General features: G+C 69.2%; 45 protein-coding genes and 3 pseudogenes (1 of these 48 cut by a window edge). 31 read left to right on the forward strand and 17 right to left on the reverse strand.

Annotation, left to right across the window (positions count from 1 at the left end; genetic code table 11):
* Positions 1-246: 246 nt before the first annotated feature.
* Positions 247-1,080: an SDR family oxidoreductase gene (locus tag POF73_RS28440; RefSeq protein ID WP_272121097.1), complete on the reverse strand. Its 834-nt coding sequence runs from the start codon at positions 1,078-1,080 to the stop codon at positions 247-249.
* 36 nt (positions 1,081-1,116) lie between these two features.
* Between POF73_RS28440 and POF73_RS46320 the strand changes: the two are divergent.
* Together POF73_RS46320 and POF73_RS46325 are read left to right on the forward strand one after the other, a co-directional pair.
* Positions 1,117-1,251 (forward strand): annotated as a pseudogene (locus POF73_RS46320) (dienelactone hydrolase family protein); the annotation flags it as partial.
* Between the two features lie 70 nt (positions 1,252-1,321).
* Complete coding sequence (locus POF73_RS46325; RefSeq protein ID WP_272121100.1) at positions 1,322-1,918, forward strand: dienelactone hydrolase family protein; 597 nt, start codon at positions 1,322-1,324, stop codon at positions 1,916-1,918.
* Positions 1,919-1,923: 5 nt separating this feature from the next.
* Here the strand turns inward: POF73_RS46325 and POF73_RS46330 are convergent.
* The 8 genes and pseudogenes from POF73_RS46330 to POF73_RS28485 all read right to left on the reverse strand — a co-directional run.
* A pseudogene (locus POF73_RS46330) lies at positions 1,924-2,727 on the reverse strand (cytochrome P450); the annotation flags it as partial.
* A 573-nt stretch (positions 2,728-3,300) separates the two neighbouring features.
* Positions 3,301-4,761 carry a CoA transferase gene (locus tag POF73_RS28455; RefSeq protein ID WP_272121102.1) on the reverse strand — a complete coding sequence of 487 codons (1,461 nt, stop codon included), beginning with the start codon at positions 4,759-4,761 and terminating at the stop codon, positions 3,301-3,303.
* Between the two features lie 4 nt (positions 4,762-4,765).
* Positions 4,766-5,671: an alpha/beta fold hydrolase gene (locus tag POF73_RS28460; protein WP_272121103.1), complete on the reverse strand. Its 906-nt coding sequence runs from the start codon at positions 5,669-5,671 to the stop codon at positions 4,766-4,768.
* A gap of 7 nt (positions 5,672-5,678) precedes the next feature.
* A complete protein-coding gene (locus tag POF73_RS28465) occupies positions 5,679-6,083 on the reverse strand; it encodes a Zn-ribbon domain-containing OB-fold protein (RefSeq protein ID WP_272121104.1) in 405 nt (134 codons plus the stop codon).
* On the reverse strand, positions 6,080-7,210 hold the full coding sequence (locus POF73_RS28470; protein WP_272121108.1) for a thiolase family protein: 1,131 nt from the start codon (positions 7,208-7,210) through the stop codon (positions 6,080-6,082). The genes POF73_RS28465 and POF73_RS28470 overlap by 4 nt, the downstream gene beginning before the upstream one ends.
* 47 nt (positions 7,211-7,257) lie before the next feature.
* Positions 7,258-8,469, reverse strand: a complete 1,212-nt coding sequence (locus POF73_RS28475; protein ID WP_272121110.1) for a CaiB/BaiF CoA transferase family protein — start codon at positions 8,467-8,469, stop codon at positions 7,258-7,260.
* On the reverse strand, positions 8,466-9,584 hold the full coding sequence (locus POF73_RS28480) for a CoA transferase (protein ID WP_272121113.1): 1,119 nt from the start codon (positions 9,582-9,584) through the stop codon (positions 8,466-8,468). Before POF73_RS28480 ends, POF73_RS28475 begins: the two co-directional genes overlap by 4 nt.
* A 16-nt stretch (positions 9,585-9,600) precedes the next feature.
* Complete coding sequence (locus POF73_RS28485; protein WP_272121115.1) at positions 9,601-10,371, reverse strand: enoyl-CoA hydratase/isomerase family protein; 771 nt, start codon at positions 10,369-10,371, stop codon at positions 9,601-9,603.
* A 227-nt stretch (positions 10,372-10,598) separates the two neighbouring features.
* On the opposite strand from POF73_RS28485, the gene POF73_RS28490 reads away from it, so the two are divergent.
* The 3 genes from POF73_RS28490 to POF73_RS28500 all read left to right on the forward strand — a co-directional run bounded on the left by POF73_RS28490 (position 10,599) and on the right by POF73_RS28500 (position 13,582).
* A complete protein-coding gene (locus tag POF73_RS28490) occupies positions 10,599-11,228 on the forward strand; it encodes a TetR/AcrR family transcriptional regulator (protein WP_272121117.1) in 630 nt (209 codons plus the stop codon).
* A gap of 89 nt (positions 11,229-11,317) precedes the next feature.
* Positions 11,318-12,820, forward strand: coding sequence for an aldehyde dehydrogenase family protein (locus tag POF73_RS28495; protein ID WP_272121119.1), 1,503 nt, complete (start codon positions 11,318-11,320; stop codon positions 12,818-12,820).
* A 597-nt stretch (positions 12,821-13,417) separates the two neighbouring features.
* Positions 13,418-13,582, forward strand: coding sequence for a hypothetical protein (locus POF73_RS28500; protein WP_272121121.1), 165 nt, complete (start codon positions 13,418-13,420; stop codon positions 13,580-13,582).
* A gap of 78 nt (positions 13,583-13,660) precedes the next feature.
* Here the strand turns inward: POF73_RS28500 and POF73_RS28505 are convergent, their stop codons facing one another.
* The 5 genes from POF73_RS28505 to POF73_RS28530 form a co-directional block, all read right to left on the reverse strand.
* On the reverse strand, positions 13,661-14,296 hold the full coding sequence (locus tag POF73_RS28505) for a TetR/AcrR family transcriptional regulator (RefSeq protein WP_272121123.1): 636 nt from the start codon (positions 14,294-14,296) through the stop codon (positions 13,661-13,663).
* 188 nt (positions 14,297-14,484) lie between these two features.
* Positions 14,485-16,044, reverse strand: a complete 1,560-nt coding sequence (locus POF73_RS28510; protein WP_272121197.1) for an MFS transporter — start codon at positions 16,042-16,044, stop codon at positions 14,485-14,487.
* 748 nt (positions 16,045-16,792) lie between these two features.
* Positions 16,793-19,159 carry a SpoIIE family protein phosphatase gene (locus POF73_RS28520; protein ID WP_272121125.1) on the reverse strand — a complete coding sequence of 789 codons (2,367 nt, stop codon included), beginning with the start codon at positions 19,157-19,159 and terminating at the stop codon, positions 16,793-16,795.
* Between the two features lie 395 nt (positions 19,160-19,554).
* The gene (locus POF73_RS28525) at positions 19,555-20,607 is read right to left on the reverse strand and encodes an alpha/beta hydrolase (protein WP_272121127.1); all 1,053 of its coding nucleotides are present in this window, start codon (positions 20,605-20,607) and stop codon (positions 19,555-19,557) included.
* A gap of 47 nt (positions 20,608-20,654) precedes the next feature.
* Complete coding sequence (locus POF73_RS28530) at positions 20,655-23,504, reverse strand: alpha-L-rhamnosidase (RefSeq protein WP_272121129.1); 2,850 nt, start codon at positions 23,502-23,504, stop codon at positions 20,655-20,657.
* Positions 23,505-24,023: 519 nt separating this feature from the next.
* Between POF73_RS28530 and POF73_RS28535 the strand changes: the two genes are divergently transcribed.
* From POF73_RS28535 to POF73_RS28570, 8 genes are all read left to right on the forward strand, one after another.
* Positions 24,024-25,517 (forward strand): MFS transporter, encoded by a 1,494-nt coding sequence (locus POF73_RS28535; protein WP_272121131.1) that lies wholly within the window; start codon positions 24,024-24,026, stop codon positions 25,515-25,517.
* A gap of 63 nt (positions 25,518-25,580) precedes the next feature.
* Positions 25,581-28,019 carry a glycoside hydrolase family 3 protein gene (locus POF73_RS28540; protein WP_272121133.1) on the forward strand — a complete coding sequence of 813 codons (2,439 nt, stop codon included), beginning with the start codon at positions 25,581-25,583 and terminating at the stop codon, positions 28,017-28,019.
* Between the two features lie 55 nt (positions 28,020-28,074).
* Positions 28,075-28,710, forward strand: coding sequence for a TetR/AcrR family transcriptional regulator (locus POF73_RS28545; protein WP_180291993.1), 636 nt, complete (start codon positions 28,075-28,077; stop codon positions 28,708-28,710).
* A 333-nt stretch (positions 28,711-29,043) separates the two neighbouring features.
* Positions 29,044-29,814, forward strand: a complete 771-nt coding sequence (locus POF73_RS28550) for an SDR family NAD(P)-dependent oxidoreductase (protein WP_272121137.1) — start codon at positions 29,044-29,046, stop codon at positions 29,812-29,814.
* Between the two features lie 55 nt (positions 29,815-29,869).
* The gene (locus tag POF73_RS28555; RefSeq protein WP_272121139.1) at positions 29,870-31,186 is read left to right on the forward strand and encodes an MFS transporter; all 1,317 of its coding nucleotides are present in this window, start codon (positions 29,870-29,872) and stop codon (positions 31,184-31,186) included.
* A gap of 189 nt (positions 31,187-31,375) precedes the next feature.
* On the forward strand, positions 31,376-33,622 hold the full coding sequence (locus tag POF73_RS28560; RefSeq protein ID WP_272121141.1) for a glycoside hydrolase family 3 C-terminal domain-containing protein: 2,247 nt from the start codon (positions 31,376-31,378) through the stop codon (positions 33,620-33,622).
* A 412-nt stretch (positions 33,623-34,034) separates the two neighbouring features.
* Entirely contained in the window at positions 34,035-34,343 is a 309-nt protein-coding gene (locus POF73_RS28565) for an alpha-L-rhamnosidase C-terminal domain-containing protein (RefSeq protein ID WP_272121143.1), read from the forward strand.
* Between the two features lie 26 nt (positions 34,344-34,369).
* Positions 34,370-35,317, forward strand: a complete 948-nt coding sequence (locus POF73_RS28570; RefSeq protein WP_272121145.1) for an alpha/beta hydrolase fold domain-containing protein — start codon at positions 34,370-34,372, stop codon at positions 35,315-35,317.
* Positions 35,318-35,668: 351 nt separating this feature from the next.
* Here the strand turns inward: POF73_RS28570 and POF73_RS28575 are convergent, their stop codons facing one another.
* Complete coding sequence (locus POF73_RS28575; RefSeq protein ID WP_272121147.1) at positions 35,669-37,924, reverse strand: MMPL family transporter; 2,256 nt, start codon at positions 37,922-37,924, stop codon at positions 35,669-35,671.
* 193 nt (positions 37,925-38,117) lie between these two features.
* On the opposite strand from POF73_RS28575, the gene POF73_RS28580 reads away from it, so the two are divergent.
* The 9 genes and pseudogenes from POF73_RS28580 to POF73_RS28620 all read left to right on the forward strand — a co-directional run bounded on the left by POF73_RS28580 (position 38,118) and on the right by POF73_RS28620 (position 46,945).
* A complete protein-coding gene (locus POF73_RS28580) occupies positions 38,118-38,846 on the forward strand; it encodes a response regulator transcription factor (protein ID WP_272121149.1) in 729 nt (242 codons plus the stop codon).
* Positions 38,840-39,883: a sensor histidine kinase gene (locus tag POF73_RS28585; protein ID WP_272121151.1), complete on the forward strand. Its 1,044-nt coding sequence runs from the start codon at positions 38,840-38,842 to the stop codon at positions 39,881-39,883. Before POF73_RS28580 ends, POF73_RS28585 begins: the two co-directional genes overlap by 7 nt.
* Positions 39,884-40,391: 508 nt before the next feature.
* A pseudogene (locus tag POF73_RS28590) lies at positions 40,392-40,913 on the forward strand (IS110 family transposase); the annotation flags it as partial.
* A 502-nt stretch (positions 40,914-41,415) separates the two neighbouring features.
* A complete protein-coding gene (locus POF73_RS28595; RefSeq protein ID WP_272121154.1) occupies positions 41,416-41,808 on the forward strand; it encodes a VOC family protein in 393 nt (130 codons plus the stop codon).
* A gap of 90 nt (positions 41,809-41,898) precedes the next feature.
* A complete protein-coding gene (locus tag POF73_RS28600; RefSeq protein WP_272121156.1) occupies positions 41,899-42,645 on the forward strand; it encodes an SDR family NAD(P)-dependent oxidoreductase in 747 nt (248 codons plus the stop codon).
* A 131-nt stretch (positions 42,646-42,776) separates the two neighbouring features.
* Positions 42,777-43,424, forward strand: a complete 648-nt coding sequence (locus tag POF73_RS28605; RefSeq protein ID WP_272121157.1) for a GntR family transcriptional regulator — start codon at positions 42,777-42,779, stop codon at positions 43,422-43,424.
* Positions 43,425-43,518: 94 nt separating this feature from the next.
* The gene (locus tag POF73_RS28610) at positions 43,519-44,673 is read left to right on the forward strand and encodes an acyl-CoA dehydrogenase family protein (RefSeq protein ID WP_272121159.1); all 1,155 of its coding nucleotides are present in this window, start codon (positions 43,519-43,521) and stop codon (positions 44,671-44,673) included.
* Positions 44,670-45,734 (forward strand): acyl-CoA dehydrogenase family protein, encoded by a 1,065-nt coding sequence (locus tag POF73_RS28615; protein ID WP_272121161.1) that lies wholly within the window; start codon positions 44,670-44,672, stop codon positions 45,732-45,734. Before POF73_RS28610 ends, POF73_RS28615 begins: the two co-directional genes overlap by 4 nt.
* Positions 45,731-46,945 carry a CaiB/BaiF CoA transferase family protein gene (locus tag POF73_RS28620; RefSeq protein ID WP_272121163.1) on the forward strand — a complete coding sequence of 405 codons (1,215 nt, stop codon included), beginning with the start codon at positions 45,731-45,733 and terminating at the stop codon, positions 46,943-46,945. The genes POF73_RS28615 and POF73_RS28620 overlap by 4 nt, the downstream gene beginning before the upstream one ends.
* A gap of 43 nt (positions 46,946-46,988) precedes the next feature.
* Here POF73_RS28620 and POF73_RS28625 read toward each other — a convergent pair whose 3' ends face one another.
* The gene (locus POF73_RS28625; RefSeq protein WP_272121165.1) at positions 46,989-47,654 is read right to left on the reverse strand and encodes a TetR/AcrR family transcriptional regulator; all 666 of its coding nucleotides are present in this window, start codon (positions 47,652-47,654) and stop codon (positions 46,989-46,991) included.
* Positions 47,655-47,845: 191 nt separating this feature from the next.
* On the opposite strand from POF73_RS28625, the gene POF73_RS28630 reads away from it, so the two are divergent.
* A complete protein-coding gene (locus POF73_RS28630; RefSeq protein WP_272121167.1) occupies positions 47,846-48,631 on the forward strand; it encodes an IclR family transcriptional regulator in 786 nt (261 codons plus the stop codon).
* A gap of 88 nt (positions 48,632-48,719) precedes the next feature.
* The gene (locus tag POF73_RS28635; protein ID WP_272121169.1) at positions 48,720-50,690 is read left to right on the forward strand and encodes a flavin-containing monooxygenase; all 1,971 of its coding nucleotides are present in this window, start codon (positions 48,720-48,722) and stop codon (positions 50,688-50,690) included.
* 44 nt (positions 50,691-50,734) lie between these two features.
* Here POF73_RS28635 and POF73_RS28640 read toward each other — a convergent pair whose 3' ends face one another.
* On the reverse strand, positions 50,735-51,541 hold the full coding sequence (locus POF73_RS28640) for an enoyl-CoA hydratase/isomerase family protein (protein ID WP_272121171.1): 807 nt from the start codon (positions 51,539-51,541) through the stop codon (positions 50,735-50,737).
* A gap of 202 nt (positions 51,542-51,743) precedes the next feature.
* Here POF73_RS28640 and POF73_RS28645 point away from each other — a divergent pair, with 202 nt between their 5' ends.
* From POF73_RS28645 to POF73_RS28675, 7 genes are all read left to right on the forward strand, one after another.
* The gene (locus POF73_RS28645) at positions 51,744-52,148 is read left to right on the forward strand and encodes a nuclear transport factor 2 family protein (protein ID WP_272121173.1); all 405 of its coding nucleotides are present in this window, start codon (positions 51,744-51,746) and stop codon (positions 52,146-52,148) included.
* A 163-nt stretch (positions 52,149-52,311) separates the two neighbouring features.
* Complete coding sequence (locus POF73_RS28650; RefSeq protein ID WP_272121175.1) at positions 52,312-53,469, forward strand: serine hydrolase domain-containing protein; 1,158 nt, start codon at positions 52,312-52,314, stop codon at positions 53,467-53,469.
* Complete coding sequence (locus POF73_RS28655) at positions 53,466-54,329, forward strand: SDR family NAD(P)-dependent oxidoreductase (protein ID WP_272121177.1); 864 nt, start codon at positions 53,466-53,468, stop codon at positions 54,327-54,329. Before POF73_RS28650 ends, POF73_RS28655 begins: the two co-directional genes overlap by 4 nt.
* A gap of 25 nt (positions 54,330-54,354) precedes the next feature.
* Positions 54,355-55,305, forward strand: coding sequence for an alpha/beta hydrolase (locus tag POF73_RS28660; RefSeq protein WP_272121179.1), 951 nt, complete (start codon positions 54,355-54,357; stop codon positions 55,303-55,305).
* A gap of 66 nt (positions 55,306-55,371) precedes the next feature.
* Positions 55,372-56,298 (forward strand): SMP-30/gluconolactonase/LRE family protein, encoded by a 927-nt coding sequence (locus POF73_RS28665; protein WP_272121181.1) that lies wholly within the window; start codon positions 55,372-55,374, stop codon positions 56,296-56,298.
* Positions 56,299-56,362: 64 nt separating this feature from the next.
* The gene (locus tag POF73_RS28670) at positions 56,363-57,268 is read left to right on the forward strand and encodes an SDR family NAD(P)-dependent oxidoreductase (protein WP_272121183.1); all 906 of its coding nucleotides are present in this window, start codon (positions 56,363-56,365) and stop codon (positions 57,266-57,268) included.
* Positions 57,269-57,299: 31 nt separating this feature from the next.
* Positions 57,300-57,671 carry the 5' portion of a cytochrome P450 gene (locus POF73_RS28675; protein WP_272121185.1) on the forward strand. It continues 855 nt past the right edge of the window, so the window shows 372 of its 1,227 coding nt (coding positions 1-372); it begins with the start codon at positions 57,300-57,302; the stop codon falls past the right edge of the window.

The raw sequence follows: 57,671 nt of genomic DNA on the forward strand, positions 1-57,671 counted from the left end.
TGCCAGTTCAGCTGTTGCTCGCGAGCACGTCGATGCGGCTCGGTGTGCTTTCCGCAGCTCGTCGGCGAGCTCGTGCACCTCGCCTCGGCGCTGGCTTCGTGTACCTCGACGAGGCGCACGGGCTCGCCGACGATTGGGCCTGCCACGGCCGCCGTCTACTCCGGCGAGTAGCCGACGACGATGACGGTGTTGCCGCCCCCGACGACGAGCTCAGCCACTGCCGCGCCGGTGGCGACGACCGTGTGATTACTCGCGGTGTCCTTGCGCCTCAGCGGACACCGGCTCCCACTCGTTCCAGGTCTCGAGCCGCTGCTGGTACAGGCCGCTGACCAGTGGCAGTGGGGCGGTACCGAAGAAGATGCGCAGCGGTGGCTGCTCGGCGTCGACGACCTTCAGGAGCGCGGGGCCGACGGCGACCGGGTCGCCGATGTACGACGCCGGGGTGTGCTTTTGCTGCTCGGCGAAGGCCTGGCGGAGTCCGTCATACTGCGGCTGAGGTGTGGTGTGGACGGCGCTGCTGCCGCTCCAGTCGGTGGCGTAGCCGCCGGGCTCGACGAGGGTGACCTTGATGCCGAAGGGGGCGACCTCCTGGGCGAGCGATTCCGTGAGGCCTTCGAGGGCCCACTTCGATGCGTGGTAGCCGCCGAGGTACGGGAAGGCGGCGATGCCGCCGATCGTGGAGATCTGGACGATGTGACCCGAGCCCTGCTCGCGCAGGATCGGCAGGACCGCTTGGGTGACATGCAGCACGCCGAAAAGGTTGACCTCGAACTGGTCGCGCAGCTGCTCGACGGTGATCTCCTCGACGGGGCCGAAGAGGCCGTAACCAGCGTTGTTCACCACGACGTCGAGTGTGCCGAATTTGGCCTTGGCGTCGGCCACCGCCTGGAAGACGCTGTCACGGTCGGTCACGTCGAGCTGCAGCGGCAGCAGCGCGTCGCCGTACTGCGTGAGGAGGTCGTCGAGGGCGTCGGTGTTCCGGACGGTCGCCGCGACGCGGTCGCCGCGATCCAGCGCTGCCTTCGTGAACTCCCGGCCGAATCCTCGGCCCGCTCCCGTGATGAACCATGCCTTTGACATAACGATTTCCTTTTCGACTACGGACAGCAGGTGTGCGTGTTCGCGCCCGACGACGCGACGCACCCCGGTGCGCTCATGTACGCGGATGCCTTCGGCATCCGACCGCCAGCGTTGGGCATGGGCTGGCGCCTTGCTGAATACGGCTACGTCGTCCTCGTCCCCGACGTCTTCTGTCGAGCCGGGGCCTACGGGCCGCTGAAACTGAAGGAGGTGTTCGGGAGCTCAAACAGGTCGGAAGTGCTTGGGCCCGATTACCTCCTCGACCGACGCTCGCCGCGCTGCCGAGGAGAGCAAGGCGTTCCTCGACTACCTTGCCTCGCGCGACGATGTTGCCAGTACGGGAGTCGGCGTGACCGGTTACTGCATGGGCGGGGCGCTCGCATTCACCGCCGTCGGCACCTGTCCCGACCGGATCGTCGCGCTCGCGACGTTCCACACTGGGTGCCTCATCACCGACGACGAGCTGAGCCCGAGCCGCGTTGTGCCGCACCTCAAGGCCCGGGTGCTCGTCGCCGGCGCGGACCATGACGCGGGCTACTCACCGGAGATGGTCGAGGAGCTCGACCGGCAGCTGACCGAGGCCGCCGCAGAGCGCCACAGGACCGAGCTGATCGCCCTGTTCGACGAGACCCTGACGCCGACGGACGCAATGATGGCCCTTCTATGCGGAGCCCCGGATCATGCCCGCGCGACCGGCAGCTCGGTGATCTGGTTGATGAAGTTCGACCATCCACGCTTCGGCGTACCGTTCAAGCGGAGGCGGACGCCGGCGGCGCGTAGTTCCTCGAAGAGGATCTGGACCTCGAGCTTCGCGAGATATGAGCCGATGCAACGATGAACCCCACTGCCGAAGGCGAGGGTTGCCGTCTCCGTCCGCCACGGATTGAATGTGTCAGGCTCGGCGAAGACGGACCCGTCCCGGTTGGCCGAGACGAAGTAGAGAACGACCGCGTCACCCTGGAGCACCTGCGTGCCCGCTACTTCCACGTCGCGAGTGGCCAGGCGAGCCATCTGCATTGCAGGGCTGATGAGGCGGATGAATTCGTTCGCCAGCTTGCCGCTGATCCCTTCGTCAACGGCTCGTTCGGTAGCAGCCCAGATATCCTCGTTCTCGAGAATCATCCGCATCGACTGACCGATCGCCGTGTGCGTCGTCTCGAAACCCGCAGTCAGGATCAAGAGCGTCCACTGAAGGAACTCCGGCTGAGTGATGTCGCCGGCATCCGCGATTTTGGCGAGCGCGGTGAACATGTCATCAGCGGGTTCCTTTCGCTTGCGCTCTTGCATGTCGGCGCAGTACGCCTGGATCTCTTCCTGTATGCGCTGCACCGCCTCGATCTGGGCGGCCATGCCGTCCTCGGTCTGCATGCCGGCCGCGAACAGCCTGTTCGTCCAGTCGACAATGCGCTGGCGATCCTCGCGGGGGCAGCCGAGCACTTTGCCGATCACATAGGCCGGAATGGTCCGAGCGAACTTCTCGACGTAGTCGAATTCCGTCACCGACTCGACGTCGGCGATGACTTCGCGGACAATCTCCCGGATCCAGGGTTCAAAGTTCGCGACGACCCGCGGCCCGAATCCCGCCGCGGCCGCCCGGCGAAGGCCTGCGTGACGCGGGGGGTCGGTGAACATGAGGTTGTCGCACATCGGCGCCGGGGCCGGGAACGGGTAAATCAGCGGGTAGGAAACGCCGTGCGTTGACGTGAAAGCGCTGGGGTCCTGTTCGATGGCGACGATGTCCTCGAAGCGCGTCACGGCCCAATATCCGCCGCGGGCCGGCGAGGGCTTGGCCGGCTGCCAGTACAGCCCTTCGCGCTCCCGAAGGAGGCGGAACCCGTCATGGGGGACGGCGTCCACGAACGTCCGCGGATCGCTTAGGTCAGGAATGACGTCTTCTACGGCTATCGATCCGGTCACTTCTTCCTCCTTGAATGAGTGACTCGAAAGAAGCAGAGCGTCCTCAGTCGGAATCCCACTCTGCTTCGCTGCAGACGAAGGTGCGCCCCAGAAACGAGTTGCAGCTTCACGCTACAAAAGCTCCGGGTCAGGGTCAACCGTTTGGTTGACCCGTTCGGAAATAGTCAGGAAGCTCATGTCGCGGCCGATGAGCCAGGGCGTTCCGCCGACGCGAGCACGACCCGTTGTTGTGCGGCGCCAGCCCATTGGTGCCGACGAGGTGATCAACCTTGTGCGTCGCGCTGAAAGGCGCCTCGCGAGCGATTAGCTGTTCCAGACGGGGGCTGCGGCCCCAGGTCGGTCGGGGGTCTTGTCCCAGAACAGAGGAGTGCGCTCTATCCCGATCGGGAACACCATCCGCTTCACGGGGCCGAGCGGGCTGCCATAGATGCGGTCTTCCCAAGGCCCGTCGAGCGGGAGCCGGATGTCGGGTCCGCCCTCGGGGTTCGGCCCGGCCTTGATGAGCAGGGATGCGGTGCGCGCGAGCGAATACTTGGTCGTCGACCCCGAGCCGGTCTGCAAACGCTTGGTGAGGCCGCGGATCGCGGCCGCCGCGATCTGATAGCCGGTGGCGAGATCCAAGCCCTCAACGGGGGTGTGGCGTGGCCGCGATGCGTCGACGTCGTACCCGTTGATCTGGAGCGGCACACGGCGCGACGGGTCGGCGAGCGCCCATTCCTGCGTCGCGTTGGCCAAGCCGACACTGAACTGCACCACGGTGTCGAAGCCGCGGCGCATGCTCCAGGGCCCCTCCCATCCGTATGCACGGAGGGCGACCTCGACGAGATCCGGGTTGAGTCGGCGGCGCTCCTCCTCTGGAACGAAGCCGTCGATCGCGCCGGGACGGTAGCCGTGCACCAGCACGTCCGCTTCGGCGAGAAGGCGCTTGAACTGCTCGATACCCTCCGGCGTTTTCAGGTCGAGGAAGGCCCACCGCTTGCCCAGCAGCAAGTCGTAGCCGAGCGGGATGTGGCGCGACTCCTCGGAGCCGGGTGCGTCGATTCGCAGTACCTCGGCGCCGAGGGCGGCGAGGAAGCGGGTGCCGGTCGGACCGGCGACGACACGCGTCAGATCGAGCACCTTGATGCCCGAGAGCGGGCGGCCCGGCGTGGGCCGCCACCCACTGCCCTCCGCGGCGAACTCGGTCACCGCCGCCAGGGGCTCGACGTCCACCGCGGCCCCGGCCGGATGCGCGAACCACTCTTCGGGGGTGCGGCTGGCCGCGACGACGCACCCGACGTCCACGAGTTCCTGCTCGATTTCGTCGGCGGCGCGCTCGCGAACGACGGCTGCGACGGCTTCGATGTCGTCCTCCACGCCGAGTGCCTTGACGACGCGCTCGCGGTTGGCCGGGAAGCCATGCAGCCGCAGCCAGCGCCCATCCGTGGTCGCGATCTCCGTGTGGAACGGAGGGAAGTGAACCGGACGCGGCGGCGGCGGGTTCAGCAGGCGCGATGGTCCTGGCGGCAGCAGGAACCATCCGCTGCTGAGTACGCGGTCGACCTCTACCGCGGATGCGGGGGCTCCGCCGGCCTCGAGCAGCTCGCTCACGGCGACGCCGGCAACGCCGAACGCGGCGGCGGCGAGATCGGTCTGCGCGAAGGCGCCGGGCAACGAGCCCTCACCGGTGAACGTGACGCGCTCGGCGACGGACGCGTCACCTCCGAGCGCCGCCCACATCTCGGACAGGAAGGCGCGGGCGAGGGGCTGAGTCGTCTCTGACATGGCGTTACCTCTTCATCTCGGTGTTCGGACGGCCGGGATCGCGCGACCGGTCGCTGGTGCCGCCCGGCATCGACCACCAGCCGTCAAGAAGCGCGCGGAGCACCCCGACGAAGGCGAGCGGCTGCTCGAGCATGGGGTTGTGGCCCGCCTCCGGCACGGTGGTCACCACGGCGCGGGCCGGGGTGAGTTGCCGCATCTCCGCCGCCGCCTCGGGCGTGAGCAGCCCGTGGTCGGTGCGCACGATCGCGAGCGGCACGCGCAGGTCCGGCAGGAGCCGGCGCAGCGGGATGCGACGGATGCCGTAGCTGTCCGCGCGCTTCCAGCGCCAGGCGTCGCCGTCCCACCCGAGCGAGGTCTCGGCGACATGCCGCTCGAGAGCCGGCTCCACCTCGATCCCCGCCCGGGAGGCCACGGGGGCGAACTGTGCGATCCCGTCCTCGAGGGACGCGAACCGCTCACTGGGCTTTTCCCGTCCCGGCCACTCCCCGTCGTGGAACCGGACGTCGACGGTCGCGACGCCCGCGAGGGCGTCACCGAGCTCGACGGCGGCGGTCACCGCGGGAAGGCCGCCCATGCTGTGGCCGACGACGATCGGACGCTCAAGTCCGTCGTCACGGATCACCGCCGTGAGTTCCCTCGCCCATTGCTCGGTGTCGTACTCGGAGCGCCAGGCGCTGTCACCATGCCCTGTGAGGTCGGGGGCGAGCACGCGATACCCGCCCAGGAGCGGGGCGATGTGGTCCCACCACCGGGCATGGGCCAGGCCTCCGTGCACGAGCACCACGCCCGGAGCACCCACAGGGCCCCACGCGCGGTACCGCACCGTTGCACCTTCGACGTCGACGGCCCGCTCATCGGGTCGCTCGGCGAGCGCGCGGCGCAGCCACGCGGGTCCGGTCGACACGGTCATCGACGCCTCACTCGGCGGCAAACCGCACGAGGGTGACCTCGTCGCTGGCATCGTCCCAGGTCGCGGTGACACGCATGTCCACCTTCGCGTCCTCCGGCGCGATATCGAGCCGCACCGTGAACACGGGACCGTCGTCGGTCTTCACACGTCCCACGACGTAGGGGATCTCGTCCTTCTTGCTCGGATCGAGCGCACGGTGGTACACGATGTAGCTCCACAACGTGCCGTTGGGCGAGATCTCGGTCCAGGCCTGGTTGGTCGACCAGCACCGGGGGCAGATCTCCAGGGCCGGGTAGCGCAGGTAACCACAGTCCAGGCACTTCTGAGCGGTGAGTACATGACGCTTCGCCGCCTCCCAGAATCCGGCCGTCAGCGGCAGGTCGGTGGCGGGCAGATTGGGGTTGTCACTCACGGGTTCACTCCGATGATCGATGCGGCGCTCTTGAGGAAGGTCATCGTCGAGCAGTACAGGGCCAGCTCCGCTCCGGGCACCTGACGGTCGGGCTCGACCGTGCCGCGGAGCTGACGCACGGCCTCGACCATGTGCAGCCAGCCCCACATGTAGCTCTCCGACAGCTGACCGCCGTTCGTGTTCAACGGCAGGTCGCCACCGGGACGGATATGCCCCTCGGCCGCCCAGGCCGCGCCCTCCCCTTCCGGTGCGAAGCCGTAGGCCTCGACCATCTGGAGGTTCCAGACGGCCGTCGGGTTCTGGATGTACAGCACGTCGATGTCGGACGGCGTGAACCCGGTGTTCCTCCAGATGTCCGCCGCGGTGCCCTTGATGTTCGGGCGCATGAGGAAGTCGTCGAAGGTGTCGCCGGCGACCTCGGTGTTCTCGGCGATGCCGAGCACGTAGACCGGCTTGTTCGGGTAATCCTTCGCCCGCTCCGCAGAGGTCACGATCAGTGCGACCGCACCGTCCGAGATCATCGTGACGTCCTCACGACGCAGCGGTTCGACCAGGTACGGCTTGGCCAGGTAGTCGTCGATCGTCATCGGCTCCTGGAAGATCGCGAGCGGGTTGCGCTGCGCCCACTCCCGCTCGGAGACGGCGAACCAGCCGAAGTCCTCCTCCTTGGTCCCGTACAGCGCCTTGTGGCGCTGCAGCGCGAGGGCCGCCGGACCGGCGACGTGCACGTAGCCGGACGCGCTCTCCAACGACGGGGCCGCCGCCGAGAAGTTGAACTTGCCCGATCGGGCGTTGGCGCCGTAGACCAGCACGATCGTCTCGGCGAGTCCGGAGAGGATCGCCTGGGTCGCCAGGTGCAGCGAGTAGTTGCAGGTGCCGTAGTCGAGCGTCTGCGCGTACTTCGGGCTCAGCCCGAACAGCGGGCCCACCTGGATATCGATGTTGTTGCCCTGGACCGACTTGCAGGTGATCAGCCCGTCGAGCTGGTCCTTGGTGAGTTGCGCGTCGGTCAAAGCCGCCTGGATTGCCTCGATCGAAAGCTGCTCGGCCGTCTTGCCGGGGAACGTGCCCTGGTCGGAATGGCCGACACCGACGATCGCGACCTTGCCGCGGACGTCCACTGTCATTTTTTGTCCTTGCTCTGAGTTTTCTGAAGTCCGTGGATTCGGGTGCGTCAGCCCTGGCGGGCGTTGGCTGGGGCCGACACGACCGACTGCTCGACGAGCGACGCGATCTCGTCCTCGTCGTAGCCGAGTTCGCCGAGCACCTCGAACGTGTCCTCGCCGATCCGCGGACCGTTGCGACGGATATGGTCCGGACCGCCCTCGTCGAAGGCGACCGCCCAGCCGCGCTGGCGTTCGGTGCCGCCGCCCGGCGCGGACACCTCCTGCCACCACCCGCGCGAGCGCAGATACGGGTCATCGAGCAGCTGCTCGCCGCTGCGCACCGGCATCGCCATGACGCCCGCCGCCCGCAGTGTCGCGGAGGCATCCGCGTCAGAGCGGGATGCCGACCACCGCTCGGTCGTCGCGCGCACCAGAGCGGCGCGCGCCGCGTCGTCGCCGGCACCGGAGAGGTCGGCACCGACGACGGATGCGACCAGCTCGAGCTCCTCCGGCGAACGCAGCGAGATCGCGACCCACGCGTCGTCTCCCGAGCTCGGCGTCAGCCACTCGATGCTGTCGGGGGTGCTGTTGCCGGTGGGCACCGGATTCTCGCCGGTCAGGGAGGTGCGCAGCACCTGGTCGCCCATCAAGGCGGTGACGGTCTCACGCTGGGACAGGTCGAGCCAGCGCGCCTGACCGTCGCGACGAGACGCCAGCACGGCCGCGATGATGAGGGCCGGGCCGAGCGAGTTCGCCGTCTGGTCGGGGTAGTTGATGCGCGCGCTCGACCAGATCGGGCTGTCGCTGTCGTACCCGGAGTACGACATGACGCCGCCGAGAGCGTCCAGGGTCAGGCCGAAAGAGGTGAAGCCGCTGCTCGGACCGGTGAGGCCCTGGCTCGAGATCGAGGCCAGCACGATGTCGGGCCGGATCGCGACCAGGTCGCGGAACCCGAGGCCGAGGCGCTCGACCACGCCCCGGCGGAAGTTCTCGGCGACGACGTCGCTCGTGGCGACGATCCGCCGCACGACCTCCAGCCCCTCGGGGGTCTTGAGGTCGACGGCGATGGCGCGCTTGTTGCGGTTGGCCGTGCGGAACGGCGGGAAGGCGACGTCGGCGCCGATGTCGCCGCCCATGCCGCCGCGGTACAGGTCGGGGCGGGTGACGCCCTCGATCTTGATCACGTCGGCGCCGAAGTCGGCCAGCACCTGGGTGGCCGCGGCCCCGGCCGTCACGATGGTGAGGTCCGCGACGCGCAGACCGTCCAGCATCCCGCTCATGCGACCGCGTCCTCGGGACCGAAGACCTGCCACGGCGCGTCCGGGAGCAGTCCGGCTCCCACATCCGGCACCTCGATCGACTCGAAGAAGCCGCGCGAGACGTACTGCGGAGATTCGAGTAGGTCGGTGACGGTCGCCACGTACCCGGCGGGGATCCCGCGGGCCTGAGTGGCGTGGTAGAGGTCCTTCTTCGACATGGTTTTGGTCGTCTCCTCGATCAGGGCGACGAGCCGCGCTTGGTTGCGGAGACGGCCCTGAGGGGTGTCGAACGCCTCGTCGTCGAGGCGGCTGTCGCCGATGATCTCCTTCATGACGCCCCAGTCCCGAGGGATGTAGAAGGCGGCGAAGTGCCCGTCCCGGCAGCGCAGAACCAGTGCGCCGTTGTCTTCGCCGCGCAGCTCGCGGCGGAGCCCTGCCTGCGCGAACGTGGCGATCTTCCACTCGGCGTGCGCCGCGGCCTCGAACTCGGAGGTCGTGAACCGTGCGCCCTGACCGGTGCGTTCGCGAGCGAAGAGCCCGATCATCACGCCGTCGAGTGCGAGCAGTGCCGCGATCGACTGCAGTGGGTAGCCGCCGAGCCGTACGGGCTCGTGGTCCAGGTCGCCGATGAGCCGCATGAAGCCGCTCGCCGCCTGAAGCGCCAGCTCGCTGGAGGGAAGGTCCGCGTACTCATCGCTCTCGCCCCAGGGACTGATGCGGCCGATGATCGCGGTGGGCGCCAGTTCCTCGAGGCGATCGACGGACAGACCACGTGCGCTCCACTCGGCAGCGGTGCCGGCCACGAGGACCACATCGGCGGAGCGCAAGCGCTCGTGAAGGCTCTCGCGTGCGGTCGCGTCGTCCAGGTCGACGTCGACGCGGGTCTTGCCGTCGCGGAGCCAGAGGCCCAGCGTGGAGACGCGCTGCGAACCATCGCCGACGAAGGGACCGGTCTCGTCGAGTATGTGCGTTTCTCCGGCCACCGCTACCTGCGTGACCTGCGCCCCCAGCTTGAACAGGAGGCGTCCGCAGATCGCGGTCGACACGGACTCGCCGAGCTCGACCACTCGGAGTGTTTCGGGCAACAGCGCCGAATTGCGGGGGACGCGCGCGTCCCCGTGTGCAGTCTTGGTCATGGACGTGTCCTCGGTCTCAGCGACCCTGGCCCGGGCCACGCGCGCCCGCCAGGAACTTGGTCACGCCCTGCGCCGCCTCGGGGGCCTGCGCACGGATGCTGGTGATAATCAGGCTGCTGTAATCCTGGGCCTCGTCCCAGGTCATCGACTGCACACGGTGGTAGGCGCGCTTGGAGATGTCGAGGCTGAAGGCGTTGAAGGCGGCGATGTGCTCCGCGAGCGCGATCGCCTCGTCGAGCAGCTCGGCATCCGGCACGACCTTGTTCACCAGGGCCATACGGAAGGCGGTCTGCGCGTCGGCGCGCCGCGAGGTGAAGATGAGCTCCGCGGCGTGCTTGGGAGCGATCCGCTTGATCGAGGCCGGCCCCGCCTGCATCGGCCAGCTGCCGAACCCCTGCTCCGGCATGGCGATCTGCGCGGACTCGGCGGCGATGGCGAGCTCACACGTGTTGATGAGCGTCGACCCGCCGCCGAGAGCGTAACCATTGACCGCGGCGATGAAGACGGCACGGTGCGCTCGGATGTCGGCCTGCACCTGTGTCCAGGGGTGCAGCACCTGGGTGCCGTTGGCCTTGGCGTACTCCTCCATGCGGTCCTGGTTCTCCGGCGTGAGATCAACGCCGGCGCAGAACGACGGACCGGTGCCGGTGAGCACGACGACCTTCTTGTCGGCGACCTCCACAAGCGCCTCGCGCAGCCGCCTCATGGAATCAACGCTCATCGCGTTGCGCTTCTCGGGACGGTTGATCGTGAGTACGGCGTAGTCGCCTCGGTCGTCGACGAGCACGAGCTCGTCGTACGGGGTTAGTGAGCTGTTTGTTGAATGCGGCACGGAAATCCCTCTCGGAAATCGGGACGCCGGACCGGACGCGCCCCGGGGCCTCTGAGGAGGTCATGCCGTCGCGTCGCTGGAGGTCGGCGTGGGTGATGGGTGGCACGTTACGCGAGACCAGCATCCGCTTCAACCGTTTGGTTGACATAGGTTTGCCCGGGTCGGGGGGCTACCGTTGACCCATGACCGACAGCGACACAACCACCGCGCCACCTGCGCTCACGGCCAGAGAGCGGATTCTCCGCGCAGCCACGGAGGAGTTCGCCGAGCACGGGTTCTCCGGCGCCCGGATCAACCGCATCGCGGAGGCTGCGAACTTGAACAAGCAGCTGATCTACCACTACTTCGACAGCAAAGACGGCCTCTATGCCGCAGTGCTGGGCGAGATGCTGACGTCGATGCACAGCTCGGTCGACGCCACATCGGACATCCGGGAGTTGATGCGCGGGCAGATCGGCGACCCGGAGAGGCGGCGCGCCTGGTCGCGCATGGTTGCCTGGGAGGGTCTTGCCGGCGATCGGCCGGTGGCCGCTGCCGTCGAACGCCAGGAGTCGGTCTACCGCCAGGTGCAGGTGATCATGCGTCTGCAGCGGGAAGGCCAGCTCGCAACAGACATCGACCCCCGGTTGGCCCTCGCCACCATTTACGCAGTAGGCACCGCGCGGTACGTGATCCCGCAGCTGATCGACTTCTGCCTCGGGCCGGAAGCGTCGGATTCCGAGGACACGATGGCGACCTGGGCCGACATGATCACGCGGCTGCTCACGCGGCGCGCCCCTGCGGTTCGTGAACGCGGGGAATCGACCGCTTAGTAACCAAACGGTTGACGATGGATCGTCGCAGGAATATTTTGCTCATCACATCGGGCAGCGACGCCCGTGCTGAAGACAAGGGCAGTTCGATGACGATTGCAAACCCGCGGAGTGCCATCCGCTTCCCTGAGTTCGACTCCGAGCAGCGCTACTGGATGATCGTCGACGGCGAGCAGGTCCAGGCCGCAGACGGTCAGACCTACCGCTGCGTCGACCCGTTCGAAGACGCCGAGTGGGGCTACGTTCCCGTCGCAGGAGCCTCCGACGTCGACCGCGCCGTGCGCGCCGCCCGCGCAGCCTTCCCCGCGTGGTCCACAACGTCGCCCTTCGTACGACTTGAGCTGTTCCGACGCTGGGCCCAGCTCATCCGCGAGCACTCGTCGGAGCTGGCGCGGCTGCAGGTGCATGAGAACGGCAAGACCATCTCCGAGATGAATATGGTGCCCGGCGCGCTTGCGCAGAGCGCCGAGTTCTGCGCCAACTACGCGCTGACACTGCACGGCGAGACAGTCACACCGATCATGCCGGGTCACACCGCGTGGACGGAGCGCGTCCCGATCGGCGTCGTCGCCGCGATCGCCCCGTGGAACAACCCACTCGGCCTGCTTCAGTGGAAGCTGTTCGGCGCGCTGGCGTCCGGCAACACGGTCGTCGTCAAGCCGTCCGAGGTGACGCCGGTGTCCACCATCCGGTTGATCGAGCTCGCGCTGGAGGCCGGATTCCCGCCCGGCGTCGTCAACGTGGTGACCGGGGCCGGAGCCACCGGTGCAGCCCTGGTGGAGCATCCCGGCATCGACAAGGTGGCGTTCACCGGGTCGACCGCGACGGGCCGCTCCATTGCGCAGGCGATCGCGCCCCGTCTCATCCGGGCGACCCTCGAACTCGGCGGCAAGGGCGCCAACATCGTCTTCGAGGACGCCGATCTCGACCGCGCCGCCGAGGGCGTGCTCACCGGAATCATCGCCGGGACCGGCCAGGCCTGCAACGCCGGCTCGCGCATCCTCATCCAGAGCAGTGTCCGCGACGAGGTGCTGGCCCGGCTCGAGAACCTCATCTCGCAGGTCGTGATCGGCGACCCGCTGGAGCCCACCACCCAGATCGGGCCCCTCGCCTCGCGTCCCCAGTACAAGAAGGTGACCAGCTACTTCGACATCGCCGACGGCGAGGACGACACCTCGCTGATCGTAGGCGGCCGCTGCGGCACCGATGTTCCCGGCGTCACCGGCGGCTTGTTCGTCGAGCCGTCCTTGTACGCGACCCCAGACCGCGCGTCGCGGCTGCGACGCGAGGAGATCTTCGGGCCGGTCGGTTCGGTCATCTTCTTCGACACCGAGGACGAGGCCGTCGAGATCGCCAACGACACCGAGTTCGGTCTGGTCGGCGGCCTCTGGACGCGAGACCTGGACCGGGCGCGACGCGTCTCACGGAAGATCGACACCGGCGTGGTCTGGATCAACACTTGGCGCGCCTTCAGCCCCAACGTCCCCTTCGGCGGCCGCAAGGTCAGCGGACTCGGGCACGAAATGGGGCTCGACGTCTTCGAGGAGTACACGGAGCCGAAGGCCTACTGGCACGGTCCTGACAACTCCTGACTCCTTCCGTCCAATCCCAACCGTCAGTATCCTCTTCACCCCTTTGTGACAAAGGCATTCTCGTGTCCGAATCCAGCATTCCGATGTCCGCGGTCCCTGGGATGCGGTGCTCGTCGGCCATGGCTTCTCCTGCCTGACCGCCGCGAAGGCGCATCTCGAGGCCGCGGCGATGGAGAGGCGCACCGCACGCGTCGCCGTCTTCGAGCGCGCCCCGTCCGCGCGGCGGGTGGAGGGATCTTCAACAACACCAACGCGCCCGGCCTGGTGCGCGGCGAGTTCAGCGCCCCCCGGCGTGTCCGGCTGCTGAGCGTCACCACGCCCGCACCACTGCCGGTCCCTCACCTATCCCGGGACTCACCTCCGCCGAACCGACAACGATTCCGGCCCCACAGCGCGCGGTGGGGCCGGAACCCGGCACCGCCGTGGCCGGTGAGAAAGCCACGGATGGTTTTGGGCCAGCGAGGCCGGAGAGCTGTGCGGCGAGAAGGCGGTGGTGTCGGCGCCCGTACTGTCCAGCGGGCATGGCGGGACTCCGTTGCTGGTTGGCCGGCGGCGCTGGCCAGTGTCCGGGGATGGGGCACGGCAGGAAGGGCGAAGTTGAGCCGCTTGCCCATCTCCAGCCAGAACGTGCCGTATGGGTTGATGTTCGACCAGAAGAGCGCGGTCAGCCCGCGCCGCTCCTCGCCCGAACGCAACGCCGCCGCCAACGGCCTCGGTTACGCGGAGCCGCCCAGGACGTCTTCGACCGGCTCGCCGCCCTGACATCAGGGAGCTCGTCGCATCGGATCACAGCCGGCTCCCGTCGCCCCAGAGACATCGCCTGACGCCTCGACTCCGGGCTCAGCCCTCTGCCCAGTGACGGTCGAGGGGCTCGTTCAAGATCTTCAGGGCCTGCTCGCGCAGCCGAACAAGGTCATCGGAGGTCGCCTGAGGTAGGGCGGCCCACCGTCGGTGGGCCGCTCGCAGTGCCGTGCCGACGGTGCCGATGGCGAGGAAAGGACGCAGGTCGGCATCGGGGTCGACGCCCTCGCGCTCCGCGAGCTTGCGGGCGAGGCGGTCCTCGATCGACACCACGCGCTGGAGGTAGGCCGCGAGCAGCGGCGGGGACTTCTCCAGCAGCCGCTGGATGCGCGTCCACAGTTCTCCGGTGCCGTCGTCGGCCTGCATCAGCTGCTCCACGACGGTACGGACCGCGTTGGCGAACGCGGTGACCGGCGGCTCGTCGGCCGGGCGGGCCTCCAGGGCGGGAAAGATGGCCTCGTCGGCCTCGGTGATCAGGGCGAGGGCGACCTCGTCCTTGGTGGCGAAGTAGCGGAAGAAGGTGCGGGGGGCGACCTCGGCGGCTTCGGCGATCTCGGCGACGGTGGTCTCGTCGTAGCCGCGTTCCACGAAGAGGGTCACGGCGGTCGAGATGATCGCATACCGGGTGCGCAACTTCTTCCGCTCCCGCAGACCGGGCTTCGCCTCAGCCGTCATGTCGTCCTGCCTCCGCTCTTTCCGCTGGAAGTCTGCCACAGGGCACAAGGAGAGGCCGGGGCCCGCCGTCCCCACGAGGGCCCCGGCCAAGCGGGGAGCGCCAGAAGAGGACCCGCCCGGCGCCGCTCAGACCGGACGGTGCGCTCCCCGCGTCTAGGGGCGGGCCGCTGGACCCGCCTGGCAGGACGTCAGATGTGCACGGCGGCGCCTTCGACCTTGCGGCCCTGCTTGGTCAGCAGACCGATCGCGGCGCCCACGAGGGCGACGACGCCGGCGACGACGAACGCGAGATGCATGCCGTCCATGAAGGCGTGGTGCGTGATGTTCGTGATGACCTCGACGACGGGCGCCGGCGTCTTGGGGGTGACCGGGGCGACGCCGACGGAGACCGCCTCCTTGGCCTGAGCGAGCTGCTCACCGCGGAGCGGGGGCAGGTGGGCGGCCGACCAGCGCTCGGTAAAGACGTCGTTGAGCTTGGCGGTCATCACCGCGCCCAGGACCGCGGTGCCGAGGGTACCGCCGACCTGCATGGCGGTGGACTGCAGACCGCCGGCCACACCGGCCAGCTCGACCTCGGCGTGGCCGACGATGACCTCGGTGGCGCCGACCATGATCGGGGCCAGGCCGAGGCCCAGCATGCCGAACCACACCAGGGTGTCGTTGGCGCCCGAACCGGTGTCGAGGCCGCCGAGACCGAACAGGGCTCCGGCCGTCACGAGCATGCCGACGACGATCGGCGGCCGGGGACCGAACCGGTTGATGAGCACGCCGGCCAGCGGAGCGCCGACCACCATCAGGCCCGTCAGGGGAAGCATCCGCACGCCGGCGTCGACGGCGCTCAAGCCGTGCACGTTCTGCAGGTAGAAGGTCATGTAGAACATGGCGCCGAACAGGCAGAAGGCCAGCATCAGTATCAGTACGGTGCCCGCTGACAGGGGCAGGGAGCGGAACAGGCGCAGCGGCAGAAGCGGCTCCTTCGTGCGGCTCTCACGCAGCACGAACAGCAGGCCCACGACCAGGGTGGCGCCGAGGAAACCAAGGGTCCTGGTGTCGCCCCAGCCGTAGTCGGGGGCCTTGATCAGGGCCCACACCAGCAGGAACAGGGTGCCGGACAGCAGCACGATCCCGGGGACGTCGAAGGACTTGGAGTCCTGGTCGCGCTCGGTGTCCTTGAGGAACAGCAGACCCATGACGACGGCGACGATGCCGACGGGCAGGTTGATGTAGAAGCAGGACTCCCAGTTGACGTGCTCGACCAGCAGACCACCGACGATCGGGCCAGCCGCGGTGGACGCGGCGACCACCGCGCCCCAGATGCCGATCGCGGAGTTCAGCTTCTCGGGCGGGAACGTGGAGCGGATGATGCCGAGCGCGGTCGGCTGGAGCATCGCGCCGAACAAGCCCTGCACCACGCGCAGGCCGATCATGACCTTGATGTCGTCGGTCAGGCCGATGCCGACGGACGAGGCGACGAAGCCGACCGCGCCGATCAGGAAGATCTTCGTGTGGCCGAAGCGGTCGCCGAGCTTGCCGACGGCGATCAGGCTGACCGCGAGGGCCAGCAGGTAGGCGTTGGTCACCCACTGGATGTCGGACAGCGAGGCGCCCAGGTCCTTCTGGATGGCCGGGCTGGCGATGGCGACGATCGTCCCGTCCAGCGCGACGAGCATCACGCCGAGCGCGACGGCCAGCAGCGACAGCCACGGATGGCCACGCAGTCGGCGAATGCCCGTGGCGGCTGGGGCCAGCTTCTGGACGGGAGCTTCGGCAACGGTGGACTTGCTCACGGTGAGGGTTCTCCTGAACTCACGGTTCGATCGGATGAGCCCAGATTATGGCATCAAGTGCCATGTGGCAGTTGAGTGCCAAGTTAATTCCGAGTGACATATGGCACGTGGTGCCGACAGAGGGTAGGAGGCTCGGCGACTGTCCGCGACCCGTTCCCCGAGTCCAGCCCGGCAGTTGTAGGAGCGGAGCAATCGACACCAGGCTGGAAGGAAGGCCAGCGGGCTGGAGAGGCCGGTGCACCGAGGTGAACGCGTCGTCGCGGATGACGGCACGGCGGAACTGGGCCGGCCCCGCATGCAGGCGCCTACGACCGTGACTGCGCTCGGGTGGCGAGGTAGGGCGCCCAGCTGTTTCCGGGGAGCTGGGGCCCTATGGGGGTGGCTTCCCTGCTGCGCACTCTTCGGCCCGGCGAGATGGGTGAGGTGAAGCCTTTCTGCCTCGCTCAGCTGAAGGACGCGTGCGACGGCATCGAGGATCTCCAGCGATGCATCCTGCACATGTCCCTGTTCCAGGCGCGTGTAGTAGGCCCATGGACACGCCCAGCCAGCTGGGCCAGTAAGCGCTTCCTGAGACTGACGGGGACATGAACCGCCGACCAGGCCTGCTCATACTGAAACCCATGACCCAAGAGCCCGATCCCCGCTGCGAACGCTGGCGTGGCCCTGGAGCGCGGTGCCGAGCTCGGTCCGGAGGCAGCCCCCGCAGCTGTTACTCCCATGCGCGCTCACGCGCGCCCAGTGCCTGTTCGGCCCAGATGATCTTGCCCGTCGGCGTGTACCGCGTGCCCCATCGCTCGGTCAGCCGGGCGACCAGGAACAGTCCGCGGCCGCCCTCGTCGTGCAGCCGGGCGCGACGCAGGTGCGGGGCCGTGGTGCTGCCGTCCGAGACCTCGCAGATCAGCGAACGGTCCTTGACCAAGCGCAGTCGGATCGGGCCGGAGCCGTACCGGATCGCGTTCGTGACCAGTTCGCTCACGACCAGCTCCGTCGTGAACGTGGCCTCCTCCAGCCCCCACGCACTGAGCTGGTCATCAACCTGGCGCCGCGTCCCTGCCACGACAGCGGGGTCGCTGTTGAGCTCCCATTCGGCGACTTGGCCGTTGTCCAAGCCTCTGGTGCGCGCCATGAGGAGAGCGACATCATCGCTGGTCGAGCAGGAGTGAAGCGTGTCCAGCACGGCGTCACACATGCTCTCGAGCGAAGCGCTGGGGCGCCCCAGCACCGCTTTGAGCTCATCGAGACGCGCATCCACGTCCTGGTCGCGGGATTCCATCAGACCGTCGGTGAAAAGCGCGAGGACGCTCCCATCGGGAACCGCAACTTCGGTCGCCTCGAACGGCAGGCTTCCCAGACCGAGAGGGGGGCCCACAGCGAGATCGACCACTTCGGCCTTGCCGCCGGGGCGCACGAGGACCGGAGGCGGGTGTCCGGCAGCGGCCATCGAGCACACCCCGGCGACCGGGTCGTACACGACATAAAGGCACGTGGCTCCGACGGCGCCCGGCAGCTCATCGGTGCAGGTCTCATTCGTCGCGTGGGTCACCACGTCGTCGAGGTGGGTGAGCAGCTCATCCGGCGGGAGCTCGATGTCGGCGAGCGTACGTACGGCTGTACGCAACTGCCCCATGGCGGCGGAGGCGGTGATGCCGTGGCCCACCACGTCGCCGACGACCAGTCCGACCCGGGCACCAGGAAGGGGGATCACGTCGAACCAGTCCCCTCCTACCTCCGCTCCGGGCCCCGCAGGCAGATAACGCGCCGTGGTCTCCACGGCCGAATGCGAGGTCGAGCCATGCGGCAAAAGGGTGCGCTGCAGCGCCTCTGCTATGCCGTGCTCACGGGTGAACTGGCGGGCGTTGTCCAGACAGATCGCCGCACGGGCGATCAGGTCCTCGGTGACCGTGAGATCGTCGGCGGAAAAAGGCTCGCCCGCCGACGCGTAGCGGAGGAACAGGGCCAGGCCCAGGGTGAGACCGCGCGCACGGATCGGTACAGCGATCAGCGAGTGGGACTCGTCCCGGGACAGGTCGGCTGCCGGTCCCGAAGTGTCACCGAACCAATGGTCAATCTCCGAGGCTCCGACACGGAGGAGTTCGGCGCGGTCAGCGGCCAAACACCGGGCGACGCGTGAGGACTCGGGATCCACCGCCTCGACCGAGGCGGCCGGTTTCCCACCGGCCTGGTCCGGAGGAGGGTCCGCACGGCGCAGCGCCACGGGGCCGGACAGGACGGGAGCCGGCAGATCTCCGTGAAATATGACCTCGCACAGATGGATGCTGACGGCGTCCGCGAAGCGTGGTACGGCAACCTTGACCACTTCCTGGGCGGTTCCCGTGACGTCCAGGCTCGCACCGATCCGGGTTCGCGCCTCGCTCATCAGCGCCAGGCGCTCCCTCGAACCGTATTGCTGCGAGTAGTCGTATGCCGCACAGCCCACCGCGCGCACTCGGCCGTCGGAGTCCCGCAGCGGGAAGAAGTCCGCGGCCCATGCATGGGCCTTCGTCTCACCTGGGAGTTTCACGAACCTCTCTGTGGTCTCTGGTTCGCCCGTCGCGGCGACGCGGCGCACACGCCGGGCATCTTCGGCGGTAACAACCCCCGGCACCGCCTCGGTCGTGAGCCGTCCACGGACGTCCTCCTCGCTCAACCCTGTGAGCCGGCACATCGCTTCGTTGTGCCTCAGAACACGGGCCTCACCGTCAGTAATCGAAAGCGCGAGCGGGAACTGATCGAACAGCGAGGACATCAGCGCGTTGTCCGGCGCCTGCTCCTCCGCCCCGTCATCGGCCGTCACCAGGAACCCAACGCGCTGATCCTCTACCGTCAGCGCAGTGATCTGCGTCGGCGCGTCAAAGGTGTGGCCGTCTTTGTGCCGAGCTACTCCGTCGGCCGTGTACAGATCCGCCAGTTCCAGACCGATGGCTTCCTGCCGGGACCATCCCCACAGCGCCTGAGCACCGGCGCTCCAATGAGTCACCGCACCTCTGCCGTCCGTGGCGAGGACAGCACCCACTGAACGTGCTGCCGCCAGCACTTTCGGAGAGAGTCGACCGGATGCCGTGGTGTCTTCCGTCATAGCGCCTTGCCTGCGTCCGGGCCGCCGGGAGCGGCCACCCCCATCGTCTTCCAGGGGACTGACCCTGGCAAGGCCGGCGGCCAGGCCTGCCGACAGCTCGCGACCAGGCCGACGGCTGTGGAATAGAGCCCTCCTGTCCGTTCAGCCCGCCGGCCGTCACTGCCTTGGGCAGGCAATCTCTTCCACTGGGCCGCTCGAGCATGCGGCCCAGCCGAACGGACACCACGAGAAAGTGCTCACCACGCTGGCCGGCGACCTGGACCTGGAGCCCCAAGGTCCGCACCGGCAGCCAGGTTTGCCGTCCCACGCCGCGCTCGACCAGAGGCCGTTGATGGAGGTAGTCGCCGGTGAAGACGGCCCTCAGTCATTCCGGCGGGCCCCGCCGAGTCACCGGCTCACGAACGATCCTCGATCCACTTGGCCAGCACCCCGAGTGCCTCTTGGCCGTCTGCGCCCGCGGGCCTGTTCAGGGAGCCATGTGACGCACGGGTGAGCAGATGGCGCTCACACGGCACGCCGGCCTTGGTCAACTGGCGGGCGAAGAGTTCCGCCGACGGTCGCACCGTGTCGTTCTCACAGTCCAGGAAGAAGGTGGGGGGATGGCCGGCGAGCGGGTCTCCCAGCCCGGCGAAGGCCGCCGGGTCATTCATGTGGTCCGGGCCGGCGTAGTGGAGGTTCATCTCCACCAGCCACTGCGGTTCGAAGCATGTCCCGTTGGTGGCCTCCCGTATGGCGGCCAGCTCTGCGGGGTCCCAGTCGGGGATTCCGCTGTGGAGGGAGGCGTAGGCGAGGATCAGTGTGCGCGGCGGCGGCTTCTTGTGGTCGAGGAGATACCGGGTGGCGGAGGCGACCAGGTTGCCGCCGGCGCTCGCGCCACCGAGGTGGAGCGCGTCGGCCGTGGTGCCAAGGGCGTCGGTGCTGTTCTCGACAGCCCAGTGCCAGCCTGCCAGGACGTCGTCGCGGGGCACCGGATAGCGCACACCGTGCAGGGCCTTGCGGTAGTCGAGGGCGAGCACCGCAACGCCCCGGGCGGCGAGGGCGAGGCCCACCCCGTGGGACTCGTGCATGTCGAGGCTGCCGCTGACGTAGGCGCCGCCGTGGACCCAGACCAGTGCCGAAACGACCGGCTTGTCCGGATGGCGATACACCCGGGCCGGTACCCCTGCCGGCCCGAGGCGCAGGTGGCGAACCGTCACCGTTGCCAGCTCCGGAAAGCGTGCGACCAGATCGATCGGATTGTGCTGGTCCATGACGCGGTCTGCGGCTGGTCCCAGCCCTTCCAGGAGGGCCACGAACTCGCCGAAGGGCGGTAGCGCGGACTTTCCGCCCTGCGCCCCGCGTCGCAGGACGGCCCCCAGCACCGGCGCGGGGAGTCTGCGCAGGACGTGTCCGGCGAGCTTCATGCGCAGCCGCTGCGAACGGCTGCTCGTACCAACGGGTGTGGACACGCGTACTCCTCAGAGGTGATGCGGGTGGGCGTCGGCAGGGGTGGCACTCAGGAACTGGCGGCCTCCAGGGCGACGAGCCTCTCCCGCAGGTCCACCAGGAACTGCTCGCCGTTGGGCAGCATCTTCGCGACGGAACGCACTGTGGTGCCGGCGGGAGCCGAGGAGGCACCGTCCTCGATGTAGGCCGCGGCTTCCGGCATGTACGCGATGAGCAGGTCCTTGAAGGCGCGCATCGCGTCCTCGCGGTCCATCAGCGCGTCGATGGCCATGTCCAGGGACAACGGCGCACGCGCCGTGTCGTCCGTCGCGAGGGGCACCGTCCAGGTGTGCCGTCCCGAGCCCACCTGCAGCTCCTTCTGGCTGGGCAGTAGCACGTCGGCGGTGGTGTTCGGCGGTACGAGGGCTTCGACGGTCAACTCGCCGCCGGACAGGGACCAGTTGACGGACGCGTCGCCGTAGGGCGTGCGCAGTGCTGCCTCCGCGTGGGTGAGCCCGCCTCCCGGCACGGGCGCGATGCGCAGGCGTCGGTAGCCGGGTGCGGCGGGGGCCAGGCCGGCGACCGTACGGTGCAGCCAGTCGGCGACGGCACCCAGCGCGTAGTGGTTGAAGGAGGTCATCCCGCTCGGGTTGACCGTGCCGTCCGGCAGCATGCTGTCCCAGCGCTCCCAGATCGTGGTGGCGCCCATGGTGACCGCATAGAGCCAGGACGGGCATTCGCGCTGGAGCAGCAGCCGGTACGCGATGTCGGCGTGTCCGGTGCTCGTCAGGGCGTCGCAGATCAGTGGGGTGCCGACGAATCCAGTGGCGATCTTGTACCCGCCGCCCCGCACCAGCTGGGCGAGCCGATTTCCGGCGTGGACGCGCTGGTCGGCTGTGGCCAGCAGGTCGAAGCAGAGGGCGAGGGCGTAGGCGGTGGGGGCGTCGGCCATCATCCGGCCGGCGCCGGTGACGTACTCCTGCTGGAACGCGGACCGGATCTCGGACGCCAGCGTCTGGTAGCGCTCGGCGTCGGCGGTCTTGCCGAGGATCTCGGCGGAGCGGGCGAGAAGGTAGGTGGAGCGGGCGAAGTACGCCGTGGCCACGAGTTCGCCCGGGGTGGCTGCGGCGTCCGGGCGTCCGGCCGGGGCGGTGGGGTCGAGCCAGTCGCCGAACTGGAAGCCGGTGTCCCACAGTCGGGACTCGCCCGCGAGGCCGGCCACGTGGTCCACCCAGGCACGCATCGAGTCGTACTGCGCCGCCAGGACCCCGGTGTCGCCGTAGCGTTCGTACAGCACCCACGGCACCATGACCGCCGCGTCGCCCCAGGCCGCGGTGGCGGAGTCGGCTCCGGGAACGACGTTGGGCACGACGAACGGGACGACGCCGTTCTCGCCCTGCTCGGCGGCGAGGTCTGCCAGCCAGGAGGTGAGGAAACCGGCGCTGTCGTGCAGGTAGGAGGCGGTCGGCGAGAAGACCTGGATGTCGCCCGTCCAGCCAAGGCGTTCGTCGCGCTGGGGGCAGTCGGTGGGCAGGTCGAGGAAGTTGCCGCGCATGCCCCATACGACGTTCTCATGCAAGCGGTCGACGAGGTCGTCGGAGCAGCTGAACGTGCCGGTACGGGCAAGGTCGGAGTGCAGGACGACAGCCTTCACGGCGGTGGCGGCGTCGAAGTCGTCGGGGACGCCGGTGACCTCGGCGTAGCGGAAGCCGTGGAAGGTGAAGCGGGGTTCGAAGACTTCGGCGCCCTCGCCGCGCAGGGTGTAGGTGTCCGTCGCGGCGGCGGTGCGCAGCGGGCGGGTGCACAGTTGGCCCTCTTCGAGGACCTCGGCGTGGCGCAGTACCAGCTGCCGGCCGGGCTCGCCGGTCACCGTCACGCGGAGGCGTCCCACCAGGTTCTGGCCGAAGTCGAGGAGTGTCTTGCCGGAGGGCGTCGTGGTGACGGAGACCGGAGCGATCTCCTCGATACGGCGTACCGGTGGTCCGTCGGGGGCGACCAGGGTGGCGAGGTCGCGCTCGAGGGTGCGGACTCCGCGCCAGCCGGCGTCGTCATGACCGGGCTCCGACCAGCCGTGCCGTTCCAGCCGGGCGTCGTAGACCTCGCCGTCGTACAGGCTGGAGGAGACGACGGGGCCGGTTGCCGCCTGCCATGAGCCGTCGGTCACGATGCGCTCGATGGTGCCGTCCTCGTAGGTCACCTCCAGCTGTGCGAGGAAGGCGAGATGGTTGCCGTAGACGGCCCGGGTCTTGCCGTCGAAGCCGATACGGCCGCGGAACCAGCCGTCTGCGAGCACCCCGCCGAGGGCGTTGCGGCCCGGGCGCAGCAGGCCGGTGACGTCGAAGGTCTGGTAGCGCAGACGCTTGTCGTACGCCGTCCACCCGGGTGCGAGGACGTGGTCGCCGACCCAGTTGCCGTTCAGTTCGGCCTCGTAGACGCCGAGCGCGGTGGCGTAGAGGCGAGCCGAACGCACGGGGCCGCGCAGGTCGAACTCGCGGCGCAGGAGCGGGCAGGGCTGGTCGAGCTGCGCGTCCTCCTCCCAGTCGGGAGTGATGAAGGACGCCGACCAGTCCTCGGGAGCGAACAGCCCCGCCTCGACGGTCGCCGGCTCGCTCCAGGAGGACTTCGCGCCGTCGGGCCCGGTGACGCGGACACGGACGGTGGCTCGGTTGCGGGCCGGCAGCGGTGCGAAGGGCCAGGGGACGAGGACGGAATCGTCGGATTCGATGTGCAGCACGGTCGGCTCCGATCCCCCCTGCCCGGTGAGCTCCACCTCGTAAGCCGTCTGATGCCAGTTCGCGGTCTCTGTGAGCGTGGTCCAGGACAGACGGGGGGTGGCAGTGCCCAGGCCGACGGGTTCACGCACATGCTCGAAGCGGACGTCGGCAACGGTGACGGCGTGGGTGCGGGCTGCCTGGATCACTAGGGGCTCCCCATTTCTATGAATCGATTCAATCCATGACCCACACCTAGACCGACGGTCCGGAGTGGCTCGAAAAAGTCTGTGACTGAACCCTAGCCATGAAACCCGAATGCTACTAGGTTTCCGCCGTGTGAACTTCCGACACGGTCCGATCACCCCCGTTCACGTGCAGTAGGAAGCAGTCTTTCCCGTCTGTCCACCCTCCGTCGGTGACCAGCAGGTCACCACTGGGGACGGTTGACGGTTCAGGCCATGGTTCCCGTCATGGCCGCCACGGATCTGAAAGGTTCCAACCCCTCGCGTCGGCATCCGACCTCGCCGCCGCAAGCCGCACTTCCCGGCTCCGTCCGAGTCCCCCACCGGCGTCGCTGCTGCGCCCCGCGCCTGCACGTCGTGCTCGACAGCCACTCACCACCGCTCGACGCGCTCCGCCCGCTCCGCATGAGCGTGCCGGTGCCGTCGCCCTCCCGCAGTCCGCCGAGCCGCGCGGGCCGCCTTCTGATGAGAGGCCACACTGCCGTGTCTTCATCCACCACTCCCTCCGCGCCCCCGCCCACCGCACCGGCGTCCCCGACCACTGCCGAGCCCGCAGGCCTCGGTGCCCGTCTGGCTCTGATCGCGGTGGCCCTGATGTGGCCGACCCAGTTGCTGTCACTGAGCGGCCTGCTCGGAGGCAGCGCCCAGGCATCCGTCGCCCTGCACTTCCACACGGCGGAGATCGGCTGGTTCCTCCTCGTCAACGCGCTGGTCGGCACGGTCGTCCTGCCCTTCGTCGTGAAGGCGGCCGACCTGTACGGCAAGCGCAACACGATGATCGCCATCACCGTGCTCGGCCTGGTCGGCGACATCGTCGCCGCACTCGCCACCAACTACGAGACCCTGCTGATCGGCCGCGCCATCGCCGGCTTCTACGCGCCGATCGCCGCCCTGGCCTACGCCAGCGTCCGTGAGCTCTTCCCGCCCAAGCAGGTCGGCACCGCCAGCGGGTTCATCGGCAGCGGCATCGCGTTCGTGGCCCTGGGAGGCCCTTTCCTCACGGGGTGGCTGCTGGATTCCTTCGGCTTCCGCGGCGTCCTGTGGGCGCTGGCCATCGCCACGGCCGTCGGGCTGGTTCTCCTGCTCACCGTCGTGCCCGAGACACCCCACCGGGTGAGGGACACCAGGTTCAACTGGCTGTCCGGGCTGCTCCTGGGCGTCGGCGCGGCGTCGGTCATCTACGGCGTGGGCAAGGGCGGCGAGTGGGGCCGGACGGACGCCGCCACTCTGGGGTTCATCGTCGGTGGCGTGCTGGCGGTGATCCTCTTCGTCGTCATCGAGAAGAAGTCCGCGAACCCGCTGTTCGACCTCACCATGATGTCCCGCCGCCCGGTGTGGAGCGTCATGGTCGCGACCTCCCTCATCGCCGGAACCGTCTTCGGCACCGGCGTCATCACCCAGCTGCTGGTCCTCTTCCCCAAGATCCCCACGGTCTCGGACGGTCTGGGCATGACCGCCACCCACTTCGCGGTCATCGGCATCCCCTCCAGCATCCTCATCCTGCTCGTCGGCTTCGGCACCGGCGCCCTGGTGCGCAGGATCGACGCACGCATCCCGCTGGGCCTGGGCGCCGCGCTCGCCTGCCTCGGCTTCGTGCTCTCGCACAGCTGGCACTACACGAGCTTCCAGCTGATCATCCTGGGGCCCGTTTCCGCGTTCGCCATGGGCATGATCGTCGCGTCGATGCCTGTGCTCATCATCCAGGCGGTCGACCCCGACGAGCAGGCCACCGCCAGCGGCCTGCAGAACCTCATGCAGGGCGTGACCATCTCGGTGATCACGCAACTCGTCTACGTGGTCCTCGCCCAGGACAGCCGTGTCGTCCAGGGCACCCGCTTCTACCTGGACGCCGGTTACAAGAACGCCATGCTCCTCGGCGCCGGTCTCGCGGCGGCGGGCCTCCTGACCGTGGCTCTGATTCCCAAGCTGAAGCGCACCGAGGACGTGACCGCGGGCGAGGCCCTGAGCCACTCCTGACCGTGCCCCCCTGTCTGGTCCGTCCCGGCGGACCAGACCTCCCCTCACCGAAAGGCAACCCCCATGGCCCGTCGGCAGTCGGTCGACGAAGCGGATCTCACCCGGCGCCTCGACGCCATGTCCCTCAAGGAGAAGGTGACCCTGCTCACCGGCGGCGACGCCTGGACCCTGACACCGGTCGTCGCCGCCGGCCTCGCTTCCCTCGCCCTGTCCGACGGGCCCGTCGGCCCCCGCGGCACCACGTTCGGCGCCGACGCCCCTGCCGCACTGCTCTTCCCCAGCCCCACTTCACTGGCAGCGGCCTGGGACGAGGACCTGGCCCACGAGGCCGGGCGGCTGATGGGACTGAAGGCCCGCGAGATGGGCATCCACGTCCTGCTCGCCCCCACCGTCAACCTCCACCGTTCGCCCCTCGGCGGCCGGCACTTCGAGTGTTACTCCGAGGACCCCCACCTCACCGCACGTATCGCCACCGGCCTCGTCAAGGGGGTGCAGTCGACCGGCGTCGCTGCCACCGTCAAGCACTTCGTCGGCAACGACTCCGAGACCGAGCGCATGACCTACGACGCCCGGATCGACCCGACGACGCTGCGCGAGACGTACCTGCCGCCCTTCGAGGCGACGGTGCGGGAGGCGGAGGCCTGGGTGGTGATGGCCGCCTACAACTCGGTCGGCGGCACGACGATGACCGAGAACGCCGAGCTGCTCACCGGCCTCCTGAAGGAGGATTGGGGGTTCGACGGCGTCGTCGTCTCCGACTGGCAGGCCGCCCGGTCCCTGGAGGCCTCCGCCCTGGCCGGCCTCGACCTGGTGATGCCGGGACCGGACGGCCCCTGGGGCGACGCTCTGGTCGCCGCCGTGGAACAGGGCAGCGTGCCCGAGTCCGTGGTCGACGACAAGGTACGGCGGATCCTGCGGCTCGCAGCACGCACCGGCGCCCTCGACGGCGTCGACGGGCCGCCGGCAGAGCCCGTGCCCGGCGACATACGCGCACGCATCCGCGACCTCGCCGTACGCGGGTCGGTCCTGCTGCGCAACGACGGCCTGCTGCCGCTCGCCCCTGCCGCGCTCCGCAAGGTCGCACTCATCGGACCCAACGCGGTTCGTTTCGCACCGCAAGGCGGCGGCAGCGCCCATGTCACACCCGAGCATGTCGTGACACCCGCGGACGGCCTGCGCCGCGCGCTCGGTGAACACGTCGAGGTCACTGTCCACCCGGGCGTCTTCCCGCACGCCAAACTGCCCCCGATCCACGCAGGGTTGACCACTGACCCCGTGGACGGCGCGCCAGGCGTGCGCCTGGAGTACCGCGCGGCAGACGGCACCCTCGTCTCCGACGAACACAAGGACCCCTCGGCCTGGTGGTTCCCCATCATCCTCGGAGACGACGTCGATGAACTGTGCCTGCGGACCCGGCTCACCCTGACGGAGTCCGGCGAGCACCGCCTGTCCGTCCTGGGAACCGGCCACTTCACCCTGCACGTGCCGGGCCAGCAGCCCCAGACCCACGAGGAACTGCAAGAAGGCGACGACATCGCCGCACTCCTGCTCAACCCGCCGTCGCACACCTTCGTCTTCCCCGCGGCGCGAGGCGAGACCGAGATCCTGGTGCGGGTGCGCCCGCACCGCAACCTCCCCTACCCCATCACCCTGCTGGGCCTCGGCTACGACGTCCCGCGCTGCAGCGACGAGGAGGAACTGCGGGCGGCAGCTGACGCCGCGGCGGACGCGGACGTCGTCGTTCTCATGATCGGCAGCGACGCCGACACCGAGACCGAGAACACCGACCGCACTTCCCTCACGTGGCGCGGCCTTCAGGACCAGCTCGTCGAACGAGTCTGCGCCGCGAACCCCCGCACCGCCGTCGTCGTCAACGCCGGCTCGCCCTTCCTGATGCCGTGGGCCGAACGACCGGCCGCGCTGCTGTGGTCGTGGTTCCCCGGCCAGGAGGGCGGCGACGCGATCGCGGACATCCTGACCGGCACCGAGCCGGGCGGGCGCCTGCCCACCACCTTCCCGGCGGTCGAGGAGGACGTACCGGTTCTGTCGACCCAGCCGGTCGACGGCGTCCTCGACTACATGGAAGGGACACTGATCGGGCACCGCGCCTACGCGGCGTCCGGCACGGCACCGCTCTTCCCGTTCGGCCACGGTCTTTCGTACACCACCTGGCAGTACCAGGACTTCGTGGTCACCGGAGACCTGGAGCGCGGGCTCACCATCCGCGTCCATGTCCGCAACACTGGTTCAAGGGCCGGCCGGGAGGTCGTCCAGGCCTATCTGGAACCGGCCGACGGCTCCGAACCGGCCCGCCTGATCGGATTCACCGCCCTCGAGGCGGAGGCCGGCGCCGCCGCGGTCGCCACCGTCCAGGTGCCCGCACAGGCTCTCGCCCGCTGGACCGGGAGCGGTTGGGGCACCCGATCCGGGCCGCACCTGCTCCGGGTCGGACGCTCGGTCCTGGACACCCCGCTCGGTACCCATGTGGCGCGACCAGCCTGAACGCCGGTGAGTCCCTGGTATGCCGAGCTGACGGACGGTGAAGTACGGTCGGGGCGTGAGCACACCACGCAAGCCCCGCGGCCCCTACCGCAAGGGTCTGGAGCGCCGGAAGCAGATCCTGCGGGCCGCCCTGGAGGTCTTCCACGAGCACGGCGAACGCGGCTCGTCGCTCAAGGAGATCGCCGACCGCGTGGGCATGTCGCAGGCGGGTGTGCTGCACTACTTCGACTCCCGCGAGGAACTACTGCTGGCCGTCCTGGCCGAACGAGACGCCCTGGACACCGAGTCGGTCGCCGACGCGACGTCCCCGGGCGAAGCCGTCGCCCGGACCGTGGCACACAATGCCCAAGAGCCGGGCCTGGTCGACCTGTTCGTCACCCTGTCCGCCGCCGCGTCCGACCCGGACCATCCGGCCCACGCGTTCTTCAAGCAGCGGTACGCGGACCTGGGTGCCCAGATCGAGGACGGTCTGGTCACGGCCCAGCAGCAAGGGCAGATCCGTCCGGACATCACACCGCGGCACATGGCGCGGATGCTGGTGGCCCTCTCGGACGGGCTTCAGTTGCAGTGGCTGCTGGATCCGAGTGTCGACATGGCGGAGACGATCGACGCGTTCAACCGGATGTGCCGGGCCTGGTCGGACGAGACGAGCGGCTCGGCGCCTCAGGCGTCGTCCCGCGACCACGCCTGAGCTTCGACACCACAACTCACCGCAGCACCGCCTTCAAGCCGCCGCGCACCGTCACAGGGCCCTGCGGTCACTCCCGCGCGCCCTCAGCGGCCACAGCGCGGTCCTGGTATTTCCGTAGCATCCAATACCTAGCGTCATTCGCTTTTTGCTTCTAGAGTCGGTCGCCGACGCCCTTCCGTGTCGTCGCGCCTGGCCATCCACGTATGCGGCGCAGCTACCCCGCCGCAGGCCGCAGCACGGGAAACGGCGCCTCTTCCGCCTCCTCGAAAAACAACCACGATGCGTGCGCGCACCGCACTCAGCGGCTCCGCCGCAAGACCAAGAGGCAGCCCTATGGAACGCCTGAACAGCCACCGCATGCTCGTCACCGGATCCGCTTCCGGCATCGGCCGTGCGACCACCCTCCGACTCCTTTCCGAGGGAGCCCGCGTCGTCGCAACAGACATCGCCGAGGACAGCCTTGCCGAGACGGCCGAACTCGCCGACAAGGCAGGAACCGGCGACCGGCTTCGGACGACCGTCCTCGACGTCTCCGACGAGAGCGCGGTGAACAGCGTCGTGGCAGACGCCGTCGCCGGTCTCGGCGGTTTGGACGCCCTGGTCAACGTGGCCGGCATGCTGCGCGGGGCCCACACCCACGAATGCTCCCTGGAACTGTGGAACCGCGTCATCGCCGTGAACCTCACCGGCACCTTCCTGGTGACCCGGGCGGCGCTGCCCGCACTGCTGGAGGCGGGCCGGGGCGTGGTGGTGAACTTCAGCTCCACCTCGGCCCAGTTCGCCCACCCGTTCATGGCCGCGTACTCCGCGAGCAAGGGCGGGATCCTGTCCTTCACCCACAGCATCGCCCAGGAGTACGGCAAGCAGAGCCTGCGCGCGGTGAACATCAACCCGGGCAGCATCTCCAGCGGCATCACCGAGAACATCTTCTCGCTCGTCCCCGAGGACACCGACTGGAACCTCTTCACCAAGCTCACGCCCGCCCTCGGCGAGGGCTTCGGTTCGCCCGACACCGTCGCCGGCGTCGTCGCGATGCTCGTCTCCGACGACGGAGCCTTCATCACCGGCACCGAGATCCGCATCGACGGCGGCACCCACCAGTAGGACCTGCGCGGGAGCATCTCGCGCCCGCGTCGACACTCCCCCACCGAATCCGCGCATGAGCATGCCTGACCGGCCGGAGGCCGCCATGTCCCACCCCTCAGCCGAGCTCCCCGCCCGAGCAGTCGTGCCCGAAGGCGCCTCCGACGCTCCCGCCCCGGTCAGCCGGCGGTTCATCACCCTCTACGTCATCGCCTACCTGGGCCTGTACCTGGCGGTGCTGACCCCGCTGCTGGTGTCGCTCGCGATCCGACTCGAGGACATCGACGCGGACGGCAAGACCAGAAGCCTCGGCCTGGTGGTCGGCGCGGGAACACTCGTGAGCATCGTGGCGGGCGTAGTCATCGGAGTCCTGAGCGACCACACCACCGCACGCCTGGGCAGGCGCAAACCCTGGATCATCGCCGGGATCCCGGTGCTGCTCGCCGGATCCGTGGTCACGGGTCTCGCCTCGTCGGTCGGCATGGTGCTCGTCGGCTTCGTCATCGGTCAGCTGGGGCTCAGCTCGATCATGACGGGGATGCAGGCGTTGCTTCCCGACCAGGTGCCCGAGCAGCAACGCGGCAAGGTGTCGGGCCTGCTCGGCTTCACCGCACAGATCGCGGGGGTGGCCGGTTTCCAGCTCGCGGGACCTCTGAAGAGCTCCGGGCTCCTGCTGTTCCTCGTCCCGGCCGCCCTTGCCTCCCTCGCGCTCCTGCCCGTCGTCGTCTTCCTCCCCGACCCTGCCGTACGCATCGCAGGGAAGGACCGTCAGAGCTTCGCCAACGTGTTCCGCGGTCTCACCTTCAACCCGCGGCGCCACCCGGACCTGGGGTGGACCTGGGCGGGCCGGTTTCTGATCCAGCTCAGCCTGATGTTCCTGTCCACCTACCAGCTCTACTTCCTCACAGACCACCTCGGTTACAAACTGAGCGAGGTGACGGGCCTGCTCGCGCTCTCCGGCGGGATCGGCCTGCTGATGACCTCCACGGGAGCCGTGGCCAGCGGCATCCTCTCCGACCGCCTGCGCCGCAGGAAACCGTTCATCTACGCCGCGGCGGCCGCATTTGCCGTCGGCTTCGCCATCGTGGCGACCGCCCCCTCGTTCCCGCAGGTCATGATCGGCTCCCAGATCATCCTGCTCGGGGCGGGCGTCTTCGGAGCGGTCGACATCGCACTGGTCACCGACGTCATCCCGAACCGGGAGACCGAAGGCGCCAAGTACATGAGCGTCTTCGGGATCGCCAGTGCCCTGCCGCAATCACTGGCGTCGCTCATCGCCCCCTTCATCCTCGCGATCGGCGGCGGCGACAACTACACGCTCCTCTTCCTCACAGCGGGGGGCGTCGCTGTGGCCGGCGGATTGACGGTCCGTCCGATCCGCGGCGTCCGCTGACGCGTAGGTGTTGTTCCCATACGCCAAAACCTAGCATCATTCGGTATTGGCGGTAGGATTTCCTTCGCCGACGCACACCGCTCCTCACCTCTCCCGCAACGCCGAACCCGCCGTCGCTCCACGCGTCGGCATGCCGGTCCGCGTCTCTTGCACCCGGCAACCGCCCAGAAATCTCGAGGTATAAGCCACATGACTCACGCCCACACGGCCACCGAGCCGAGTCTCGACGACAAGACCACGCTCCTTTCCGGCCGGGACTTCGGCAGCACCGAGGCCGCCGAGGCCTCCGGGATCCCCTCGCTGGTGCTCAGCGACGGCCCCCACGGAGTGCGGCGCCAGCGCGCGGACTCCGACCACATCGGAGTACACCAGAGCGAGCCCGCCACCTGCTTCCCGCCCGCTGTGGCGCTGGCCTCCGGCTGGGACCCCGACCTCCTGCGCCGACTCGGCGAAGCCCTCGGCCGTGAGGCACGCCACCTCGATGTGGATGTTCTGCTCGGCCCCGGCGTGAACATCAAGCGCTCACCGCTGTGCGGCCGCAACTTCGAGTACTTCTCCGAGGACCCGCTGCTCAGCGGAGTCCTCGGAGCCGCCTACGTGCGGGGCGTGCAGAGCCAGGGCGTGGGCACGTCGGTCAAGCACTTCGCGGCCAACAACCAAGAGACCGACCGCATGCGAGTCAGCTCCGACGTCGACGAACGCACCCTGCGGGAGATCTACTTCCCGGCGTTCGAACGCATCGTCACCCAGGCGCGGCCGGCCACCGTGATGTGCTCCTACAACAGGGTCAACGGCGTCCACGCCGCCGAGAACCGCTGGCTGCTGACCCAGGTGCTGCGCGAGGAATGGGGCTTCGACGGCCTGGTCGTCTCCGACTGGGGCGCCGTCAGCGACCGCGTCGCCGCACTGCTCGCCGGCACGGACCTGGAGATGCCCGGCAACGGCGGCGCCACCGACGCGGAGGTCGCCGCGGCGGTGCGGGCGGGCGAACTGGACGAGGGAGTCGTCGACACAGCCGTAGCCCGGTTGCGCACGCTCGCGGAGCGCGTCCGGGCCGGGGGCGCCCCGGCCGGGGTGGACCACGAGGCGCAGCACCGGCTCGCCCGCGAGATCGCCGCAGACTGCCTTGTCCTGCTCAAGAACCGGGACCGGACCCTCCCGCTCGGCCCCACCGGCCGCATCGCCCTCATCGGCGAGTTCGCACAGACCCTGCGCTACCAGGGCGGCGGCAGCTCCCACGTCAACGCCACCCGCATCGACAGCCCGCTGGAACAGCTGCGCGCCGCGCTGCCTGACGCCGACATCGACTTCGCCCAGGGGTACGACCCCACCGGCCAGGCCGACGCGGCCCACCTGCGTGGGCAGGCCGTCGCGCTTGCCGCGCAGGCCGACACCGCCGTGCTCGTCGTCGGCCTGCCCGAAGCCGACGAGTCCGAGGGCTTCGACCGCGAGCACATCGATCTGCCGCGGGATCAGGTCGAGCTGATCCAGGAGGTGGCCCGCGCGGCCCGCCGTACGGTCGTCGTGCTGCTCAACGGCGGTGTGGTGAGCCTGGAGGGCTGGCACGACGAGGTGGACGCCGTGGTGGAGGCGTGGCTGCCCGGCCAGGCGGGCGGGGGCGCGATCGCCGACGTGCTCGCGGGCCGGGTCAACCCCTCCGGCCGTCTCGCCGAGACCATCCCGTTCCGCCTCCAGGACACACCGTCCTTCCTCAACTTCCCCGGGGAGCAGGGGCATGTCCGTTACGGCGAGGGCGTGATGGTCGGCTACCGCTACTACGAGAGCGCGGATGTCCCGGTCCGTTACTCGTTCGGCCATGGCCTGAGCTACACGACCTTCGAGCAGAGCGACTTCCGCGTCACCGCCACCGGTGCGGACACGGCGACGGCCACCGTCACGGTCACCAACACCGGCGACCGGTCCGGAAAGCACGTGGTCCAGGTCTACGTCGCCGCCCCCGAGCGACCGGTCAGCAGCCCGGCCCGGGAACTGCGCGGCTTCGCCAAGGTGTCCCTCGCGCCCGGCGAGAGCACGGTCGTCGAGATCGACCTGGACCGCCGCGCGTTCGCCTACTGGGACATCACCCGCGCCGACTGGACCGTGGCCGCAGGACGCTACGAGGTGCAACTCGCCGAGAACGCCCACACCGTCGTCGCCGCCGTACCCCTGGACCTCGCGGGCGACCTGCTGGCGAAGCCGCTCACGCTGGACTCCACTGTCGGCGAGTGGTTCGGCCACCCGTCCGTCGGCCCCGCCCTCACCAAGGCCGTCGAGTCGGGGTTGACCGAGGAGCAGGCCGCCGTCGCAGCGGAGAACGCGGACGCGATGCGCATGGTCGAGTCCATGACCATGCGGGCGTTCCTCGGATTCTTGCCGAATCCACTGCCCGAGGAGTACCTGGAACAGCTGATGCAGACGAGCCGCACCCTTGCATGACGGAGTGAGCGGACAGACCCAGTCGGCGGCCAGGGACGGGAAAGCCATGACCGTCGTGGCCGTGCAGCAGCGGACCTGAACGCACCGGCCGTGAACGGCGCGACGGCTCCGCGGGATCGCAGCCGAGAGCCCAAGGCCGGCCTTCCCCTGCCTTGGGCGGCGGCCGGAGACCGGCTCACGTTAGGGAGGCAGGACGACCGGGGCCCGAGCTGAGCCGCATGACTGTGTCGGCCCTTTCGGGCAGCTCGCGCGACTTGACTCGCAAGGAGCCTTGGCGAAGCGAGACGTACCGTCGCGGTTGTCAACACCCAGGCCACCGAAGTCCGAGTCGGCGAGGACGACCTGACCCCCGGCTTCACCGCCTATCGCACACACCTCCAGGTGCAGAGCCACGGCCGACTGGCGGAACACCGTGGGCGAGATCGTCGCCGCCGACCTCATGCGCTTCACCGTGGGTCAGGGTGACCTTGGTGCCCCGGGGAGCTTCCCGGCCTACCGGCACTTCGGCATCCGGCCCGAGCCGGGGGGCGGCCTCGTCTCGGCGGAGGCCGAGTTCGACTCCGCGTACGGTCGCATCGCCTCCCGGTGGCGTGTCTCGGACGGCTGTTTCCACCTGACCGTCACGGTTCCACCGGGCACCACGGCGACGGTGACCATGCCGGACGGGCGGGTGTTCGACGTCGGCCCCGGCGAGCACCACGAGACCTGCCCGACATCCTGAGATCACCGACACAGAGGACCAGAGCGATGCCCAGTGATGCCTTCAGCCTCATGAAGGACATCATCAAGTCGGGTCGGATGGACGCGAGCGCGAAGCCGGCCGGCCTGGCCGCAAAGCGGCGACAGCAGGCCGACATCGCGGCGATGTACCGGCCCGTTCCCGGAGTCCTCGACGAACCCCTGGCGGACCTGCGGGACGGCTCGTACCTGATGACCCCTGACCGGCCTCACGAGGATCTTCTGATCCTCTACATCCACGGCGGAGGGTTCCGGACCGGGCTGGCGGCGATCGCACGGCCGCTCGCCGCCCATCTGGCCCTGGGCACACAGGCGCGTGTGGTGCTCCCCAAGTACCGGCTCGCGCCCGAAGACCCCTACCCAGCAGGTCTGGACGACTCTGTCGCCGCATTCGAGTACGCCGCGACCCTCGCCCCACGGGTAGTGGTCGCCGGGGAGTCCGCGGGCGCCAACCTCGCCGCCGCGGTGCTGCTGCTGCACGCGAAGGCACAGCAGGACACACGGGCCCTGGCCGGTGTGCTCTACTCCGGCGTCTTCGACCTGCGCATCGAGCGCTACGCATCCGGCAGCTGGGTCGAACGCCGCGACACCGATCTCATTCTCGCGGGCGCGGACAGCGCGATGACCACCGACTACATCGGTGATCAGCGCTACGACGCGCCCCTCATCTCACTCCTCCTCGCCGACCTGCACGGACTGCCGCCGCTGTTCGTCCAGGTGTCGAGCGCCGAGATGCTGCTGGACGACTCACTGGAGCTGGTGGCGAGGGCGGGTGTGCAGGTGGAGTTGGAGGTGTGGCCGGAGATGACCCATGCCTGGCAGATCGCCGCAGGCTTCCTACCCGAGGCAACCGAAGCCACCGCCCGCACGGCGGCCTTCATCAACCGCGTGGCCGAAGGCCGGGTCGTCGACGGGGCCGCCCTACTCGGCGGTCCCGCGATTCTCGACGAGGTCTGACAGCCTGGCTACTGTCGGAGGGCTCGCTGGCCCGAGTCCGATGAGCAGCTCGTGCCCCCAGCTCACCGCGCGGTCCTCGGTCTCCGGAGAGAGCTCGTGGCTCGCGTCGTCAGGGGCGGTGGCCATGCGGACGGCTCAGGTCACGATCATCGCGTCCCGAGAGGGGCACGGCGACGGGGCCCTCTGCCTGTGGGGAGGAGTCCGGCTCCAGGTCTGACTAGGGGTCACCGCGCCGCCGTGCACTCCTATTAGGTCTTGACTAATACTCGGGCCGCGTCCGGAGTGCGCTCGCGACATCGTCCGAGGTGGCTCACACCTCTCAATCTCGAACGTCAGTAGGTTTTCGACTGGCTACGCATCGCCTCCCCCGGTGCCCACCGCGACCCGGGCGCCATCCGTCTGCCGTGGCGGCGCGCCGGGCGCCGAGGCCGGGTGAGTCGTCCGGCGGGCCAGCCTCTCCCCCTCGATGTCCACGTCCGGCAGGGCCCGCTGCAGGAAGCGCGGCAGCCACCAGGCTCTGCCGCCGAGGATCGCCATCACCGCCGGCACAAGAGTCATACGGACGACGAACGCGTCCAGGAGCACACCGATCCCGAGGGCGAATCCCATGCCCTTGATGACCTGCATATCGGCGAAGACGAAGGACCCGAAGACGGCGATCATGATCAGGGCGGCCGCGGTCACGACCTTCGAACCGTGGGCGAACCCCCGGATCATGGCCTCGGCGGGCGGCTGGCCGTGGGCGTGCTCCTCCCGCATCCGGGAGACGAGGAAGACCTCGTAGTCCATCGCCAGGCCGAACAGGATGCCGACGAGCAGCATCGGCAGGAAACTCAACACCGGGCCGGTGTCCTTGATACCGAGGAGCCCGGAGAGCCATCCCCACTGGAAGACGGCGACCAGTGCGCCGAGCGAAGCCCCCAGCGAGAGCAGGAAGCCGACGGCAGCCTTCACCGGTACGGCGATCGCGCGGAAGACGATAACCAGCAGCAGTAGCGCCAGGCCCATGACCAGCAGGCAGTAGACGGGCAGGGCCGCCGAGAGCTTGTCCGCCACGTCGATGTTGACGGCGGTCGTGCCGGTGACCGCGATGTCCGTGTCCGTGCGCTCCTCGACAGCGTCGCGCGCGTGCCGGATTTCGGCGAGAACCCCCTTGGTGGCCTCCGTCTCCGGCCCGCTCGACGGCGTGACGCTGATCAGGGCGGCGTCGCCGGATGCCGCGGTCACCACCGGGGACACGGCGCGGACGCCGGGCAAGTCCCGGACCGTCGAGGAGAATTCCTCGGCAGTGGCGACCACGGTCCTGGTGGCGCCCTGGACCAGAACGACCAGGGTGCCGCTGTAGCCGGGACCGAAGCCGTCGTCGACGAGTCGCTGCGCGCGCGCCGCGGAGGTGTCGGGGTCCTGGGTACCGCCGAGGCCGAGCTGCAGGTCGGCCGCCGGGACGGCAAGGATTCCCAGGCCCAGAAGGGACACGACGAGCACGGTCCACCGGCGCCGTGACACGAGGGTCGCCCAACGCCGCCCCGCGCCGTTTCGCTCCGTACGGCGTGCGGCACGCTCCGTGGAGCGGCGCAGCACCGGGACGGTGCTGGTGGCGATACGGGTACCCATCAGACCGAGCACGGCTGGGAGAAGGGTGACAGCGACCAGCACGGAGACCACCACCGTCGCGGCGGCTCCCAGCCCCATCACGGTGAGGAACGGAATGTTCACCACGGACAGCGCGGCCAGCGCGATCACGACCGTGGCGCCGGCGAACACCACCGCGCCGCCGGCCGTGCCGTTCGCGAGGCCGGCCGACTCCTCGGGGTCCATGCCCTCCCTGACCTGGGTCTGGTGGCGGGAGACGATGAACAGGGCGTAGTCGATGCCGACCGCGAGGCCGAGCATCACGGCGAGGATGACCGAGGTGCTGTCCATCGTGACGACGCTGGTCAAGGACAGCAGTGCGAGGACGCCTACGGCGACCCCGACCAGCGCGGTGGCCACCGGGATGACCGCGGCGCGCAGGGATCGGAAGACGAAGACCAGCACGCCCAGGGCGATCAGCACGCCGACCGCTTCCCCGGGCCCCAGCACCTCGACCTTGACCTGGGAGAACGCGTCACCGCCGAGTTCCACGGTCAGCCCCGCCCGACGGGCGTCGGCGGCGGCCTCCCCGACGGCCGCCTTCGTGGTCGCCGGCAGCGTTGCGCCCTTCTTGGTGGAGAAGACCAGCTCGGCGATGCCCGTCCTGCCGTCGGCGGACACGGTTCCGGCCTTCGCCGACGGAGCGGCGGCCGACGTCACGCCTCGTACGTCAGCGACCGCTTCGACGCTTCGACGGACGGCCGCTCCAGCCTCCCCGGCGCTCACAGTCGCCCCGCTCCGCGCCCGGAAGACGATCTTCCCGGTGATGTGGGCGTCGTCGGTGGGGAATTCCTCCCGCACGACGTCGAGCGTGCGCTGGGCCTCGGTGCCCGGAATGGTCGTGGCCGAGGCGAACGGCTTCATCAGCCCCAGCGCGGCAACGACCGCCACCAGCAACAGCACGGACCAAGCGCCGATGACGGACCATTTGCGCCGGTAGGCGAAACGGCCCAGGCGGTACAAGAGCGTGGACACGCGAAAACTCCCGGATACCTAGCGAGGACAGGCGACATCTGCGTGATCCACGCTAGGAACACCGTGCGGCCCTTCCCACCGAAAGAGCCTCCGGCGACCGCTCTTCACACACAACTCCCATGGAACACGTCCACGTGGCCGCGAAATGATCGAATGGAGTCGCCGAGAAGCAGCGAGCAGAAGAGGGTCCCGCATGTCCGATCAGCCCGCCAGGACCGACGCCACGGCACCGAAGCCGCTCGGTCGACTGCTGGTGGTCGACGACGAACCGGCGATCCTCGACACGGTCGGCCGCTTTCTGCGATTCATCGGATACGAGGTCCGTGCGGCCACGACGGCCAAGGACGCCCTGGTCGCGGCGCGCGAGTTCCTTCCCGAACTCATCCTGCTGGACGTGATGCTCCCGGACGGCGACGGTTTCGAGGTGATGCGCAGGCTGCGCTCGGACGGCCTGCCGCACGCCGTCGTCTTCCTGACCGCGCGCGACACCCGCACGGACCTTGTCCGCGGCCTGAGCGAGGGCGGCGACGACTACATCACCAAGCCCTTCGGTCTCGACGAGGTCGCCGCCCGCGTCGGAGCCGTCCTGCGCCGAACCCGCCGCCACGAGCGCCAGGACCGCGTCCTGCGCGTCTGCGACCTCGAACTCGACCCCGACACCCACACCGTCCGCCGCGCCGGAAGCCCGGTGGACCTCTCCCCTACCGAGTTCCGCCTCCTGCGCTACCTCATGCTGCACAGCGGCCGGGTCGTGCCGCGCGCCCGGCTGCTGGAGCACGTCTGGTCGTACGACTTCAACGGCGACGACACCGTGGTGGCCACGTACATCAGTTATCTGCGCCGCAAGCTGGACGCCCTGGGCCCGCCACTCATCCACACCCAGCGTGGCGTCGGCTACAGGATCGGGGAGCCCCGATGCTGAGCCGGGCCACCCGCCGCCCCCTGCGCACCCGGCTCAGCGTGCTGGTCACCGCCCTGTGCGCCTGCGCGATGGCGGCAACCGCACTCACGTGGATCCTCAGCGGGGATCCGGCCGTCATCGTGATCGTTGAGCTGGCCGGCCTGGCCGGAGTGGCGCTGGTCAGCACCGCGGTGGTCCGACGGGAGCTGCGCCCTCTGGAACAGGCTGCGGACACCGCCGATGCCATCGCCACGGGCGACTTCGGCCGACGGATCGTCGCGGCCGACGACGCCCCGACCACCGAGGTCGGCCGCCTCACCGACGCGCTGAACCGCATGCTCGGGCAGATCCAGGCCTCCCTCGCGGCCCGCGAGCAGTCCGAGGACCGCATGCGCCAGTTCGTGGCGGATGCCTCGCACGAACTGCGCACCCCGCTCCAGTCGCTGCGCGGGTACGCCGAGCTCTACCAGCAGGGTGCGCTCCCGGACACGGCAGCGGTCGACGACGCCGTCGCCCGCATGCTCTCCGAAATCCACCGGATGACACGACTGGTCGAATCAATGCTGATGCTGGCCCGCTTCGACGAGCAGGACGACGCCGAACTCGAACAGGTCGACCTCTCCCGCGTCGTGGCCGATTCCTGCCGCGACGCCACCGCCGTCGAACCGGCACGCCCGCTGCACTCACACATCGAGCCCGGAGTGACCGTCCTGGGCGACGAGGCACAGTTGCGCGGCCTGCTCGGCAACCTTCTCGGCAACGTCCGCATGCACTCCGGCCCAGGCACCCCCTGCCACGTCGATCTGGTGAGGGCCGGGAGCGATGTGCTCCTGCGCGTCGAGGACGAGGGACCCGGCATTCCCGAACACGCGGTGGCCCACGTCTTCGACCGCTTCTACCGTGCTGACAGGGGTCGAAGCCGCGCGAGCGGAGGCAGCGGGCTCGGACTGCCCATCGTCGCCGCCATCGCGGAACTGCACGGCGGCCGAGTACGACTGGACAGCGCGCCCGGCCGCGGCACCCGCGTCGAGGTGATCCTCCCCGGACGGGCGGCTTGAGGTTCACCGAACGGACGCGAGGGACTGGGTGGAGCACCTGGTTCTCCCTCTGCCAGCCACGCCGCGGCGATCCGTAAAGCGCCTGATTGCGCGACCAGGACGGACTCCCCACGCGGGCGTGGTCAAAGGGCAGGCAGGTTGATGGCGGTGCGGGTGGCATCTCAGTGGTGGTCAGGCCGGATCCCTTGGGATGGTGGGAGGCGGTCGCGGAAAGGCGTGAGCGCGGTCCTCAGGCTGCGCACTCAGCGTTACTTGGTCAGCAGATGGCGTGTGAGCTTGTCCTACCGTTTTGGCACGGGTCCACGTCGGTCATTCGTAGGATCGGTGGACTCGAGGACTCCGGGTATGGCAGTCAGCTTGTCGCCACTCGATGGCTGAAAAGACTTGGCTGCCCGGAGCCCGTGACGGTCACAACCGCTCATTGGGATAAGCGACTTGATCGCTGTGTAGGACAACGCCGGTGAGGCCGTCCGCGGGACCGCGGAACAACCAGCTGGCGGAGGCGGCCATGTTCAGGATCTGGGCCGGTGTCTACATCGGCAAGGAGCATCACCACTGCGTGGCACTCGACGCCCATGGTGAACGGATGCTGTCGCGACGTGTCGGCAACGACGAGCCCGAGCTGCTGGAACTCATCCGGGGTGTACTCGCCCTGGCTGACCCGGGCGAGGTGCTGTGGGCGGTGGACATCAACCACGGCAGTGCGGCTTTACTCATCGGGCTCCTCGTCGACCGCGGACAGCCGATGGTCTACCTCACCGGTCTGGCCGTTCACCGCGCCTCGGCCGGCTACCGCGGTCAGAGCAAGACCGATGCCAAGGACGCCCACGTCATCGCCGACCAGGCCCGCGTGCGCCAGGACCTCGGGCTGCTGCGGCCTGGCGACGAGGTCGCCGTCGATCTGCGCATCCTCACGGGCCGTCGCCTCGATCTCGTCAACGACCGCACCCGGCAGATCAACCCGCTGCGCGAGCAACTCCTGGAGATCTTCCCAGCGCTGGAGCGTGCTGTCGGCCGCAGCCGAGGTGGCTGCCCCGATCACAGCGGACACGCCACTCGCCGAGCTGATGGACCGTCCGGACGCGCGGCGGATCTTCACCGAGACGCTGATCCGGTACATGCCGGAGGCCGCTGGCTACATCGGCCAGCCAGACGCGATACCCGGGGACGCGAGCATCCGCAGCATCGCCGCCGTGCACCCAGGAGGTGACAAGTTTCTCGCCGACCTGGAAGAGCAGTTCACCGCGCCCAGTCAGGCCGGTGAGGCGGAGTGAGGTATCGCGGGAGCCGGGATCGCCGACTCCGAACCCCCGCATCCGGCCTGCGCGGCCTCGGCCATCCCGCGGACAGGATCCCCGCGCAACCGAACCCGTGCTGCTCACAGGGGAGCAGCAGGCGCTGTCTCCCGCTCACTGGAACACCTACTCCGCCAGGACCCCCGAACCGCTGTACTGCCCATGTGCCGGGATCGCACCGCAGGCCGAGCGGTCCGCTCTACCGGCGTCGCAATCCACCGCGTTCCTGGAGGCACCGTGGCCGATGACCCTCGTTTCGCGTTCACCAAGATTCTGGTGGACGACCTGGAGACCGAATCCACGTTCTACAACACGGTCCTCGGCCTCGTCGAGAAGCACCGGGTGGCCGGAGGGGAGGGCGGCGGCGCGTACACGCAGAGCGTCATGTGCTGCGTGGGCAGCGACGAGCCCTCGCTGTTGCTGCTCAAGCCTCTCCACCGCAAGGCGCCCACGCCCGGCGAGGCTGTGCTGGGCTTCGCCGTTGCCGACGTGGACGAGGCCGTACGAGCGACGGAGCGCGCCGGCGGCTCAGTGAGAACGGGGCCCAGGTCGCTTCCGGAGCACGGCTTGCGCATCGCCCAGGTCACGGATCCCGAAGGGCATTTGCTGGAGCTCATGCAGCGCCTGTGAAATCCCTCGCCGGTGAGCGCGGTGACTCCCGAGGAGTGGGACCGCGCCAGCGCGAATCTCCGACAACCACTGTGCAGGGAAAGGAACACGATGTTCGATCTTTCGGGCCGCACCGCCCTGGTGACCGGGGCCGGTCAGAACGCCGGAGCGGGGATCGCTCGGGCACTGGCCACGCAGGGCGCCGCGGTGGCGGTCAACGATCTCGTGGCCGAGCGGGCCGAGGCGGTCGCCAAGGAGGTCACGGCCGCGGGCGGGACAGCCGTCCCGGTCGCCTTCGACGTAACGGACCTCGACGGGGTGCACGACGGGGTCGACAGGGCTCGCGCCCTGCTCGGGCGCCATCTGGACATCCTGGTGCACAACGCGGGCATCGCGGCCGACTTCGGTCAGGGACACTTCCGTACGCTCGACCCGAGTCGGTGGCGGGCCCCTGTGGAAATCAATCTGTTCGGCGCCATGAACTGTGTGTCGGCGGTCATCGACGAGATGTGCGAGGCGGGCTGGGGACGGATCGTCCAGATCTCCTCGGGGTCCGCACGCACCGGATCCGCACACGGTCTGTCGCTGTACGGGGCGGCCAAGAGCGGGGTCGAGGGCTTCGTCCGGCACATCTCCCAGGAGGTCGCCCCCCTCGGCGTCACGGCCAACACACTCGCGCTCGGGCTCCAGGCGAACGCCGCCGGGGACAGCAACGCGGACATCGCCGCCAGGATCCCCACGCGCCGGCTCGGCACCCCTGAGGACGTCGGTGCCGCCGTGGTCTACCTCGCCTCCGCAGAGGCCGCCTGGATGACCGGCCAGACCCTCAACCTCAACGGCGGCAGCGTCACGTACTGAGGTCGACGGGTTCACCTGGCCATGGGTGCGGCCAGGGTCCGCAACCCCTACGGTGGAGCGGATCGCAAGGAGTGCCCATGCCGCCCAGAAACCCGTCCGCCACCGACACGAGTGCCCCAGCCAGCCAGGCGGTGGCGCGCGTGATCGACGGGATCAAACAAATGATCACGGCGGGGGATCTCCTGCCCGGCCAGCAGATCCGCCAGGAGCACATGGCGGCCGCCCTGGGGGTGAGCCGCCTGCCGGTACGCGAGGCACTGCGCCAACTCGTTGCGGACGGGTTGGTCGTTCACGTGCACCACGTCGGTTTCGCCGTCGCCCGCCTGAGCCGGTCGGAGTTCGACCAGGTATACCTCATGCGGCGGCTGCTGGAGACCGAGGTGATCCGTAGTCTGCCGCGGCCCACACCCGCTCAACTCGCGGAGATTGAGGCCCTGGCCGAGGAGGTCGAGCGGGCTGCCGCCGATCTCGACCTGCCGCGCATGCGCACGCTCAACAGCCGGTTTCACATGGCGATCTTCGGCCTGAGCGACCTGAGCCTCGTCGTGGGCGAGATCAAGCGCATCTGGACCTGGGCGCTGCCGTACCACTCGGTCTATCTCTACGACGGCGCCGGGCGGGCACGCATCCTCGCCGAGCACAAGAAGATGGTCATCGCGTTGGGGGCCGGTGACACGCAGCGCCTGGCCGACCTCATGGACGCCCACCGCGCGGGCTCCGAGGCCCAGTTGAACCTGATGCTCGAAGCAGGAGCGGTGGCGCGACCACCCGTGAGCTGACCTGCAAGCCGGTGTTCCGTCCACTCAACGGAACACCGGCTACTTTTTTGGATCCAATCTCATAGCGTGGACCGGACCTGAAGGAGGAGTCCGGTTGAGCGCGACAATCCATCTCTCCCCGTACCAGCTCGGCCCCGCAGCGCGTGAGCTCCGTAAAGAAGTACGAGGCTTCCTGGACAGCGAGCGCGAGGCAGGAACCTTCACCCCGCGCTGCGACGCCTGGATGTCCGCCCCGGACCCGGCGTTCAGCCGTCGCCTCGGGGCGCGTGGCTGGATCGGCATGACACTCCCCACCGCCTACGGAGGCCATGGCCGGTCTGCTCTCGACCGCTTCGTCGTCACCGAGGAACTGCTGGCCGCCGGCGCGCCCGTGGCCGCCCACTGGATCGCCGACCGGCAGATGGCACCCTCCCTTCTGCGTCACGGCACCGAGGCGCAGCGGCACCGCTACCTGCCCGCGATCGCCCGCGGCGAGTGCTACTTCGCCATCGGCATGAGCGAGCCCGATGCGGGCTCGGACCTGGCGTCGGTGCGCACCCGGGCACGGAAGGTGCCCGACGGCTGGGAGGTCTCCGGGACGAAGGTCTGGACGACCGGGGCGCACTACGCCCATGCGATGGTCGTCCTCGTCCGCACCGACGGTTCACCGGACGACCGGCGCTCCGGCCTGTCCCAGTTCGTCGTGGATCTCCCGGCACCGGGTATCGAGATCCGGCCCATCCTCACCATCGACGGAGAGCACCACTTCAACGAGGTCGTGTTCGATTCGGTCGTCGTCCCGGAGGACAGTCTGCTGGGCGAACGCGGAGCCGGCTGGGGTCAGGTCACCGCCGAGCTGGCGCACGAACGGTCCGGCCCCGAGCGGCTGATGAGCACGGTGCCGTTGCTGCGTGCCTGGGCGGAGCAGCTGCCCTACGGCCCGGGCGACGCAGTGGCGGACCGGGCGCTCGGCAGGCTCACGGCTCGTGCCTGGACACTGCGCCAGCTGTCGCTGTCGGTGGCCGCCGCTCTCGCCGAGGGACGGTCGACCGAAATCGCCGCAGCGCTGGTGAAGGATCTCGGCTCTCGGTTCGAGGGGGACGTGGTGGAGACCGTACGGCAGCTGACGGACGCCGAGCCCCGAAGAGGCGCGGACGGACTGGAAGGGCTGCTGGCCGAGGCGGTCCTTCACTCTCCGGCGTTCACCCTGCGGGGCGGCACCAACGAGATCCTGCGCTCGGTCGTGGCGCGTGGGCTGGGGGTTCGATGAACGCCGATCTGCACAAGGAGATTCGCTCAGCAGTCGTCACGATCCTGCGCGCCCACAGCACAGAGGGGACGCCCTCGGCGGACTTCGACCATCGCGTGTGGAAGGACCTGAGCCAAGGAGGGTTCCATCTGCTGGGCGTGCCTGAGGAGGCCGGCGGCAGCGGGGGCGGGCTGAGCGCTCTCGCCGTGGTGGTCGATCTGACCGCCTTTCACGCCGTCAGGGTGCCGGTGGCCGAGGCCGCGTTCCTCGCGGGATGGATGCTGGCCCGCACGGATCTGTCCCTGCCCGAAGGGCTCGTGGTCGCGTCCCTCGACGAAGCTCACGGTGAGCGGCGAAGCGGTGCACTCCGGCTGTCGGGAAGCATTCGAGTGCCGTGGGGGCGGCATGCGAATCACGTCGTCACGCCCGTGCGTTGCGGTGGCGAGACCCTGATGGCCGTCCTGCCCGTGCCGCAACAGGGCGCGGAGGCCATGCGCCTGGTGACGGCCGAGAACCTTGCCGGTGAGCCGCGTGACACGCTGATCCTCGACGGTGTGGAACTGGCCGACCCTGTCGCCGTCGTGGCGCCGCCCAGCGTTGACTCGGCTGCGCTGATGCGGCGAGGGGCGCTGGCCAGGTCCCTTCAACTCGGCGCAGCGGCCCGCTCCGTACTCGAATCGGCCGGCCGGTACATCACCGAGCGGGAGCAGTTCGGTCGCCCGCTCGCCCACTTCCAGGCGGTGCAGCACCAGTTGGCCGTGCTCGCCGCCGAGGTCACCGCTCTCCAGGTGAGTGCGGACGCCGCTCTGCTGGCTGTGGAGACTGACGATCCAGGCGCGGCTGTGGCGGTGGCCGCGGCGAAGGCCACCGCCTCCGCGGGCGCACAGTTGGTCGCCTCCATCGGCCACCAACTGCACGGCGCGATCGGCTACTCGGCCGAGCATCGTCTCGGGCAGGCGACGACCCGGTTGTGGGCCTGGCGGGAGGAGTTCGGCAACGAGAGTCACTGGCACGACCAGCTCGCCGCCATGGTGCGTCAGGACGGTCCATGGTGGCCCCTGGTGGCAGGTGGCACGCGATGAGCGCGGCCGGAGCCATCCAGGGCGTGCGCGTACTCGATCTGAGCCGGGTCCTCGCCGGCCCGTTCTGCGCGCAGATGCTCGCCGACCACGGCGCTGAGGTGATCAAGGTCGAGTTCCCCTCGGGCGACGAGACGCGGCGCTGGGGACCGCCGTTCGTCGACGAGGCAGCGACCATGAGCGCCTACTACCAGGGGCTCAACCGCAGTAAGGCCAATATGGCACTGGATCTCCGGGTGCAAATGGCCCGGGACGTGCTGCACGACCTCATCGCCCAGGCGGATGTGGTCGTGGAGAACTTCAAGGCCGGTAGCATGGAACGCTGGGGCTTCGGTTACGAGGCCCGCCTCTCGAAGGAGTTCCCCCGGCTCGTCTACTGCCGGATCACCGGCTACGGCGCCGACGGCCCGCTCGGTGGGCTACCAGGGTACGACGCCGTACTCCAGGCCTACGGCGGGCTGATGAGCGTCAACGGAGAACCGGACCGTGAACCGCTGCGTGTCGGGGTACCGATCGTGGACATCACCGCCGCGCACCAGGCTTTCGCGGGTGTCCTGCTCGCTCTGCTGGAGCGGACACACAGCGGGCGCGGACAGCTCGTCGACGTGACGCTGTTCGACGCGGCCCTGTCGATCATGCACCCGCATACCGCGAGCTATCTGCAGTCGGGCCAGGTGGGCAGGCGCACCGGGGCGGCGCACCCTACAGTCGCCCCGTACCAGGTGTTCCGTACCGCGGGGCAGGGACGCCTGTTCGTCGCCGCCGCCAGCGACGCGCAGTTTGCGGCACTCACTGACGTCCTTGGGGTCCCCCGGCTGGCAGAGGACCCCCGCTTCCGGCGCAACCGGGACCGGATGGCCCACCTACCGGAGCTGTTGGCGGAGTTGGAGCCGACGTTCCTGACACGGAAGGCGGACGACCTCGCGCCGGCCCTCACGGCGCGTGGGGTCCCGGCCGGCCCGGTCCACGACGTCGAGGGCGCGCTGTCCGCACCGCACGCGCGGCACCGTTCGATGGTCGTCCAGGACGGCGCCTACCGCGGCATCGGCGTACCCATAAAACTGAGTCGGTCCGCTCCCACGCCGCCCCGGGCACCGGCGGCCACAGGAGCGGACACCGACCTCGTACTCGCCGAACTCGGCTACAGCGCTGAGGAGATCACCGCGTTGCACCGATCCGGCGCTCTCGGACCAGAGGACACCCCCGCGGACTGATCCGCCCCTGAGGATTCCAGAGGGGCCCCAGAGGCCGCCTCGCTCACCCGCGCGCCAGCTGAGCAGGGCGGTTCGTCCGTACGCCGTCGAGCACCATCCGGAAGGCCTCGCGCAACAGGTCCGCGATGTCCTCTCCGGCCTCCGACGTGATCCAGTACATGAAGACCTGACGGGTCGCCTGCACAATCAGGAAGCCCGGCAATACGGACTCCAGGGTGCCCTCACCCTCTCCGATGCGTTCCTGCAGGAACTCGGCCATCGCCTCGCACAGTTCGTCGTCGACCTCCATCCACCGCAGGCGGTGCTGCGGGCTCGACGCCACCAGCGTCAGGAACTGTCGGCCGAAGGGGCTCAGGTTCGGCCCCGCGTCCAGTTCCGACGTCCAAGCGGCGACGAGCGCCTCCACCAGATCGCCGTCTTTGGGCGCGTTCCGCAGCGCTTGCATGACCATCCGCGAGCTGTGCCGGAACAAGGGCCGGACCACGTCCTCCTTGACGGGGAAGTGGCGGTAGAAAGTACGGGTCGACATGCCCACCTCGTCGGCGATGCGCTCGACGGTTGCCGAGGTGTCACCGTCGGCGACGAAGATCTCGGCCGCCTTCCGCGCAATGGTCATGTGCAGTTCCTCGGCCCGCCGCTCTGTCAGCGTCGGACGGCTGCTCTTCACCATGACTGCACCTTCCCATGCACTGCGCCAGTACCGCCGCATCGGCCGACGCACGGTCAACTCGTATGAGGAAATTGGATCCAATCCGTTTACGTGTTCGCAATCCAGCAGTAGGCTCAGGCATGTCAGTTTGCGACATGTTGTCGCAACGTGCAACCGGGCGACGATGCCGGGAGGCCACTATGACCACGGCTCCGACAAGCCAGGGCGCACCCATCGCCATGATCGACAGGGTGGCCTCTCTGCTTCAGGTATTCGACGGCCGATCCAGACTCACGCTGGCCGAGATCTCACGGCAGGCCGATCTGCCGCGTTCGTCGACGCATCGCATCCTGCAGCGTCTGGTCGAACTGGGCTGGGTGGAACGCGAGGGGTATCAGTACAGCCTCGGCATCCGGATGTTCGAACTGGGTTCGCAGGTCGTCCGGCGCGACCGTATCCACCGGGCATCCCTGCCGTTCATGCACGCGCTGCACCGCTTAACCGGTCTGACCGTGCACCTGAGCACCCTCGTCGCCTCGGACGTGCTGCACCTCGAACGCACCGGCGACTGGCCGGAGAACGGGGACAGTTGGTGTCTGGGGGCCCGGCAGCCTGCCGTGCACTCGGCCGCCGGCCGGGCCCTCCTCGCCCAGCTCGCCGAGACCGACTGGCCCACCCTGGCCTTCGCGCCACCTGCCACCGTGTACGGGATCCACACACTCCGAGATCTCCGGCGCGACCTCGAGCGCGTCCGCGACCGAGGCGGCGTCGCTGTCGACTTCCAGGGCTGCGGAGCCGGGATCACCGTGGTGGCCGCCCCCGTCGGCCCATCCGGGAGCAACGTGCGCACAGCACTCTCGCTGTGCGGGCCCGTAGACGCCCTGCCGACGCAGGAGGCCGGCGAGGCCGTACGCATGGCCGCGATGGACATCTGGTACGCCGCGTCCGGGATGCCTCGCCGAAGCCGACGCACTGGCGGGGGCGTCTCCTGTCCTCTGCGGCGCTCCGACAGGACGCCAGTCCCGTCCCACGAGTGACCTCAGCCCGACGATTCCTCGCTCGTCTCGACTTCTCTCACGGCGTTGTTCGCCACGCTCACCCACTCGCCAAGGACCCGGTACCCCGATGACCTTGATATCCCCGAACCAGCCCACCTACGTCCTCTCCCCCGTCACCGACGTTGACCGGGAGGCGCTCGCAGCGGCCATAGATGTCGCCGAGCCGGGCGCGCTGCTGATGTCGCTGGTCCATGTGAGCGGAGACACGAGTCTCGTCGACGAGTTCAGGGACAAGCTCTCGGAGGCTCGCCGCCTCGCTGAGGACGAGGGACGCCCGCCGACCGTCATGGGCGAGTATCCGTCGGCGGTCGCCTCCGAGATCCGCGCCCGGGCTCGCAAACTCCTCGACGGCCCGCTGACGCCCCGTATAGCGGTCCCCGGGAACTTGCTCTTCCGGCGGATGGCCGAGGTCTGCCTGAATGACACCGTCGGCGAGGAGTACATGCCCCATCTGCGGGAGCAGGGAGGCTTTGAGGCGACGCGGCCGACCGTCACGCGGAACCGCACTCCCCCCGCGGACTTCAGCGTCGCGATCATCGGTGCCGGGATGATCGGCGTGAACGCCGCGATCAAGCTCGGCCAGGCCGGCTTCGGTTGCCGGGTCTTCGAGGAGCGCGAGGACCTCGGCGGCACGTGGTCACGCAACACCTATCCGGGGGCCGCTGTCGACACCCTGAGCCACTTCTACTCTTACTCGTTCGAGCTCAATCCCGGGTGGTCGAAGTACTACCCGACGGGACCCGAGTATCTCGCCTACCTGCGGGGCGTGGCCGACAAGTACGACCTCCTTCCGCGCATCACCTTCTCGACCAGGGTGCTCGGCTGTACTTGGCACGAGAACGACCAGATCTGGGAGATCACCGTCCAGCACAGGGACGGCACCGTCCGGACGCATCGCGCCAACGCCGTGGTCACGGCCACGGGCGTACTGAACGGACCGTCGATCCCCGACATCGACGGAGCGAGCTCGTTCGCGGGCGAGATGATGCACACGGCGGAGTGGCGCCCGGATGTCGACCTGTTCGGCAAGCGCGTGGTCGTCCTCGGCGCGGGCTGTACGGCCGTCCAGGTCGTCGCCGACATCGCCGACCAGGTGGAGTCTCTGGACGTCGTGGCACGCCAGCCGCACTGGGTGATCCCCGAGCGGAAGGTCTCCGCCGAAGTACCCGACGGGATGCGGTGGGCGCTGGAGAACATTCCCTACTTCCACCAGTGGTTCCGGACCAAGACGTACTGGTGGGCCGCGGACAAGGGCTGGCCTGTTCCCCGTATCGACGAGGAGTGGTACGCCACGCACGTCTCGGCCTCTCCGGCCAACGACGCGGTGATGCAGGTCTGCCTGCGGTACCTGGACGAGGCGTTCGCCGACCGTCCCGACCTCAAGGAGAAGCTGACGCCGGACTTCCCCCCGTTTGCCAAACGGATCGTGAAGGACCCCGGCTTCTTCCAAGCCGTCAAACGAGACAACGTATCGGTGCACCGAGCGTCCTTCCAGAAGATCCGCCCCGACGGTGTCGTCACGACGGAGGGGAGGTTCATCGCGGCGGACGTCATCATCTGGGCCACCGGTTTCAAGCTCGAATACCTCGGATTCCTGGATGTCGTGGGCCGCGGTGGCATCAGGCTCAGCGACGAGTGGGCCGACCAGAACCCGCGGGCGTACCTGGGCATCACCGTTCCCGGCTTCCCCAACCTCTTCGTCACGGCGGGCCCGAACGCCGCACCCAACCACGGGGGCGGCCACAACGTCACGAGCGAGGAACACGTCAACTACGTCGTCGAAAGCCTCCAGTACCTGATCGAGAACGACTTCACCTCGTTGGAGCCAACCCGGGAGGCCACCGACACGTACAACCGCCGCGTCGACGACGAGCTCGACAAGACGGTCTGGAAGCACGGCGGCACGGCAAACGGCTACTACCGCAACAGGGCCGGGCGCGCGTGGGTCAGCTGCCCGTGGCGTCTGGTCGACTACTGGGCCATGCTGCGCGCGCCCGACCCGGCGGACTACGTCTTCTCCGCACGCGCCGAGAACTGATCGCCGTCGCAGGCCGTCGGGACGGGCAGCGACGGCCCTCGTCGTCATTCCCCGCGGAACACCGGCGGTCGCCGCTCAACACTCGCCGCGATGCCTTCGGCGCAGTCGCGGGTCGCCCACAGGCGGGCCTGCTCGGACAGCTCGTGTGCCAGCGCGTCACCGACCCTGCGCGAAAGGTCGCCACGCAGCGTCGAGCGGATCGACCTGACGGCGAGGGGTGCCGCGGCAGCCAGCCGTCGCGCCCACTCCAGAGCCGCCTCGCGCTGCGCGCCGGGGCCGGACAGCCGATCGACGAGCCCCATCGCGTGGGCCTCCTCACCCCTGACCGCCCGGCCGGTCAGCAGCATGTCCGTGGCGGCCTGTCGGCCGACGAGTTCCGGCAGCGTCACGCTCAGCCCGAAGCCCTGGTGGAAGCCCAACAGCGCGAAGTTGGCGACAAAGCGCGCGCCTGCGTCGGCGACGCGGAAGTCGGCCGCGCAGGCCAGGCCCAGACCGCCGCCCACAGCCGCGCCCTGCACGGCGGCGACGATCGGGACCCCGATCTCGAAGAGCTGCGCGGCGCGGCGGTAAAGGCGCTCCGACACTCCTACCCGGTCCTGGTCGAAACCGCCTCCGTTACCGAAGTTCGCGCCAGCGCAGAAGTGCTTGCCCTCGGCGGCGAGCACGATGGCTCGACACTGTGGGTCCTCGTCGAGTGCGCGGGCGGCGTCGACGATCCGGCCGATCAGGTGCTCGTCGAAGTAGTTGGCGGGCGGCCTTCGCATGACAAGAAGCCCGACGCCGTCCTCGAGCGTGACCGAGAGGTCCCGTCCTTGCACTTCCTTGGTCTGAGCGTCGGCGTCTGGTGTCACGGAAGCGGCCTCCATGTCGGCGAGGACTACGGTCGGCTTCCAAAATCCCCCGGATGAAGGGCCCTCACGCAGGAGGTGTCCGGTGAGTGGACGTTCGCTCCGGTGGCGGGCCGCTCCGGGCGCACAGTCGGTCGCGGGGGCTCGGACCCCGCGCCGCATTTGACACCGGCTCGTTCCGCCATCCACCGAGGGCAGGAGAGACATGCAACTCCCCCAGACGGACCCGAAGGACACACCGGACGTCTCCAGGATCGTGAACGTCCTCAACGCGTTCGCCCGCATGGCCGACGAAGGCACCGTGGCGCAGATGGGCGAGTTGCTCGCCGACGACGTGGAGTGGCACATGACCGGTACGGCTTGGCGGGGACACACGGAGGTCCTCGAAGGGCTGGGCGGGATGCGTGCTCTTGGCCACGCCGGCCCCGGCTCCGGCAACAGGCACATCGTCACCAACCAGGAGGTGTATGTCGAGGCTGAGCACGCCCGGGCGTTCTCCTCCTTCCTCCTGGTCTCCTGGTCTCCTGTGCCGCCCCGGCCTCGATCCTGGTCACGGGTTCCTATCGCGACGAATTGCGGCGCTGTGAGGACGGCCGATGGCTGCTGGTGAAGCGTGACGTGTCGGTCTGACAGCGCCGGCCGGAAAGCCGTCCACTCACCGGAACAGCGCGCCGGAGTGCCCCTACACCGGGCCTAGCGTCAACACCGAGCAGCGGGGCCGCGGTTGCGGCATTACGCAAGGCCCTCACCCGCACGTCGCCCAAGGAGAGCCGATGACCGCCTTGGCCACCCATGACCCACGCATCACGAAAGCCCTCGAACGTTCCCTGGAACTGGGCGAGACCGGCATCGCCGTGGCCGCCTACCACCGTGGCGAGCTGATCGTCGACGCCGTGGCGGGTCTCGCCGACGTCGAGCGCGGCACACCGGTCGACGAGCGCACTCTCTTCCCGGTGTTCTCCGTGACCAAAGGGGTCACGGCGACGGCGCTCCACCTGCAGGCCGAGCGCGGGTTGGTGGACCTGCGGGCTCCCATCGCGCGGTACTGGCCCGAGTTCGCCGCCCACGGCAAGGAGACGATCACGGTCGAGCAGGCGCTGTCGCACCGCGCGGGGATCCCACAGATGCCCGAGGGTGTCACGCCGGACCTGATGGCGGACTGGGAGTGGATGACGAGCCGCATCGCCGAGTTCAGGCCGGTCTTCGAGCCGGGCACCACCAGCGCGTACCACGTGCTCGTGTGGGGGTGGATCATCGGTGAGGTCGTGCTCCGCACGGACCCGGCGCACCGTCCCTTCGACGTCTTCGTCGCGGAGGAGATCTGTACGCCCCTGGGTGTCGAGAACTTCCATCTCGGCGTTCCCGACCCCGACTTGGGGCGTGTGGCCACGCTGTACGGCGGTAACGAGTTCGGGACCGTCGACGATCACAACGTCAGCCCGCCGGCGGTCTTCCCGGGATCCGACGCCCACAACCAGCGCACCGTGCAACAGGCCGTGGACCCCGGAGCGGGCGCGATCGCCACCGCCGGTTCCGTGGCCCGGATCTTCGCGATGCTCGCCGAGGGGGGTGAACTCGACGGTACCCGGCTGCTCTCACCGCACCGGGTGGCCACCTTCACCCGGCCGCGCCAGGACCCGCACGCCCCGGACCGGATCCTGACCATCCCGGTCTGGTTCGGCGCGAACGGGTTCTGGCTCGGCGGCGAACCGGAGGCATCCGATCCGCTGGTCGGCGACCACCGCGACATCATCTACAGCCCCGGCGCGGGAGGCTCCGTCGCGTGGGCCGACCTCCGTGACCGGGTTGCCGTCGCGATCTGCCACAACAACATGGACACCCCGGCAATCCAGAGTCCCGAGCGGACGTTCGCACCCGTCGCACGAGCCGTCCGCGAGATCGTCGCCGAACATGAAGGGAACGGCCGATGACTTCCGCACAGGAGTTGTTCGGCGGGGGCATCGCCGTGATCACCGGGGCCGGTGCCGGCGTCGGAGCGGGTCTGGCCCGTTACGCCGCACGCGAGCTCGGCATGACCGTGGTGCTGGCCGACGTCGACACCCGTGCCATCGCCGAGCTGCGTGCCGAGCTGGAGGCCGTCGGCGCCCGCGTTCTCGACGTGACCTGCGACGTGCGTGACCCTCAGGCCCTGGAACGGCTGGCGGAACGCACGATCGCCGAGGCCGGTCCTGTCAGGCTGCTGGTCAACAACGCCGGAGTCGAGCAGTTCGGGTATCTGTGGGATACGCCGGTGCCGAACTGGGAGCGGCTTCTCGCCATCAACATCAGCGGTGTCTTCCACGGCATCAAGGCGTTTCTGCCCCGGATGACGGCCGAGCCGGGGCAGTCCTGGGTCTGGCACCTCTCCTCGGTGGGCGGGGTCAGCGCGAGTCCACTGCAGGCGCCGTACATCATGAGCAAGCACGCCGTCCTGGCCCTGACCGAATGCCTGCACCAGGAGGTCGAGCTCGCCGGGCACGCTCATCACGTGCATGTCCAGGCGGTCCTGTCGGGCGCGGTGGCGTCGGACATCTTCGAGTCCGCCGGTGCCGTCGAAGACAGCGACATCGCCGCTGCGGAAGACCACCGCGCCGCGATGCTGAGGATCAAGGCGCAGGCGATGGACCCGGTGGACGCTGCGAGGGTGTTCTTCGACCAGGCGGCCGAGGGTGAGTTCTATCTGCGGTCCCAGCCCTTCGTCGCCGACGCCATGGCAGCGCGGGCCGACGTCCTGACGCATCGCCGTGCCCCGCTCCTCATCCGCGGCGACTACGCCGTTCTCGCGAACTGAGCCGCCACCGACGCCGGAGACCACCATGTGCCCTCAGCTTCCCCCGCTGGACCCGGACGCCGCGGCGATCGCCGCCGCCGTCGCCGACACGCCGCCGATGCGCAAGCGCGGCATCGCCGCCCTGCGCGAAGACCTCGAAGCCATGCCCTTCCCGAAGGGCCTGCCGGTCATGGCCGAGACCAAGGATCTCCGGATCGACGGCCCCTGGGGGGAGATCCCGCTGCGAATCCACCGTCCCTCCCTCGGCGACCGGGCGCCGGTGCTGGTGTATTTGCACGGCGGCGGCATGTGCATGGGCTCCAACCACTCCTTCGAGCCACTCGCTCGTCATTTCGCCCACAGCAGTGGGGCCACGGTCGTGTCCGTGGAATACCACCTGGCCCCCGAATCTCCGCCCCCCGCACAGTTCGACGACGCCTACGCCGCCACGCTCTGGACCGCCGAACACGCCGACGACATCGGAAGCGACCCCGACCGGCTCGTCGTCATCGGCGACAGCGCCGGAGGCACGCTGGCCGCCGCCGTGGCCCTCGCGGCACGCGATCGAAGCGGCCCGGCGATCAGCTGCCAGGTCCTCGTCTATCCCGGCCTCGACCGAGACCTGGGGGCCCGGTCGATCACCGAGTGCGCCGACGCGCCGATCCTGAGCCGGGACGACGTGTTGTTCCTCAACGAGACAGCCGACGGCGGCCAGGGCTACCCGGACAGCCCGTACCGCATCCCGGCCTACGCCCACGACCTCACCGGTCTGCCCCCGGCCATCGTGGTGACGGCGGAGTGCGATCCGCTCCGGGACTGGGCTGAGAGGTATGCCGCCCGGCTGCGCGAGGCCCGCGTGCAGACCACTCTCACGCGTTACCCGGGCTCTTACCACGGCTTCCTCATGCAGTCCGACCACCTGGCCAGGGGGCGGCTCGCCGTCGCCGAGATCGGCGGGCTGCTGCGGGCCAAGTTCGCTCATCCGCTGCCCTTCTGACCAACGCCGCCCGTCCCCCGTCACTCCGCATCCACCACCCGCTGCCAGCCCGTGCCAGGAGGAACCGTGACCGACACCGCCGTCGACCCGTTCGCCGACGCCCGCCCGCTCACACCCCACAAGCTGTCGAGCGGGTTCACCTGGGCCGAGTGCCCGCGGTGGCACGACGGGGCCTTCTGGTTCAGTGACATGTACGCCCACCGCATCCTGCGCCTCGACGCCGACGGGACGCCGCACACAGTGCTCGACCTCTCCCGGCGCGCCTCGGTGAACGGAGTCGAAGTCATCCCGGGCGGGTTCGGCTGGCTCCCCGACGGCACGCTGATCGTCACCTCCATGCACGAGCGGCTCGTCCTCGCCTACGACGGGGTGCGGCTGACGGAGTACGCCGACCTGCGCGACCTGGCGACCGGGTCGATCAACGACATGGTCGTCGACGGCGACGGCCGCGCCTACGTCACCCAGCTCGGCTTCGACCTGTTCGCCGGCGAGGCTCCGCGCGAGTCCGCGCTGCTCGTCGTGGAACCCGACGGCGCGTCCCGAGCCCTCACCGAGCTGGACGGCTTCATGGGCGCCAACGGCATCGCAGTCACCGCCGACGGCCGCCACGTGCTGACCGCGGAGGCCTTCGCCGACCGCATCACTGTCATGGACCGCGACGAGCAGGGTCGCCTGAGCGGGCGGCGGATCTTCGCCACGACACCGTCCCTGCCGGACGGCATCTGCCTGGACGACGACGGAGGCGTCTGGGCGGGGCTGCCCTCGGTGCCCGCCGTGGCACGGTTCACCGCCGGAGGTGCGATCACCGACGTGATCCGCTTCGACGTCACCGAGGCCCTGCCGCCCGCCTGCGTTCTTGGCGGCGAAGGCCGCCGGACCCTGTTCGTCTGCGCCGGCCTGGACGTTCTGGACTGGGAGGAATCCCGCAAGAACCGCAACGGGACCGTCTGGCAGGTCCCGGTCCAGGCGAGCGGCGGAGCCAACCGCCCCTGACAACAGCTCGCGCAAGGGGGCCGGCCAGCGGCGCGGCGCCCACCGATCAGTTGGGACCTGATACATGGACACTCTCTCGTTCGAAGACCGCGTTGTCGTGGTCACCGGTGCCGGACGCGGTATCGGCCGGGCGCATTCGCTGCTGCTGGCCGCGCGCGGCGCCGGTGTCGTCGTCGCCGACCTCGGGGCCCGCGTCGACGGCTCCGGCGTGGCCGGCGACGACCCCGCGATCGACGTCGTCGCCGAGATCCTTGCGGCGGGCGGGAAGGCCGTCGCGTGCCGGGCCGACGTGTCCACCGAGAGCGGGGCCGCGACGGTCGTCGACACTGCCGTCAAGGAGTTCGGCAGGCTCGACGCGGTCATCAACAACGCCGGCATCGTGCGCACCGCCCCCTTCGCGGACGTCCCGGCCGAGGAGTACCAGCGCCACCTCGACGTGCACTTCTTCGGCTCGCTGTTCGTGTGCCGTGCCGCATGGCCCCACCTGATCGCCTCGGGCTCCGGTCGAGTGGTCAACACCGTCTCCGCGGCGATGCTCGGCAACCCGCTGATGACGCACTACGGCAGCTCCAAGGGCGCGGTCTTCGCACTCACCCGCAACCTGGCCCTGGAGGGTGCCGAGCACGGCATCCTCGTCAACTCCCTGGCACCCGGCGCCGGTACCCGCATGGCCGAGAGCTCCGCCGACTCGCTGTCACCCGAAGTAATGGAGTACATGCGGACCCAGCTCCTGCCCGAGCACGTGGCGCCTGTGGCCGCCTACCTGGTCCACCCCTCCTGCCGGGTGACCGGCGAGGTCTTCAACGCCGCGGGCGGAGGCGTCAGCCGCACGGCTGTCATCACCACCCAGGGCATCCACGAAACCGACCTGACCATCGAGACGGTGGCCGAACGGTTCGACGAGGTCATGGCCCTCACCCCCCAAGCACAACCGGAGTTGGTCGGCGCACCGCATCCCCACACCGACTGAGCCACCCATCCCAGCCCAACCGGAGAAGCCGATGACCGCATCCACCGACGCCGGCACCGAGTACCCCTTCGGCCCACTGCCCGCCACCGAGGCCGTGGAGCACCTGCGTCGCCTCCTGGCCGACCGGCCCATGAGCAAGGTCACCATGCCGTACGGCGGCGACATCTGGATCGTGCACCGCAACCGCACGGCACGGCAGCTGCTCGGCGACCCCCGGTTCGTCCGGGAGCCGTTCCGCACCGGTGAACGGGTCGTACCGTTCTTCGTGCCGTTCCCCGACTTCCTGCGCTCGACGCTGCAGTTCGAGGACCCGCCCCAGCACACGAAGCTTCGCAAGCTGGCGCAGAAGGCGATCTCGCCCCGGCGGGTCCGGGACATGCGCGATTCCGCCGTGGCCTTCGCG

It is taken from the genome of Streptomyces sp. HD, from assembly GCF_028369295.1.
Lineage (GTDB): Bacteria > Actinomycetota > Actinomycetes > Streptomycetales > Streptomycetaceae > Streptomyces.

Coding starts and splice junctions, on each gene's coding strand:
- POF73_RS28670 (WP_272121183.1), top strand. CDS start 56,363: ATGGACACTCTCTCGTTCGAAGACCGCGTTGTCGTGGTCACCGGTGCC.
- POF73_RS28620 (WP_272121163.1), top strand. CDS start 45,731: ATGAGCGCGGCCGGAGCCATCCAGGGCGTGCGCGTACTCGATCTGAGC.
- POF73_RS28475 (WP_272121110.1), bottom strand. CDS start 8,469: ATGAGCGGGATGCTGGACGGTCTGCGCGTCGCGGACCTCACCATCGTG.
- POF73_RS28660 (WP_272121179.1), top strand. CDS start 54,355: ATGTGCCCTCAGCTTCCCCCGCTGGACCCGGACGCCGCGGCGATCGCC.
- POF73_RS28650 (WP_272121175.1), top strand. CDS start 52,312: ATGACCGCCTTGGCCACCCATGACCCACGCATCACGAAAGCCCTCGAA.
- POF73_RS28635 (WP_272121169.1), top strand. CDS start 48,720: ATGACCTTGATATCCCCGAACCAGCCCACCTACGTCCTCTCCCCCGTC.
- POF73_RS28555 (WP_272121139.1), top strand. CDS start 29,870: ATGAGCATGCCTGACCGGCCGGAGGCCGCCATGTCCCACCCCTCAGCC.
- POF73_RS28455 (WP_272121102.1), bottom strand. CDS start 4,761: ATGTCAGAGACGACTCAGCCCCTCGCCCGCGCCTTCCTGTCCGAGATG.
- POF73_RS28480 (WP_272121113.1), bottom strand. CDS start 9,584: ATGACCAAGACTGCACACGGGGACGCGCGCGTCCCCCGCAATTCGGCG.
- POF73_RS28440 (WP_272121097.1), bottom strand. CDS start 1,080: ATGTCAAAGGCATGGTTCATCACGGGAGCGGGCCGAGGATTCGGCCGG.
- POF73_RS28570 (WP_272121145.1), top strand. CDS start 34,370: ATGCCCAGTGATGCCTTCAGCCTCATGAAGGACATCATCAAGTCGGGT.
- POF73_RS28560 (WP_272121141.1), top strand. CDS start 31,376: ATGACTCACGCCCACACGGCCACCGAGCCGAGTCTCGACGACAAGACC.
- POF73_RS28460 (WP_272121103.1), bottom strand. CDS start 5,671: ATGACCGTGTCGACCGGACCCGCGTGGCTGCGCCGCGCGCTCGCCGAG.
- POF73_RS28625 (WP_272121165.1), bottom strand. CDS start 47,654: ATGCGGCGGTACTGGCGCAGTGCATGGGAAGGTGCAGTCATGGTGAAG.
- POF73_RS28645 (WP_272121173.1), top strand. CDS start 51,744: ATGCAACTCCCCCAGACGGACCCGAAGGACACACCGGACGTCTCCAGG.
- POF73_RS28615 (WP_272121161.1), top strand. CDS start 44,670: ATGAACGCCGATCTGCACAAGGAGATTCGCTCAGCAGTCGTCACGATC.
- POF73_RS28585 (WP_272121151.1), top strand. CDS start 38,840: ATGCTGAGCCGGGCCACCCGCCGCCCCCTGCGCACCCGGCTCAGCGTG.
- POF73_RS28495 (WP_272121119.1), top strand. CDS start 11,318: ATGACGATTGCAAACCCGCGGAGTGCCATCCGCTTCCCTGAGTTCGAC.
- POF73_RS28550 (WP_272121137.1), top strand. CDS start 29,044: ATGGAACGCCTGAACAGCCACCGCATGCTCGTCACCGGATCCGCTTCC.
- POF73_RS28600 (WP_272121156.1), top strand. CDS start 41,899: ATGTTCGATCTTTCGGGCCGCACCGCCCTGGTGACCGGGGCCGGTCAG.
- POF73_RS28490 (WP_272121117.1), top strand. CDS start 10,599: ATGACCGACAGCGACACAACCACCGCGCCACCTGCGCTCACGGCCAGA.
- POF73_RS28470 (WP_272121108.1), bottom strand. CDS start 7,210: ATGACAGTGGACGTCCGCGGCAAGGTCGCGATCGTCGGTGTCGGCCAT.
- POF73_RS28580 (WP_272121149.1), top strand. CDS start 38,118: ATGTCCGATCAGCCCGCCAGGACCGACGCCACGGCACCGAAGCCGCTC.
- POF73_RS28655 (WP_272121177.1), top strand. CDS start 53,466: ATGACTTCCGCACAGGAGTTGTTCGGCGGGGGCATCGCCGTGATCACC.
- POF73_RS28520 (WP_272121125.1), bottom strand. CDS start 19,159: ATGACGGAAGACACCACGGCATCCGGTCGACTCTCTCCGAAAGTGCTG.
- POF73_RS28540 (WP_272121133.1), top strand. CDS start 25,581: ATGGCCCGTCGGCAGTCGGTCGACGAAGCGGATCTCACCCGGCGCCTC.
- POF73_RS28505 (WP_272121123.1), bottom strand. CDS start 14,296: ATGACGGCTGAGGCGAAGCCCGGTCTGCGGGAGCGGAAGAAGTTGCGC.